Genomic DNA, 57671 nt, shown 5'->3' with positions numbered 1-57671 from the left:
TTTATTTCTATCCCAAGGCCGATACGCCTGGCTGCACAACGCAGGCTTGCGACCTGCGCGACCAGAAGCAGACACTGGGCACGCTTGGTCTCAGGGTCATCGGGGTAAGCCCGGACCCTGTCGACAAACTTGACCGGTTCGCGAAAAAATACGGGCTCGACTTCACCCTTGTCAGCGACGCCGAGCATGAACTCGCCGACCTTTATGGCACCTGGGTCGAGAAGAGCATGTACGGCAAGACCTATTTCGGCATGGAGCGTAGTTCGTTCCTTGTCGACGCTGAGGGCGTGATCCGGGCGATCTGGCGCAAGGTTAAGCCTGCGGACCATGTGGCTCTCGTGACCGAAGCTGCATCCGAACTCTAGGCTCCAGCTGCAAGAGTGCCGCGTGATTTCCCTCATCATGCGCTCTGGCGGGCGGTCCGTCTCGGAGCGCTTGTCGTTTTTCTTCCGGTCGCTGTCTTTTCGGCAGCGGCCGTTTCGCTGTTGTGGCGGCTGTCTTCAGGGCCGCTCGATATCACGCCGCTCGCCGCGCGCTTCATGCCGTTGGCCGTCCAGGCGAGTGGCCAACCCGGGCGCCCCGCGGGTCGGCTGACGGCGCGCAGGATATCGCTGAGCTGGCATCCCGGCCTGCGTCACCTTCATCCCGAGCTTGGGATCATGGCTCAGGACCTGCGTGTGCTGCGTCAGGACGGAACAGCGACACTGGCTATCGCCCATGCGAGCATCGATCTGCGTATGGGGCCGTTATCGCATGGCAGGATCGTTCCTACCCGTATCAGCGCCGACACTGGTTCGGTTATCCTCGACCGCCATCCGGATGGTTCGATCGATCTCGACTGGCCGAATGCCCGGCATGGTCGATCGCGCCCCGACCAGTTTTCTCCGATTCATCTGGTCAGTGTCGATCTCAGAGCGATCAGAGTCGTGCTGCGTCACGCTATCGGAACCGGACAGGACCAGCATGTGGTACGCGGGAGCGATCTGACCGCCCAGCTTGAGACGGCATCGTTCCGGCGCGCTCCCGTGCATGCGCTATTCGGCTGGAACGGCACGCTCGCCGGATGGGTTGGGCCCGATCCAGACCATTCCATCAGGCTTAGATCGACCGCTTCCACGGGGCTCGATGCGGTGGACTGCCGTCTCGATATCGCTCCATTCGAGCCACAATTGTTTGGCGGGCTGCTCCCTCTGGCCTCCAACTGGCACGTGCCAGTGAGCGCGAGCTTCTCTTTTCACTTTCCTCTGAATTCCGACGCAACCGGGAACAATCGATCGGTCCTGCCAACTCCGGGTAAAGCGCATCTGGCGCTTACTCTCGGCAAGGGATCGATCGACCAGCGCGACAACCCGCCTCTTTCGATCGAAAGCGGAGAAATCCGTGGTGAGGTCCATCTTGCCGGGGGGAGGCTGTCCGTTCCTGAGTTCCACGCCGGTATCGGGCTGGTGGATGATCTGGGCCATGTCACCCGGTTCGGCGCGCAAGGAGCGGTCGAGGCGGATTCCCTGCTTTCGCCGCAAAAGATTACGGCCCGGCTCTCAGCGTCTTCCACGGCGCTGGATGTTCCGCATCTGAGCGCCATCTGGCCGCGCATCCTGATGAAAGGCGCGCGCAAATGGGTCACCCGCAACCTCACTGCCGGGGCAGGAAGCGGAGTAGCAATCGAGTCGACGCTCGGAAGCGCAACGGGCTGGGGTGGTCTGCGTCCTGTCCGTACCGCCGCATCCCTCTCTGTCGATCACGCCACGGTCCACTGGCTCCGCCCGGTACCCCCTGCGCAGGACGTGGCTGCACGCTTCAGCTTCGAGACACCTGATACGCTCAGGATCGATTTTCTCGGTGGTGTGCAGCCCAGTTCTGAACGGCAAGGCGCGCCCGTGATCCATATGGATGGCGGTTCGATGTTGATCAGCGATCTGTTCGCTCGCGATCAGTTGGGGAAAGTCGCTCTCGATCTCTCCTGCAATCTTTCCGCCTGTCTTGGGTTGCTCGCCCATCCACGGTTGCACCTTCTTTCACGACACCCGCTTCCCTTTACTCACCCTGACGGCGCGGTGACGGTCAGGGAGGTCATCACCCTGCCTCTCTCATCCCACATTGAAAACGATCAGATCCATCTCACGGCAACAGCGCGTTTTTCGCATGTCAGCCTCGGCAATGTGGTTCTCGGGCGCGATCTGGCCGAGGCCAGCGGTGTTCTCGACGCCACGGAGAAGAGGCTCACCCTGAAGGGGTATGGCCTGCTGGACGGTGTCCCGACCGAGGCGAGCATGGAGGAGAATTTCCTGAGTCGCGAAGGAGGATTACGCGAGTCCGTTCACGCAGTCTCCGAGCTCGACGAGGCCGCGCTCCGACGGGCCTCCATCACGAATAATGGTTTGTTCCATGGGAGGGCAGAGCTTGTCTCGGATTATCATGCCCGTTTCGATGGCCGGGCCGATGTCGATCTTGCTCTCGATCTGCAGGACGCCGACCTGTCCATTCCCGTCTGGCGCAAGAGCGCAGGGACCGAGGCGAGCGCCTCAGCCCATATCGGACTGAAAGACGGGCACATTGTCGCGCTCGACCGGGTGCTGGCAGAAGGCCCGGACCTGCATGTGGCTGGCAGTGGGCGCGTGAGTGAAGGACGTGTGAGCGCCATCGTTCTCGACGGTTTCACGGTTGGGCGCTCGAACGGCGACGCCGTCATCGAACTCCCGGGTGAGGAAGGGGCCGCGGTCAATGTGCATGTTCATGCGCAGGACCTCGATATGTCCAGCCTTCTGCATGCAGGAAAACCTGCGGGCGATGGAAACGTCCTCGGAAAGGGGAAGAAGGCCACACTGCCCTCGGCTCCGGAAGCCGATGCCTCAACCGGGAAGAAGACGGGCGGGTTGAACTGGACTGTCGATCTGGCGACCGAACGGCTTTTCTACGGACCTCACAAATTCTTCGGGCAGGTCACGGCGCATCTCGAACATCGCAACGATCGGCTCGAGCGGGCGCGGTTCACAGCGAAAAGGCCCGTGGGTCTTCTCGTCGATCTGTTTCCCAGGCAAGACGGGCGCCATTTCGATCTGCGGGTCGATAATCTCGGCCTCCTCCTGACCGAGACCGGCATGACCGAACGTCTCGATGGGGGGACGGCCCGGGTAACAGGCCATGTGGGAGACAGTGCCACCGGTACGCTGCCGCCGTTCCAGGGTGTGATATCGGTTTCGCCTTTCACGTTCAGGCAGCCCCCTGCGGCGCTCACGGCAGCCACGCATCTTTCGGTCTTCAACTGGTCCCAGGCGAGCCATGACCGGTTCGAGGTGCAGCATCTGCACCTGCCGGTCAGGCTCCATGATGATGTGATGACCATTCATGAGGGGCATCTGGGCAACCCGGCACTCGGTGCCACGCTTGAGGGCAATATCGGTCTCGATAGCGGTGTCCTGGATCTCAGAGGCACAGTTGTTCCGGTTTTCGGCATCAATGCGGCACCGGGGCGTTTGCCCAATGTCGGCAAGCTCTTCTCACCCGAGAAGGGCGGCGGTGTGCTTGCCGCGACGTTCACCGTCAAAGGTACGGCAAATAATCCCGATCTCTCGGTCAATCCTTTCGCCATGCTGTTACCCGGCGTGATGCGCGAACTGGCGAAATAAGGTCGGCAGGCGCATAAGTCAGGTTTACTACCCCGCCAGGGGTCTTATGTCTGGATATGCGGTCTGGCTCCTGACGGGCATTCGTTACTCTCCTGAACCGCCCAATCTGGTCGCGGCGCAGAAGCAGCGAACGCCGCAAGGGATGCCCCGGGTTCGGACGCGGGATCTGAAGTGGCGACAGTGCAGGAGAGCGGTCATGCGCGACGACGGGAATGCGGATCTGTTTGGAGGCCCTTCGGGATCATCTGGCGGACCGGGGTCTTCGCGACGCGCCTCGCATCATGAGGCGTCCCGGACCGGGGGCGATAGCACCATGCGCGACCCGGCTGTTTCCGGCCCGGATGCGCGCGGACCCGCATCTGCGTCCATGACCACGCAAGCCCGTCAGACCCAGCCTCTCGCTGACAGGCTTCGGCCGAGAGTGCTCGCGGACGTTGTTGGGCAGGATCATCTGCTTGGCGCCGATGGGCTGCTGAGCCAGATGTTGCGCCGCAACACGCTGCCAAGCCTTATCCTCTGGGGTGGTCCGGGCTGCGGCAAGACCACGATCGCGCGTCTGCTGGCGCGTGAGGCGAAGCTGCGTTTCGAGCAGATTTCAGCGGTATTTTCCGGCGTGGCGGATCTGAAAAAGGCTTTTGAGACGGCATCGCGTTTCCAGCAGGAAACCGGGCGCGGCACCCTGCTCTTCGTCGATGAGATCCATCGCTTCAATCGGGCCCAGCAGGATGGGTTCCTGCCTTATGTCGAGCGTGGCACGGTCATTCTCATCGGGGCAACGACGGAAAATCCCTCCTTCGCGCTGAATGGAGCCCTGCTGTCGCGCTGTCAGGTTCTGGTGCTCAACCGTCTGGACGATGACGGTCTCGACAGGCTCCTGCAGCGCGCCGAGGCAGAGTCCGGCCAGTCCTTGCCTCTCACAATCGAGGCGCGGGCCGCGCTCAGGGCCATGGCCGATGGAGACGGGCGCTACCTGCTCAATCTGGTCGAGCAGGTGCAGGCCCTGCCTGAGGGAACACATCTCGATACGGCCGGTCTGGCTACAGTCGTTGCCCGGCGTGCCGCGCTTTATGACAAGGACCGCGAAGAGCATTACAATCTGATTTCCGCGCTGCATAAATCCCTGCGTGGTTCCGACCCCGATGCCGGGCTTTACTGGTTTGCCCGCATGCTCGAAGGAGGCGAGGACCCGCGTTACATCGCGCGTCGTCTGACCCGTTTTGCGGCTGAGGATGTCGGCATGGCCGATCCTTCTGCCCTGCCACTCGCGATTGCTGCCTGGGAGACCTATGAGCGACTTGGCAGCCCCGAGGGCGAGCTGGCTCTAGCGCAGCTTGTCGTGCATCTGGCGACGGCGCCGAAATCGAACGCTGTTTATCGGGCCTATAACCAGGCACGCAAACTTGCCCGGGAAACAGGCAGCCTCGGACCGCCTCATCACATACGCAATGCGCCTACCCGCCTGATGAAGGATATCGGCTACGGGAAGGGCTACGAATACGATCACGACACGGCAGACGGGTTCTCGGGTCAGAATTACTTCCCGGATGAAATGGACCGTGTCGCGCTCTACCAGCCCACAGACCGGGGCAGGGAAAGTGAGATCAGAAAAAATCTGGACAGGCAGGCCGCAATACGGGCAAGCCGTCGCCCATGAGTGTTACGACCCGTATTGTCAGTGAAGATGAGGCCGATATGCGCCTCGACCGCTGGTTTCGCCGCCATTATCCCGACCTCACCCAGGGGGCGCTCCAAAAGCTGTGCCGCACGGGGCAGGTGCGCCTCGATGGCAAGCGCGTGACCGGGGCAAGCCGTCTGGCTCCCGGGCAGAGCCTGCGTATTCCGCCTCTGCCCGCGCCCATGGCCGCCCAACCCGATCGCCCTGCGCCGCTGGACCCGCAGCTGGCCCGCGAGATCGAGCGCATGGTGGTCTATCGCGACGATCATGTGATCGTGCTCGACAAGCCCTCGGGTCTGCCCACGCAGGGTGGCCCGGGCATTACCAAGCATATCGACATGATGCTGGACGGTTTGCGTGGCGATTTATCCGACCGACCGCGCCTCGTGCACCGTATCGACCGCGATACGTCCGGGCTTCTGCTTCTGGCGCGTACTCCTGGTGTCGCGGCCAAGCTGGCGGCCGCGTTCCGCGGGCGCGATGTCGAAAAGACCTATTGGGCCATTGTCGTCGGGCGTCCCATGCCAGGAACCGGCGTCATCGATCAGCCTCTGGCCAAACTCGGTGCCGGTAATGGCGCGCTTATGATCGCCGCCACACGTGACGATGAAGATGCCGTGGTGGCCAAGACCGATTATGAGGTGGTGGACGCCGCAGGCAAGCGCCTGTCCTGGCTGGCGCTGAAGCCGCTGACCGGGCGCACTCATCAGTTGCGCGTTCATTGCGAGACACTCGGTACGCCAATTCTGGGCGACCCTAAATATGGCGGCAAGGCCGCGCATATGGAGGGGTTTATCGACCGCCTGCATCTTCATGCGCGCGCGCTCGATTTCCCTCATCCGGCGGGTGGCAGGCTGCGTGTGGCGGCCCCTCTGCCGTCCCATATGCGCGATACGTTCAAGGATCTCGGCTTTACTGCGGGTGACACACCCAGACCGGAACGGATCGGCGCCAGGGGAGGCAAGAAATGAAACGCCTGATTGCAGCATTGATCGTCGTTCTGGTGCTCGCAACCGGTCTGGCCGTCACGGCGCAGGTCCTGATCGACCGGTCGAATCTCAGACAGGACGTGATTGCCGCAGTCAAGCGACAGACGGGACGCGATCTCACAATGGCGCGTTTCTCCGTCGGGGTTCTTCCCTGGCCGGGCTTCAGCGCCCGTGACGTCGTTCTCAACGGGCGTAACGGCGCAACGGACGAGCCTACCCTTCGTGCACGGGACATACGCGCATCGATTGCCCTCATCCCGCTCATGTGGCGAGAGATACGGCTGGAAACCCTGACCCTGAACCAGGGAAGCGTTTTCTTTGTGCGTGATCCTGAGGGGAGGGCAAGCTGGGAGTTCGAGCGGCCTTCCGGAACATCGGACAGGGAACCGGGAGCGGCAGCTCAGGGCGCGCCGCATCCGGAGGCGAACTGGAAGCTCAGGATCGGGTCAGCCAAGCTCAACAGGATGACGCTTGCGCTCAATGATACGAGGGCACATCGCAGCGGCGAGGTCATGATCGACCATGCGGAGTTCGACGGACTCGCTTCGACGGCCCCCTATCTCGATATTCACGGCCTGAAGGGCACAACGCCGTTCCGCCTCAACGGTCATGTCGGACCGTTATCCGTATTCCAGGGCGACAACCCGCCTTGGGCGGTGAGTCTGGGTGCCACGCTGGGGCAGGACGGCAAGCAGCAGGACTGGCTCAATCTTGATGGCCAGATCACGAATACGCGCCAGTTGCGCGGTTTCTCGGGTGTTGCACGGGGTGAGATCGCATCGCTCAGGGACCTTGAGGCGCTGTTTCCGAATGCAGGACTGCCAGATTATCGGGGTATTGGCGGTGAGATCGGCTTTTTCGATGCTGATCCGCAGAATGGGTCTGCCGGGTTCGATATTGCACGGCTCGGCATCAACCATCTGCATTTCCATCTTAATGCTTCGCCGAGTTGGCATGGCGTTTCGATATCCACCGTCCATGCCGATGCCGATACTCTTTCTTCCGCGCTGACGATCAGTGGCGTGGTCCAGGGCGTGAAGCCCGAAATCGCGCTGCAGGGGCGGTTTGGCACGCTGGCCCAGGCCGGAACGGCATGGCAGTCAGGGCTGGCCACCCCATTACCCGTTTCACTCGATATGCGTGATGCCTCACGACTGGGATCGGCCTCGGGCCTGACGGCCCATGTGAACGGTCAGGTAGGGGTCAATGACACTGCCCTTGCGCTTGATGGGCAGGCGCAGAGCCTTGACGTCATGCAGACTGCACTTCACGACGTTGCCCTCAAGGGGAATATTCTGCGCGATGCGTCGGGTGTGGTTCAGATCAGGCAGCTTTCCCTGACAAGCCACGAGGCAGAGGGCACGCTCGAAGCGACAGCTAGAATGCCTCTTCTATCGTCATTGGAGGGCAAGCTGCATTTCACGCATCTCGATCTCGATGCGCTCAGCGGCCTCTGGTTGGGGCGCAAGGATGCTGCAAACGGCAGCAAGCCGGGCAGCGTGCAAACTCCTTCTGCTGTATCATCGCCGATCACCGCCCTCACTCGATCAGCCAGCACGCAGGACAGTAGCGCAACCGGCGCAGGTGCGGCTCCTCTGCGACCTCTTCCCGGGGGAGCGACCATCGAAGAGACCGTTCCGGATGCTGCGTCTGTCCTGAGGCAGGGGCAGGCTTCCGTCGATATCTCCGCCGATACGATTCGCTTCAACAAGGCTGAATATTCGGGGGTCACGACCCATCTCGGTCTTGATCGCGGAAAGCTGACGCTCGACAGGATCAAGGGAGAGGGTAACGGGATGACCCTGTCGGGTCAGGCCGTCTATGACATGGCGACGCACCCTGCACATGTCAGTGTCACGTTCTCGCCGCTGCTTTTTCCTGCGACGCTGGGCCAGAACCTGCTGGGCCTTCCGGACCTGTTTCGAGGCCCACTGATGCTCGTGGGGCAGATCGACGCGCAGGGTGACAGCAAGACTGCACTGATCGACAGCATGAACGGTCATCTTGGGCTGTCCATGGTCGGTGGGACCATCGATGCGTCACAACTCGGGCCTTATCTTGGAGATGCTGCCCGGTCTCTCCTGTCTCATCGTGATCTCGATGTCCGCTGTCTCGGGCTGCACGCCCGTTTCGAGAATGGCAACGCCCAGCTCGACACGATCGGGATGGAGGCCGGCGCCCTCAGCCTTTCCGGTCATGGAGTCTATGGTCTGGGAGCAGGGACGCTCGACCTGCATCTTCTGCCTCGGATCGGTTTTGGTGGAACGGGCGCGTCTACACCGGTGCTGGTCACGGGAACGCTGGCCTCACCGCAGGCGCGTCAGGAAGCAGGGGCAGGAGGACGGTTTCAGCTTACGATCGGAGGTGCTGTTCCAGACAACTGCCCGGACATCCTGAGTGCGTCCCGGGAATCCTTTGTCGGTGAAGCCGCTCCAGCGCCGAAGAAGCACTCCCAGGCATCCGAACTGCTTCACGGGTTGGGGATATTGCATTGAGCCAGTCCCTCAAACGTTTCTGGAATGACGTCGCGGTCGCGCAGGAGGCGGAACAGCTTGCCTTTACCGTGCGTCTCGACGGACGTGCTTTTCGTCTTCCTGGCGGCACCACGCTCACCGTCTCATCCCGGGCGTTGGCGGAGGCTATTGCGGAAGAGTGGCGTGCTATCCCTGCGGGTGCCACGTTCCGGACGAGCGATCTGCCTATGACCCAGATGGCGGGCACGCAGATCGAGCGGATTGCGCCGGACCGCACGCAGATCATCGGCGGCCTTGCGGCCTATGGCGATAATGACCTGCTATGTTATCGCGCCAGTGGTTCGTTGGGACGGGAGCAGGACGCGCTCTTCGATCCGGTTCTGGACGAGTTCAGCCGTCGCCATGGTGTCAGGCCGCCGGTCACGCGCAGCCTCATGCCAGTGACGATAGAACCTGCTCTACAGCAAGCCTATGGTTGCGCTCTAAAGGCGATGGACGATCCCGGACTTGCCTGTGCGGCGGTCTGTGCTCCTGCGACCGGAAGTCTCATCATCGCTATTGGACTCGTGCAAGGCTGGCTCCTTGCCGAGCAAGCCTTGGCGATGGCCAGTGTGGAAGAGCGTCATCAGATGGCGCAATGGGGCGAGGACGATGCGTTGATCGGTGAGATCGAGCGTAACGGTATGGATCTGGCGGCGGCTCTGCGTTTTCATGCGCTTTCGCACCAATCCGAGACGAAACAGGCATGATTTCGCCATGTTTGCTGCCTAATTCACTCGCCTAAGAGGTCATCACATTCGGTGATCATTGGTTACTCGACTGCTGGGACAGGGGATCCTAAGCAGTATCGGGTTATCCATATGAACTCAGGCAAGGATCAGATATGTCTTCTCGTATTCAGGCCTTTCTGGATGAGAAAGTCGTCGCTGAAAATCTCATTCGCCGTATTCCATTCAAAGTCAGATCAGCTCATTTCGTTGCGCGCTGTGTGCAGAATGTCTGGCTCCTTCTTGCGGCGACGCCCGTTATTGTCGTGATCTGTGCGATCAAGGGCTGATTATTTTTCCGAACGGATCGCGGCCTACGCCCTTCGGAAGGCAGCGGAGTGCCGTCATCGTCCAGCGCGTACTGCCGTGGGCGGACAACATGCTCTGATGCGATCCACTTTCCGGTATTCCGGAAGCTGACCACAAAAAAGCCCGGCGTTTCAGCCGGGCTTTTTTCATTCCGGAAAGCCGTTGCTCACGGGACCAGAACCGTGGCGACAGCCGTTGCGGCAATGCCTTCCTCACGTCCGGTGAACCCGAGACGCTCCGATGTGGTCGCCTTGACCGAGATACGATCGACATCGACCTGAAGCAGGGAGGCAAGACGTTCACGCATGGCCTGCGCGTGCGGACCGATCTTGGGGCGTTCGCAGATCAGGGTCACATCGGCATTGATGAGCATGCCGCCGCGCTGACGGATACGCTCACCCGCATGGATCAGGAAGCGCGCCGAGTCCATGTCTTTCCACTCATTGTCAGTTGGCGGGAAATGGCGTCCGATATCCCCTTCCGCCAAAGCGCCATAGATGGCGTCGCACAGAGTGTGAATGCCGACATCGGCATCTGAATGGCCGGCGAGGCCTCGATCATGGGGAATCGTGATGCCACAGAGAATAAGTGGACGCCCTGCCTCGAAGGCATGGACATCGTAACCAAGCCCGGTGCGCGGGAGAGGGGTAGAGCCGAGCAGTCTTTCCAGGCGCACGAGGTCCTCCGGGAGTGTCAGTTTGATGTTGTCTTCTGCACCCTGAACAAGAGCCACCGGATGTCCGGAGGCCTCGAGCAGTGAGGCGTCATCGGTCACGGGACCCTGGTGGCGGCGATGCAGGTCGAGAAGCAATGGGAAATGGAAGCCCTGCGGTGTCTGGGCGCGCCAGAGGGACTCGCGGCAAATTGTCGTATCGACCAGGCCATCCTTGCCACGTTTGAGGGTGTCGGCCACTGCCACCGCAGGAATAGCCCCCGGATGCTGCGCCAGCGCATCAATCACGCTGGTCACGACCTCGGCCGGAACATAGGGGCGCGCACCGTCATGGACCAACACCAGATCGGGAGGCTCGGGCAACAGGGCCAGGGCTTCCAGTCCTGCGCGCACGCTATCCTGACGCTCACGACCGCCCGGTACAGGTGAAAGGGTTTCTATCCCCTCCAGCGCCTGTGCGAGCAGCGGGTCGTCTCCTACAGGCTGGATGAGCGTCACATGATCACGAAGCGCCTCGGCAGCATGACGAATGACGGTTTTGCCACCGAGCAGCATGTACTGCTTCGGCATGGCGGCGAGGCCAGTCGCGGGGGCAACGCTGGCATCAGCGAAGCGACGACCGGAACCGGCGGCGAGGAGGATGGCAGCAATACGCATGATGTTCAGGGAATGCTGCTTTGTTTTAACGTCGTCAAGCCAAGAAAAAGGGCCTTGCAGCACGCCGCAAGGCCCTCTCCCTCATTCAGATCCTGCCCGGCATTGCTGCAGGCAATACCGGAGCCGGGCGATCAGCGACCGATATCGCGCAGACGGACACCCTGGTTCAGTTTGCGCTCGAGAGATTCGAGCGAAACGCCGCGCGTTTCAGGCACGAAGGCAAGCGTCACGAGGATGAACACAGCATTGAGTGCTGCATACAGCCAGAAGGTGTGCGAGGCGCCAAGCGTGCCCAGCAGCGTCAGGAAGGTCGCGCCAACGATCATGTTGGCGATCCAGTTGGTGAAGGTTGAGCAAGCGATGCCGAAATCACGACCCTGAAGAGGCTGAACCTCCGCGCAGAGCACCCAGATGAGCGGACCGGCCGAGAAGGCGAAACCTGTGATGAACAGGAGGAGCACACCGACCGAGAGGTAGTGCATCATGGTGCCCGAATCCTGGCCGAGCGAAAGCAGGATCGCCAGAGCGCCCATGCCGACAGCCATGATGATGAAGCCCGCGATAAGCATCGGACGACGGCCCCAACGATCGACGAAGCCGATGGCGATAAAGGTAGCCAGCATGTTTACCAGGCCCACGATGGCCGTGCCCCACATCTGACCGTCCTGACCGAAACCAGCGACTTCGAAGATGCGCGGTGCATAATACATCACGATGTTGATGCCCGTGAGCTGCTGCACGATCTGTAGGCCGATACCCAGCATGACCGAGCGACGGAAATTCGGGTTCTCAAGGAAGAGCGAGAAGCCACGCTGCTTCTGCTGCAATCCTGCAGCGATGTCACGAATCTCGCTTTCGGCCTCTTCACGGGTGGTGCGGAGCGAAGCAAGTGTTTCCAGCGCCTCGTCATGACGACCACGCAGCATGAGCCAGCGCGGGCTGTCGGGAAGGAACAGGGACCCTACGAGAAAAACAGCACCCGGCACGGCCACGATGCCGAGCATCCAGCGCCATGCACCGGAATAGGCGAAAAGCGCATCGGAGATGAATGCGAGCAGAATGCCAATGGTGATCATCAGCTGATAGACCGAGATCAGGCTGCCGCGACGCTGCTCGTCAGCAACTTCGGAAATGTAGAGAGGCGCTACAAAGCTGGCGATGCCGATAGCAAGGCCAAGGATCGCGCGCGCGACGATCAGCAGCGTGATCGAGTGAGCAATGACGCAGCAGATCGCGCCCAGAACAAACAGGGCAGCACTGAACACCAGAGCCTTCTTGCGGCCCAGGCCATAGGAAAGACGACCGGCGGCCAGCGCGCCGACAGCCGCACCGAACATCATGGACGACACAATCCATTCCTGGGCGGTGTCGCTCGCCTGAAATTCCTTGGCAATGAAGCCGAGCGCGCCGGAAATCACACCGATGTCGAGACCGAACATCAGCCCGGCGACTGCTGCCAGAATGGCAGCGAGCATCATTTTCCCTACCAGTGGAAGCTTGGTTTCTATTGGAGAAGAGGCTGTAACGTTACTCATATGGGAAGACCTTAGTCGTAGCAGTCTATGGCAGGGCCAGCCGTGGGATCGCCGTTATCACACGAGAAATCCCAAAGTCAGTGTGATCTTTAAGCTTTTGTCACGTTAATTCAAACCAAATTCGTTGTGATCCACATGTTGGGTTCAGAGTGTGATCTGAACGCCGCTTGAGTGTCTGTTGGCCTGCCTCCAGCTCTCCCAGTCGCGAGACTAATATTCGGTTAATTTATCATCAAAAAAGAGAGTAACGGGTATTGATGGGAATATAACCGGAAACAGAGGATTGGAGCCCAGATTGTGGGGCAAGAAAAACGTAAATAAGGCAGGAAACATCATCAACAAAAAACAAGAACCAATACAGATTATTCTGTTCTTTTATAACTCTGCCGTTGGGGCATTCCATATCGACGCGAGACTTGCTGGGTATATCGATCCATTAATTGGGCAAGCAATAACGCTCGCGTTTGAAAATGGATCTGCCCCATGTCTATTCGCTCTCTTGTTTCGAAGTCACTCTCCGTACTTATCGTAACCGGAACGATTACCTCGCTTGGCTCATTGGCTGCTGCATCCACCGGCAGCGTCGGGCATGGGGCTTCCTCATCAGAGGCGCATATTGCCCTTGCCGGTCCGCGTCCCCCGGCTGGTGGGCATGCCGATCCCTGCGCGCTGTATGGCAATTGCGTGGTCGGCACGTCTGAGAGCATCGCCCTTGCCGGTCCGCGTCCGCCTGCTGGTGGGCATGCCGATCCCTGCGCGCTGTATGGCAATTGCGTGGTCGGCACGTTTGAGAGCATCGCCCTTGCCGGACCGCGTCCGCCTGCCGGTGGGCATGCCGATCCCTGCGCGCTTTACGGCAATTGCGTGGTCGGTACGTCTGAGAGCATCGCTCTTGCCGGACCGCGTCCGCCTGCCGGTGGGCATGCCGATCCCTGCGCGCTGTACGGTAACTGCGTGGTCGGTACGTCTGAGAGCATCGCTCTTGCGGCCTATCGCTCGGTCGCAGTTGGGGTGTACAGGCTCGTTTGAGCTCCAGATGACGACAGGGTTGGGCTGAGCTGATATTGCGGCTTTTTAACGACTAGCCCTTCCGCATGACCTAGACTTCGTAGACGATAAAATAGGCGGGGATTTCAGGAGTCGAGTGATAGCTTCAAGTGCATCTTTCCAACCTGAAACGGCTGCTGTGCCCTGCGGGGAAACAGCAGCCGCCGTGCGCCGCCCGCATTTGAAATCGTGGCTTTTGGCCACGCTGATGTTCACCCTGTTGATGCAGGGCCAGGCTCGTTCGGCCCCGGATGCTGATCTGCCAATGAGATTGTTTTCCCAGCGCGATGGGATCGACAGCTCGTATATTTTCGGAATGGCGCAGGATCGGCAAGGGTACCTGTATGCTCTCACGCTACGCGCCCTTTATTTTTTCTCAGGTCAGCGATTTTACGAGGTTCCGCTGATTGGAGGAGGCGGGGCGGTTTCCCATGCTGACACGCTGAGTTTTCTGCCTGATGGCCGCTTGCTGGCCGTACGTGATGGGTCTCTCTACCTTTCTGATCAGCCAACCAGTGCACGTACGTCCCCGGCGGCTTTCAAATTCCGTACGGTCAGGACCGCTAATGTACGACGGATCCAGAACCTTTACGTCGAAGGGAGCGTCATTTTCGCCCTTGATTCGAGGGGAGTGCATTCTTGCAGTCTTGCCTCAGGTCCCGTGCTCGCTTGCGAAGCGTCACTGCCGATGGGCGGGAAGCAAGCCCAGCAACTCGACGGCCATCTTGTTCTGCGGGATGTTGCGACAAATCAGTTCAGCGACGTCACGGGTATTCACCGGTTCGTATTGCCGCAGGATGCTGCGGTACCCAAGCAGATGTACGAACGCGGAAACCGATCTCTTTTCGCCTACCGTCGCGGAGAACTCCTGATCCCGGAGCTCGGCGGTCGTGTCACGATTTTGCCGTTGGGCTGGGATTTCGACAGGGGAACGATCATTGATCGTCCGCTCTTCACAGCCCGATCGTCTGACGCAACGGTGTTCTTTGATGGAAGTCACCTCCTGTCCTATGACGGTGATTACTGGAGTTCGCTCAACCACGAATTATCTCGTGAACAAGATATCTATTTCGGCTTTGTCGACAAGGATAGACAGCTCTGGACCGTTCAGGATGCTGTCGAACTGACCAAACTTATTGGCTGGGGCGTCTGGGAAAATCTGGAGCCTCAGAGCATACGATCGGTCTGGTCAGTGCTGCCCGATAACGGACGGCAATTGCTGTTCACCGACCACGGGGTCTATCCGCTGCATCATAACGAGGTCGGCGAGCGTCTGCGCGAAGGGAATTTCTTCTTCGGATTGAAGGACGGAAGTTCGGGTTACTGGGCCCCCGTAGACGATCAGTTCCTGCTCCATTGTCAGGATCGCCCGCAGGGATTTGTGTGCGATCGCAAACTGCCCATGAGCCGCGTCATGGGGCTAGGGCAATCGGCTGACGGCTCGAGGCTGTGGATCGTCTCCGATGACGGTCTCTTCGAGCTTATGGAGAGTGATGGTTCCTCGCCGGTGCTTGCGACGGATGATAAAGGCAAAGCTCTGGACAAACCTTCGGGCGCCCTTGCCATGCGTGACGACGGTACGCCATGGGCGGCCATTGGCGGGGCTCTCTACAGACGGGGGAGCGACGGGCACTGGGTGAAAGCCGTCACGCACTGGCCGAACTCACGCGATTTTTCGCCGATGACCATGGCATTTTCCTCTCACGATGATCTGTGGGTCGGAGGTCTGCGCGCGCGCGCAGGATTGCTCCATCTCACCCTTGAAGGGGCACGCGTCGCACATATCGAGCAGATCGATCCGGGGCGCACGGGATCCCCTATCGTCTTCAGCCTGCTCGCAGACTCCCACAGGCGTCTGTGGGTTGGGACCGAGAACGGGCTTGCGGCTTATGACGGCCAACAATGGGTCCGCCTGACGAAGGATGACGGGCTGATTTCAGCCAACATCAATCAGCAGGGACTGACTGAGGACCATGACGGCACGATCTGGGTGACCACCACTCGAGGTGTCTCACACCTGATGCATCCGGAGCATTTTTTCGAAAAAACCGCATTAAATCCCGTTTTCGTGCAGGTCCGGCTCGGCGATCATCTGCTGCCAGAAAAGGCCGTCCCTTTTTCGCGCGATCCGCTGATGGTGACGCTAGGGTCGCTCAATACAGCTCTGGCACCGACAACCTATTTTCGTTACCGGCTGGAGGGTGTCGATCAGAGCTGGATCAAGACGACAACCGGTGAGATACGCTACAATTTCGTCCCGCCCGGTCATTCACGGCTTGTGGTGCAGGCCATCAACGATAATCGCAATCTGATATCCAGGCCGATCATCCTTGAAATCAGGATGCAGCGCCCCTGGTGGGCCACATGGCCACTTATCGCCGTTTACGTCATTTCCGTCGTGGCGGTTCCTTACGCTCTCACGCGGTTCAGGTTCCGCTATCTGGTCAAGCGCCAGAGACGGCTCGAAGCTCTCGTTGATGAGCGCACCAGGGAGATGCGCGCCGCGCAGGATGCTCTCGAGCAACAGGCCCGTCAGGATGGTCTGACCCGCCTGATGAATCGTAGGACGGCAGAGGCAAGTGCGAAGCGTCTGCTGGAAAAGCTCGCCCGTCCTGATTACGACGGTGAATATCGCTCGGCGACACTGGCGCTTTTCGACGTCGACTACTTCAAGGCGATCAATGACACGTTCGGGCACATGATTGGCGACGAGATTCTCGCCGGTATCGGGTCACGCCTGCTCAGAGACAAGAAGCCCGATGAAATCATCGGTCGCTACGGCGGCGAGGAATTCCTGATTGTCATCCACGGTGATGCCCACGCCTCGCATGCACGCGTTGCCCTTCTACTGGCCGCGTTGAGTGAGACTCCCTTCGAGACGAAGGTGGGCGCGCTGACAATCGGATGCAGTGCGGGCATAGCGCGTACCTCTCCCGAGGAAAGCTGGGCAGATACGCTGGAGAGGGCCGATCAGGCTCTTTATCAGGCCAAGCTTGAGGGACGTGGCCGCATGATTGTCAGTGAACGAGACCGAGACGATGGGGACTATCCAGGCTGAAAGCCGGGATGACGACGTCGAAACGTTCGGCAGTGGCGGGGATGATCATCGAATAGACCCCGCGCATGAAGCCGCAGGGCGTGGGGAGTGCAACGCCCGATGTGTATTCGAAAATTTCCTGCGCAATCAGGATCGGCTGTTCGCCAACGACGCCCTCACCATGGACGTGATCTGTCTTGCCCCGTCCATCGGTGATCTCCCAGAAGCGTCCCAGGAGCTGGATCGTCTCATCACCGCCATTCTCGATACGGATATGATAGGCCCAGGCGTAATGGTGGTCTTCAGGTTGTGACTGGTCCTCCAGCCAGAAGCTGCGCACTGACACGGTCACATCGCCGGTCGTCGCTTCATAGCGCGGTGCAGCTTCAATGGCTTCGATGATGCTCGTTTCCGGATCGGCTGCGAGGCGGGAGGGGGCGGGCTTGTGCGACGACATGCCCGCCTTGTAGGCTCAGGGTTGCGTCAAAGGCAATCAGCCATTCAGCGCAGCAAGGCTTCGTTTAAGATCGGCAATCAGATCGACACTATCCTCCAGCCCGACCGAGAGACGAATTGCCCCGTCTGTAATTCCAAGACGGGCTCGTTCCTCTGCGGCGACCTTGGAATGGGTGGTCGTGGCAGGATGGGTGGCGAGTGACCGCGCATCACCGAGATTGTTCGAGATCGCGATCAGCCTGAACGCGTTCATGAAGCGGAATGCCGCATCCTTCCCGCCTTCGACCTCGAAAGCAACGAGAGAGCCCCCATTGCTCATCTGCTTCTCCACCAGCGCGCGCTGCGGGTGAGAGGCAAGACCGGGATAGGATACACGCTTGATTCCCGGTTGATTCTCCAGGAAATGCGCGACGGCGCTCGCATTGGACGCCATGGCGTTGACACGTAGCGGCAGGGTCTCGAGCCCCTTGAGGAGTACCCAGGCATTGAACGGAGAAAGCGCGTTCCCCGTATTACGTGTGAACGGCTGAAGAACTTCCTCGATCCACTGCTTGCGCCCGAGAACAGCTCCACCGAGCACACGGCCCTGGCCGTCAATATGCTTGGTACAGGAATACAGCACCACGTCCGCGCCAAGTTCGAGGGGCTTCTGTCCCACGGGGGAGGCAAAGACATTATCGACCATCAGAAGAGCGCCGGCCTGGTGCGCCAGTGTGGCGATGCGCTCGATGTCGAGCACGTCCAGCATAGGGTTAGAGGGACTCTCGATGAGAACGGCGCCCGCCGGGGTAGAAAGCGCCGCCTCCCAGCCCGCCCAGTCATCTCCATCGACCAGTACCGTCTCTATGCCATAACGCGGCAGAAGCGTCGTCACGATCCAGTAGCAGGAGCCGAACAGCGCACGTGAGGCGACAACGCGATCACCCTGCTTCAGATGCGACAATAAGGCGGAGGAAACAGCTCCCATGCCGCTCGAGGTGACGATGCAGGCTTCGGCCCCTTCCAGCAGGGCCAGACGCGCCTGAAGTGCATCGGTGGTCGGGTTGCCAAAGCGCGAATACTGATAATGGGTCACCTCACCGGTGAAGGTGGCAGCGGCCTGTTCGGCACTGTCATAGACAAAGCCCGAGGTCAGAAAGATGGATTCACTGGTTTCGCCATGTTCCGTGCGGCTGACATCCTGGTGAAGCAGGCGCGTGGACGGGCCATATGTTTGATCTGTCATGGAAAAGACACTCCAAAATGCACCGAGGGATAGGGTGCGATTCTGGCCGTGGAAAACCTGGGACGCGGACGATCCCGGGCCTCTTTAGCGCTGTTGTTTAACCTCGCCGCAATCCGGCCTTTCAAATCGCGAGGGTCGTCTGCTCGTCCGAGCGGGCAACGGGCCTGACTATGCGCAAAGCTGTCTGGCTTCGTCAACGGGGGCAGGGGCGATTGCATCGGCAGTCGGGCTGCGCTAAGAGACGCATCACGCGGGTGTAGTTCAATGGTAGAACGGCAGCTTCCCAAGCTGCATACGAGGGTTCGATTCCCTTCACCCGCTCCAGCCTCCGAAATCCGACTGATTGTTTCAGCCGCGCAGAAGCTTCTTTTTTGGAGCGTCCTCCGTCTTTTTCGGCGCAGCTTTTTGCGGTGCAGCGGCGGGAGCTCCATCCTGATAAATCGTGCCGTTCCAGGTCCAACGATCGTTCTTGTCGATCAGCAGGTCATTCATGCCATTATGGCGACTCGACAGCACTGAGATGGCACCGCTGACTGAGTCCAGCACGAGTTTCCATCCTCCCTTGTGGCGCAGGTAGACCGAGGTCGAGCAGCCTGCCGAGCCGCAAAGTCGCGCTGACTGCAACTGCACAAACAGGGCCATATCCGTCTTGTCAGACGAAAGAGGCGCCGAAGCCACAAGAACGACCGGCTGGTCGTCGTGCTTGGCGGCATCTGCCAGATCGGCCGCGTTCAGTTGGCGGGCCTCATGGTCGAGATTGGTCCCTGGCAGGGAGGAAAGGATGACCGGGTGCGGGTCGGGATTATTCGACGAAGCGGCGTGGCGTGTCTTGGCCGAGGTAAGTGGGGCACCAAGACACCACAAGGCCGTGCTCAGCACAGCAATCCGCGCCAGAGCCGTGGAATAACGCATCGACTTGTCTTTCATGTTCATCTCGCGCCGACTCGCAAAGATCGATTTGTGACCGAAGCTCTTACGCGTGACGCAGGGTCACGACCAGTACGTCGCGATAAGCCGGCCGGGCCGGGTCGATGGGCTCCACCGGGGTAACCCCATGATAAACGCGGTGGTCGTCCACCAGAGCGGTATCGAGAGGCGAGGCAAGCGTGAACGAGCCTATTTCCTGCCTGTGGTCATCATGGATTGTCGTCACCCCCGATGCGACATTCTCGCGGCTGACCATCAGGACGAACACCCAGTCCACCCCGTCGCGATGCATGCCCTCTGGGGTAGGGCGGCCCAGATTGCCCGACTGGGCCTCGATCCGGAACTGATGCACCTCAGCGTGCCAGCTATCTGGCTGGGTCGAGGCCGGGGTCATACGTAGGGCCAAAAGATGGGCAGCATTGAGAATGGACAGCATGACCGGATGGGATGCAATGGCATCCTCGATCGGCCCGAACCAGCGCTCTATCCCACCATTCAGCAGATTATAGTCGCGGCTCTGATAGTGCGGCTGGTGACGCTTGCGGTCGATACGCCCTCCGGCCAGGGCATAGGTGGCGTAGCGCCGCTTACGGTAGCGACCGCCATCGGCCATGTAGCGATCAAGCCCAAGCCTGTTCCAGCTCTCTGCGAAACGTTCCCAGTCCTCGAAGCCGAATGTCTGGAGGAAGGAGCGCATCTCCGGGCCCCGTTCGAAGGCATAACCTTGCGCCTGAAGCGCCTGCACCAGAGCATCGAGACGTTCGGCCTCGGCCGGGGGGAGGGATTGTGAACGCTGAAGAGGCATGGATCGAGACTACCGTTGATCGGATGTTATTTGTCCAGACGAGGCCGGGTCGGGTTCAGATGGGCTTTCAGGAAAGCTGCCGTCCCGCGCGCAAGGCCCATAACGCCGATCTGATGCTGACGGAAAATCAGATCGTGCAGCCATCTTGGTGCCAGTCCGCGTAGGAGACCGCCTCCGAAGCTTGTCGAGGAGCCGACCATACCCCACCCATTATAGTCACCCAGCGATACAACGGCACCACGGTCGCGGTAAACAAAAGTGGAGGGCTCGCGACCCTGCGCGATGATCGGGATCGCGCGACCGAGATAGATTCCCTGCTGGCGCGCTACCTGGGCTGTTGCCGGGAGGGGCGAGTCATTGATTCGTGCGCAATCGCCGAGGGCGAAAATCGAAGTGTCGCGAGTCGACTGCATATGGTGGTTCACCACAATCTGTCCGCCGCGCGCGATGTCCAGGCCCTCGAAAAGCTCGGTCGCGGCACTGGCGCGGACGCCGGCCGCCCATACACGCAGCGAGGCCGGTACGACGCGGCCATCCTTGAGGTGGAAGCCTGCCTCGTCCACCGAGGTGACCATCGCCTCGGTCAGAACGCTGACCCCGAGGGCTTCAAGCTGCTTGCGCGCATCATTCGACACACGCTCGGGAAAGGCCGGGAGAATGCGCTTGCCTGTCTCGATCAGGGAGAGGCGCAGGAGGGTACGACGTGCTTCCTTGCCATATCCGGGCGCCAGATCGATGGCGCTGCAGAGCTCGGCCGCAAGCTGCGTGCCCGTTGCACCACCCCCGACGATACCCACCTCGAGCGTCGTGTTACGCGCGGCAGCGTCGCGGAAGGCCGCCCGGAATTTTTCGTGAAAGCTGCTGGCATCCGGCAGGGAGTCGATGAAGGTGCAATTGGCCATCACCCCTTCGATCCCGAAATCATTCGAACGTGAGCCGAGCGAGACGATCAGCATGTCGTAAGGGATGATCTCGTCATTCGCGAGACGGATCTCATGCTTCTCGCGGTCCACACTACTCAATGAACTCTGGATGAAGCGAAAGCCGAAGCGACGGCTTGCCTCGATGAAGGTCGTGCAATCGCGCGACTCTTCGCCCGTGCCAGCTGCAAATTCATGCAGCATCGGCTTCCAGTAATGCACGGCGCCCTTGTCGATCAGCGTGGTTTCGATGTCGCGGTGACGACCGCGACCCAGCGTCATCGCTGTTTCCATCCCGGCAACACCGCCGCCGATGATGACCACGCGAAATCCATTTGCCATGCCTGTTCCTCCTCGGCGTCGCCCGGGCATGGAGTACGACGCTGATATGATTGCGTTTACCGTGAGCTGTGCTGGCTCATGACCCATAATGTGGGTGCAATCAACGCGTCCGTCCAGACACGGGATGCCCTCTCCTGAACAAAAAGGGACAGCGGAAGTACTAAATCAAATGAAAATGCGGTGCAATCGCAACTTCCGATGAGGTCTGTCCGAAAAATTGTCGGATGGGAAGGGAGGAAAAGGGGGGGACGACCGGCCCATGAGGGCCGGTCGAGGGAAACGAAATTCAGCTTCTGTAGGAGCCGTTGATGTCGATGTATCCATGGGTCAGATCGCAACTCCAGATCTGGGCATGGCCGTTGGCGAGCCCGAGATCGATCTGGATGTCGATATCCTGTCCCTTCATGTGATCCACCACCGGGGTCTCGTCATAACCTTCGACAACCGTCCCCTGGCGTGCAATCCAGGTGCCTCCGATAGCGACCGAGAGTGTATCGCGATTGGCGGGCTCCCCGCTCTTGCCCACGGCCATCACGATTCGTCCCCAATTGGCGTCTTCGCCCGCGATGGCGGTCTTGACGAGAGGCGAGTTGCCAATGGCAAGGGCAATCTTCTTGGCTGAGTCATCGGAGACGGCGCCGCTGACCCGAACAGTGAAGAGTTTCGTGGCGCCCTCGCCGTCGCGTACGACCATCAGGGCAAGCTCGAGCAGCAGAGAGTTCAGCGCCTCGCGGAACGCGACCAGAGTTGGATCGGCGAGGGAGGTTACGATCTCGTTTCCGGCTTCACCCGTTGCAAAAACCAGCACCATGTCCGAGGTCGAGGTATCGGAGTCGACCGTGATCGCATTGAAGCTGCGTTCGGTGCCTTCTACCAGCAGGGCCTGCAGAATGTCGTGTGATATGGCTGCATCCGTCACAACGAAGCCCAGCATCGTGGCCATGTCGGGGGCAATCATGCCGCTGCCCTTGGCGATACCCTGGATAGTCACCGTGCTCCCCCCGATTTCGACCTTGCGTATGGCCGCCTTGGGGAAGGTATCGGTTGTCATGATGGCGCGCGCCGCATCCTCCCATCCCTCGGGAGAGAGGCCCTCATAAAGACCCGGCATGGCGTCGCTGATACGCTCTGCGTCGAGCGGCTCACCGATCACGCCTGTCGAGGCAAGAAAGACTTCCGTCGCCGGGCAGTGAACGACGCGTGCCGCAGCCGCCGCCGAAATCTGCGTGGCGATGATGCCTGCGCGGCCTGTGAAAACATTGGCGTTGCCGGAATTCACGACGAGCGCGCGCGCCTTGCCCTGAGCCAGGGCGGCGCGGCTCCAGTCGATGGGCGCACCGGGGCATTTACTGCGCGTGAACACACCAGCCGCCGTCGTGCCGGGCACGAATTCCATCATCATGAGATCGGGGCGATCCTTGTAGCGGATCTGCGCAGCGACAGCGCCAAGGCGTACACCGGCCACCGGTTCAAGACGCGGCAGAGCCTGGGCGAGGGGGGAGAGGGGGAGGGCTTTGGCCATGATCTGTCTCCGAACGGTAAACGTCGGAAGGAGGATGCACGGCTCGCGCCTCAGGTCCAGCCCTTCACCCTGAATTCAGGTGAAAAGACTGGAACAATGAGTGAAAAGTGAGGGGGAATACCTCACCTTCCAACAGGCATTACTTCTTCGCAGGTGCAGCGGCAGGGGCATCGCTGATGGGCTTGCCCTGAGCGTCATAGCGCACGATCTTGACCTTGGACTGGGCCTCCTCAACGATCTTGCGCACGTTGTCGCGGATCAGCTGCTGGCGAATTTCGTCATGCACCTGGTCGAGCGGCGGAACGGGCGCTTCACGCGTGGCGAGAACCTGAATCACGTGCCAGCCATACTGGGTCTTGACCGGGGTCTGGCTGATGGTGCCGGGCTTCATGGCGAAAGCGGCCTTCGAGAATTCCGGCAGCATGTCGTCCTTCTTGAACCAGCCCAGATCGCCGCCGCTCGCGCCCGAACCCTTGTCGGTCGAGAGCTTCTTGGCGAGGTCCTCGAACTTCGCCCCCTTGTCGAGCTGCTTGATCACGTCCTTCGCGGTCGCTTCATCGGCAACCAGAATGTGACGGGCATGGATTTCCTGCTCGCCCTTCTTGGAAGCATAATTTGCCTGATAGGCCTGCTTGATGGCGTCTTCCGTCACCATCGGAGCGACCTTTTCCTGCAGATAGGCATTCTGCAGCGCATTATCGGCGGCATCCTGCATCTGGGCCTTCACGTCGGGCTTCTTTTCGAGGCCTTCCTTCAGCGCATCGATCTGGATGGCCTTCTGGCTGACGATCTGGTTCAGCAGAATATTGACCAGCGTGTTGGGCGGAAGCTGGCGCGCCTGCGGCGGCAGGCCGGCAGCAGCCTTCTTGACGTCATCCAGATAGATCTTCTGGCCGTTGACCGAGGCGATCAGCGGGTTGGCGTCGGCAGGGGCAGCGGCAGCGGCCGGGGCCGCATTTGCCGGGGCGGCAGGGGCAGGCGCGGCGAAGGCCGGAGCCACCAGAGTCGTGCCGGAAATGAGGGCGGCGCAGAAAAGAGCCGGGCGGGTAAGCCGCATGGAGAAACAACCTCGAAAAACTCGTGGAACTTCGGTCAGCATGGCGCAGGCTTGACGGCACGGCAAGGCCGCCGGGTACGCTAATCCCGGTTTTGATGGCACTCTTCATGAAGAAATCGTGCACGGGGCCGGGTCTACCGCCCGGGATCGTTGCGCTGCTCGGTTGACCAAGGCAAGGGCGCGCCTTATCTCCTTTCCCGCGTGGACGATCCCGAACCTGCCCCGGCGGGCGCGCTGCGCCCCCGCCCAGTCTGACGGTCAGTGCCCTGTGCACCGGCCTCTTCCGGTCCCGGCGGGAAGGGATCATCCGCCTCTCAAGTTCGCGGTCCGTCCAAGACGGGCCAGTTCGCCAGAAGGACAGTCATGTTCGCTCGTATCGCCCGCGCCGTATTCGGCACCGCCAATGATCGCTCGCTGAAGGGCTATCAGAAGCGCCTGCCGGAAATCAACGCGCTCGAGCCTGCCGTGAAGGCGCTCGACGACGAGGCGCTGCGTGCCAAGACCGCAGAATTCCAGGGCCGTATCGCTGCGGGGGAAAGTCTCGACAAGATCATGCCCGAGGCCTTTGCCGTGTGTCGCGAAGCCTCGCGTCGCGTTCTGGGCATGCGCCACTTCGATGTTCAGCTCGTGGGCGGCATGGTGCTCCATTCCGGTCGCATCGCTGAAATGCGAACGGGTGAGGGCAAGACCCTCGTCGCCACACTCGCCGTTTATCTTAGCGCGCTGGCCGGCAAGGGCGTGCATGTGGTGACGGTCAATGACTACCTCGCCCGGCGCGATGCCGAGGAGATGAGCAAGCTCTACAGCTTTCTCGGCCTGACCACCGGCGTGATCGTGCCCAACCTGTCCGATGACGAGCGGCGTGCTGCCTATGGCTCCGACATTACCTACGGCACTAATAACGAATTCGGCTTCGATTATCTGCGCGACAACATGAAGTACACGCTGGAGGAAATGGTCCAGCGTCCATTCTATCATGCCATCGTGGACGAGGTGGATTCGATCCTGATCGACGAGGCACGCACGCCTCTGATCATCTCCGGTCCCGCAGATGACAGCTCGGAACTCTATCGCGGCGTCGATGATGTCGTGGTCCAACTCGTCAAGCACCCCGAGGCTTTCGAAAAGGACGAGAAGCTGCGTTCGGTCATCCTGACCGAGCAGGGTTCAGATCTGGTGGAGGAGATGCTGCGTGAGGCAGGTGTCCTTCATGAAGGCGGACTCTATGACGTGCACAACATCGCCGTCATGCATCATGTGCAGCAATCCTTGCGCGCCCACACGCTTTTCGCTCGCGATGTCGAATATATCGTGCGCGGCGGCAAGGTGATCATCATCGACGAGTTCACCGGGCGCATGATGGATGGGCGTCGCTACTCCGACGGCCTGCATCAGGCCCTCGAAGCGAAAGAACGCGTCGAGATCCAGCCGGAAAACCAGACTCTTGCCTCGATCACCTTCCAGAACTATTTCCGTCTCTATCCCAAGCTCTCGGGCATGACCGGTACCGCCATGACCGAGGCGGACGAGTTTGCCGAGATCTACAAGCTCGAAGTCGTCGAGATTCCCACGAATCTCCCTGTCGCGCGCAAGGATACGGATGACGAGGTGTACATCACGGCACGCGAAAAATTCGAAGCCGTCGCCAATCTGATTCAGGAAGTCTCCAAGTCGGGCCAGCCGGTTCTGGTCGGGACGACCTCAATCGAGAAGAGTGAGCATCTGTCCAACCTGCTCAGCTCGAAGAGCATTCCGCATTCCGTGCTGAATGCGCGTTTTCATGAAATGGAATCCCAGATCGTGGCGCAGGCCGGTGCCCCGGGGGCGATCACCATTGCCACCAACATGGCGGGCCGTGGAACGGACATCAAGCTGGGCGGCAATCTGGACATGCTGATCCGCCAGAGCCTGGAGAAGATCGAGGACGAGGCCGCGCATGAGGCCGAGATCCTGCGCCTGCGCGAGGAGATTGCGGTCAATCATGGCACGGTCAAGGAGCTCGGTGGCCTGTATGTGATCGGTACGGAGCGCCATGAGAGCCGCCGCATCGATAATCAGCTGCGTGGCCGTTCGGGCCGACAGGGCGACCCGGGTGCCTCGCGCTTCTTCCTGTCGCTTGAAGACGATCTGATGCGCATCTATGGCGGCGAGCGTATGGGCGCGTTCTGGACCAAGCTCGGAATGAAGGAAGGCGAGGCCATCGTTCATCCCTGGCTGAACAAGGCGCTCGAGCGTGCGCAGAAGAAGGTCGAGGCGCGCAATTTCGACATGCGCAAGAATGTCCTCAAATATGACGACGTCATGAATGACCAGCGCAAGGAGGTTTACGCCCAGCGCCGGGAATACATGGCGATGGAAGATGTGTCGGGTATTATCCAGGAGCTGCGCGAGCAGGGCATCGAGGAAGCCGTTCATGCGCGTATCCCCGAGAAGGCCTTTGCCGAGCAGTGGGAGAGCGAGGCGCTCCAGGCCGATCTGCTCTCTCTCCTGAATCTCGACCTGCCGATCAGCGACTGGGCGAAGGAAGACGGCATGGACGCCGCCCTCGTGATCCAGCGTGTGGAGGAGGCTGCGGCTCAGGCGCAGGCTGCGCGTTCCGCCAATATCGGTCCGACCATCATGCGCCATATCGAGAAGCAGGTTCTTCTCACCTCGTTCGACGCCGTCTGGAAGGAGCACCTTCATGCGCTCGACCAGCTCCGTCAGGGAATCGGTCTGCGCGCCTATGGCCAGCGCGATCCGCTGAACGAATACAAGCATGAGGCTTTCCAGCTTTTCACTGCGATGCTTGACGACATGCGACTGCGCGTGACGACCACCATGTCCCGTATCGAGGTGGTGCAGCAGGCCGATCCTTTCCCGGGGACCGAGGGGCAGCAGGTTTTTGCGCCGAATGACGCGGGTTCCGCGGCAGGACTCGAGCCCCGTCAGGTGGGCATGCAGCCTTCGGCACTCTTCCAGTCACCGGGCGCTGGCATGAATGCGCCGGAAATCGAGGGCGGTTACGCGCAGGAGACACCGCGCAACGCCCCGTGCCCCTGTGGATCGGGCAAGAAATTCAAACATTGTCACGGCCGTCTGGCCTGAGACACCCAAGGTTGAGGAGGCTCTGATGGCCGGTCATTCGCAATTCAAGAATATCATGCACCGCAAAGGTGCGCAGGACGCCAAGCGTGCCAAGCAGTTTGCGAAGATCCTGCGTGAAATCACGGTCGCGGCGCGTTCCGGCCTGCCTGACCCATCCTCCAATCCTCGCCTGCGTGCCGCCATGATCGCAGCGCGTGAGGCGAACATGCCCAAGGACAATGTCGAGCGCGCCATCAAGAAGGCCAGCGGCGCTGGTGGTGGCGAGGATTACGTCGAGGTCCGCTACGAGGGCTACGGTCCGGCTGGCGTCGCCGTCATCGTCGAGGGGTTGACCGATAACCGCAATCGTACGGCCAGCGAAGTCCGCGCGGCTTTCTCGAAGCATGGCGGCTCGATGGGTGAGAGCAACTCGGTCTCGTTCATGTTCCAGCGTCTGGGCGTGGTCACTTATCCGGTGGCTGCAGCATCGGAAGACGATATGCTCGATGCGGCGATCGAGGCCGGCGCCGACAATGCCGAGCTCACCCAGGACGCGCATGAGATCACCTGCGCGATGGAGAACCTCTTCGCGGTGCGTGACGCCCTTGAGGCGCGTTTCGGTGAGCCGAGCTCGGCCAAGCTGGACTGGCGCCCCGAGAACACGGTGACGCTGGATGAGGAAAAAGCGCGCTCGGTGCTCAAGCTGATCGACGTTCTGGAAGACAATGACGACATTCAGGCCGTCTATGCCAATTTCGATATCCCCGACGATGTTGCCCAGGCACTGGCTGCTTGATCCGACTTCTCGGGATTGACCCCGGTCTGCGCTTCATGGGCTGGGGTCTGATCGATGTGGAGGGCAACAGGCTCCAGCATGTTGCCTCCGGCGTGATCGCGACCGATGGGGCGGAATCCGTCCCCCTGCGTCTGTGCGAGCTGCACGGGGCGCTGCAAAAGCTGATACGCGATTACCAGCCCGCCGAAGCCGCCGTGGAAGAGACCTATGTCAACCGCAACGGCGCCTCGACGCTGAAGCTGGGCTATGCGCGCGGCGTGGCCCTGCTGACGCCCGCCTATGAAGGCCTGCCCGTGGCTGAGTACGGGGCCATGATGGTCAAGAAATCGGTGGTCGGTACTGGATCCGCTACGAAGGAGCAGGTCACCATGATGGTCAAGCGCCTTCTACCCGGAGCGATCATTCACAAGGCCGATGCGTCAGATGCTCTGGCGGTAGCGATCTGTCATGCCCATCATCGTGAAACGGCACGGCAGGTCTCTTCCGGCAGGCGTATGGCCTGACAGGGACGCCGGCGTCATCCCCCTGAGTGACGGGAGGCCGTATGTCTGGCAGAGTGATTTCAGGGGCCCGTGAAACGGGTGAGGGGAACAAATCATGATCGGATTGCTGACGGGCATTGTGGTGAGCACGGAAACGGATCGCTGCATTCTGGACGTGAATGGTGTCGGTTATCTCGTTTCCGCCTCGACACGCACTCTCGCCAATCTTCCGGCCGCTCCCGAGAAGACCCGGCTGCTGATCGAGACCGTGGTGCGCGAGGACGCAATACAGCTTTTCGGTTTTCTGACCGCAGACGAGCAGGAGTGGTTTCGCCTCCTGACCACCGTGCAGGGTGTCGGCGCAAAAGTGGCGCTCGCCATACTCTCCGTGGCAACACCGGGCGATCTCGTGCTCTCGATCAGCGCGGGAGACAAGGCGGCCTTGACGCGTGCGGCGGGTGTCGGCGCACGTCTGGCCGAGCGCATCGTGACCGAGCTCAAGAGCAAAGTGGGCAAGATGCCGACCAGCGGTGCCACGCCGATCGGGCGCAGTGCCAGCGCCGCTATAGGCTCTGTCGAGGCGGATGCCCTGCAGGCGCTGGCCGGGCTCGGCTTTCGTCGTGTCGAGGCATTTCCCGTGCTCAGTCGTATACTGGCCGAGCATGAAGGCGCGACGCTCGACAAGATCATCCGCCTTGCCCTGCGGGATCTGGCGCGATGATCCCGTCGGAACATGGGTGTCACGTCCGGCGGCAGGCCAGAGAGCGAGGCAGAGGTCAGGATAGAGAGCTGGATAGCAGCGAAGGTGGAATGCGATCATGAGCGAGACTGACAGAGGCCCGCTGACGCCCGAGCGTCGCATGGAGGATAACGACCACGGGTTGCGTCCCCAGACACTGGATGATTTCACGGGGCAGCGTGCGAGTTGCGAGAACCTCTCCGTGTTCATCCAGGCGGCGCGCAGCCGCGGCGAGGCGCTGGATCATGTCCTGCTCCATGGGCCGCCGGGTCTGGGCAAGACGACCCTCGCCCAGATCGTGGCGCGTGAGCTCGGTGTCGGGTTTCGCGCGACATCGGGGCCTGTCATCCAGCGTGCGGGTGACCTCGCAGCCATCCTCACCAATCTGCAGCCCAACGATGTCCTGTTCATCGACGAGATTCATCGCCTGCAGCCTGCCATCGAGGAGGTGCTCTATCCCGCGATGGAGGATTTCCAGCTCGACCTGATCATCGGTGAGGGGCCAGCAGCGCGCTCGGTGCGTATCGACCTCGCCCCGTTCACCCTGGTCGCCGCCACGACGCGCGCCGGGTTGCTCGCTACACCCCTTCGGGATCGCTTCGGCATACCGTTACGCCTTGTTTTCTATACCGCCGAGGAATTGCGGTTGATCGTCTCGCGCGGCGCGGCCAAGCTCGGCATGAACCTGACCGAAGATGGGGCTGAAGAAATTGCGCGTCGGTCGCGCGGCACGCCGCGTATCGCCGGTCGTCTCCTGCGTCGTGTGCGTGATTTTGCTGCCGTTGGCGCGCCGCGTGACCGTGCCATCACCCGGGTGATGGCCGATGCGGCCTTAAACCGACTGGAGGTCGACTCGGTTGGGTTGGATGCGATGGACAGGCGTTACCTCAAGCGTATTGCCGAGCATCATCATGGTGGCCCCGTGGGCGTCGAGACGCTTGCCGCAGCGCTGGCCGAAGCGCGGGATACGCTCGAAGATGTGATCGAGCCCTATCTGATCCAAGAAGGTCTGGTGCTTCGCACGTCGCGCGGGCGGATGCTGGGAGAGCGCGGCTGGACGCATCTGGGGCTGAGCGCTCCTGACTCGGCCCGTTCCAACCAGTTCGACCTGTTGAGAGAGAACGATGAAAGCCCATAAGATCGGCTACCGTATCTATTACGAAGATACGGATGCAGGCGGTATTGTCTATCATGCCCGCTATCTGGCGCTTGCCGAGCGCGCGCGTACCGAGGCCCTGCGCATGGCAGGAACCCCCGTTTCGGTGCTGCAGGAAGAAACCGGGCTGGTCTTCGTCGTAACGAAACTTGCCATTGAGTATCATCGTCCCCTGCGTCTGGATGACTGGGCCGAGATCACGACCACGATCGATTCGATGGGTTCCGCACGTTGCCAGTTGCGCCAGATCGTGACGTGTGGCGACATGCATGCCGCCACGCTGACAGTCGAGCTGGCATGCATCATGCAGAATTCCGGGCGACCTGCCCGAATTCCGCCGCGATGGCGTGCATCCTTGGAGGCATTGTCGAGCCCGACCTGAGGACAGGCGGCATGTGATGATGCGTGACGATTCGGGATAGGCGCGTATGACGCATGCACTGTATAGGCGTGTCGCAGAACGAAGCCTCAGGAGGTTTTTTTGGATCGAGCGGTAAATGCGGCTGACCTAGGGGCCGCCGCTTCAGGGTTGTCACCGTTGGACTTGTTCCTGCATGCATCCATCGTGGTGCAGCTGGTCATGGTGGGGCTGATCTTGTGCAGCGCCTTCGTCTGGGCCGTGATCATCGAGAAGATCATCCTGATCCGTCGCGTCAATCGCGAGGCGACAGAATTCGAGGATCGTTTCTGGTCCGGTGGGAGCCTTGAGGATCTGTACGATTCCGATGGTGCCAAACCCCTCCACCCGATGGCGGCCGTTTTCGGCGCAGCCATGGGCGAATGGCGCCGCTCGGCGCGCATCACCGGCATCGATCTTGCGCGCGGTGGTGTGCGCGACCGTGTGGATCGTGCCATCAACATCACCGTTGCGCGTGAAATGGATCGCCTGAGCCGCCGCGTCGTGGCCCTTGCGACCATTGGTCCCGTTGCACCCTTTGTTGGGTTGTTCGGGACGGTCTGGGGTATCATGCACGCCTTCGGGTCGATCGCGGCCATGCACAACACCAATCTCGCTGTCGTGGCGCCGGGTATTTCCGAGGCCCTTTTTGCGACGGCCATTGGTCTTGTTACCGCGATTCCGGCCTATGTGGCCTATAACGTGACCAGCTCTGCGCTCGATCATTTCGCCGAGCGGATGGATGCTTTCGGCACTGAATTTGCCGCGATTCTGTCGCGCCAGTCGGAAGAACGGAGCTAAGCGCCATGGGCATGTCTGCAGGGGGCGGCCCCGCACGCGGCCGCAGGCGACGCCCGGCGTCGGAGATCAACGTGACGCCGCTGGTGGACGTCATGCTCGTGCTGCTGATCATCTTCATGGTGACGGCACCCATGATGACGAGCGGCGTCAATGTCGATCTTCCCAAAACCGATGCCAGCCCGCTCAATGCCGATACGAAGCCGATCACGGTGTCGATCAAGGCCGATGGCGGTATCTATCTGGGTGAGGACCCGGTCTCGGCCGATCAGCTTGTCGCCCAGTTGCAGCAGGCCGCCCAGAACGACAAGGAGCATCGCATTTTCGTCCGCGCTGATGCTCATATCAATTACGGACAGGTGATGGACATCATGGGGAAGATTACCTCGGGTGGCTTCACGCACGTGGCGCTGCTGGCCCAGCAGCCCGCCGCGGGCCAGTAACCAGAGGAGAAGCAGCCTTGCTGCGTCCCCGTCGGTCCGATGTCCGGCGCTTCCGCTATGCGTTGGGAGCGTCGGTTGCAGCGCATGCGCTGTTTATCGGCTTCCTGCTTGTGCGCCTGCCCATGAGCAAGCCGCCCGAGCCCCCCGAACCCCCGCCCGTCGAAATGGCGTTCGAGGATTCCGGTCCGCCGGCAACCCCGCACAAGGCGGATACGCCTGCGCCAAAGCCCGCGCCTGCGCCCGCCCCGACCCCTACCGATGCGCCGCCCGCCCCGACGCCGCCCACGCCTCAACCCGTGGAAGAACCGCCGCCGCCTGCGCCGCCGCCGCCGCCTATTCCGCCGCCAGCGGAGAGCAAGACGCCGCCTCTGCCTGACGTGAAGACGCCGGAGAAAATGGTCGACGACTCGGCAGAGCCCATCAAGGCCTCGCCGCCCAAGCCGTCACCGCCGTCCGCGTCCAAGCAGGTAGCGCCGCCGTCGCCGCAGACGCAGCCTGTCGACAAGCTGCCGGAGACTCCGACCTTCTCGCATATCACGCAACCCAATGCGGCGAAGAAGACACAGGCCGACTCGCATTCGCTGCTGGCGACGCTCGACGCTATGCGCGCCGACCAGAAGCAGACCCATCCGCCGAAAGCCCGCGCGAACCCGCAGCAGGGTGGCGCGCCAAATGGGGGAGGGGCGCCCAATGGCGATATCACCAACGCGCTCAGCTCGGCCGAGCAGAAGGCGATCGGGGGTTCCGTGCGGCGTTGCTACTCGGAGGATACCGAAGCGCGTAATTATGCCTCATTTAGCGCGCATCTGATTGTCACGATCGATGCGACCGGAGAGGCAAGGATGGCCCGTTTTGCACCCGATACCCAGGCGAAGGCAGCAGCCGACCCGTCTTATCGGGCGTTGGCGGAGCGCGCGCGCGATGCCGTGTTGAGCCCGACCTGCTCGAAACTCCCTATACCGTCGAACCTTTTGGGCAAGACACACGAACTGAAATTCGTGTTCCGACCCTGAGGTTTTTCCGATCATGTTCCTTCCAGAGCGCAAGAGACTCGAATTCATGTCACGCGATACGTCCCGTACCGATATGCCCCTGCTGACCGATGAGCAGGCCCAGAGCCTCTCCACCCTGTTCTCGCGTCGCACTGTGCTGGGAGCATCGATTGCCGCAGGCGGTTTGCTGGCAACCCCGATCGGCGCTTTCGCTCAGGCGGCAAGCGCGCCGGGTGAAGCGGAGATCACGGTCGACCAGGCCCGGACCGCGCCGATCCCCATTTCGATCCCATCTTTCGGTCCCGGGCTCGGTGAGCAGATCACGGGTGTGATCTCTTCCGATCTGGACAGCACGGGTCTTTTCACCGTGCTGCCGGGTTCGGGCGGAACACCGGACTTCGCCGCGCTCAAGGCGCAAGGCGCCCGTGCGGCCGTGACTGGCAGCGCTGCCGGGTCGAGCAGCACGCGCGTTGAAATGCGCCTGTGGAACGTGCTGACAGGTGAGCAGATCCAGGGCACGGCCTACACGGCCTCTGCGGGGAACTGGCGCCGCATCGCCCACACGATCGCTGACGTAATCTATGAGCGCATGCTGGGCGAGAAGGGCTATTTCGATACCCGTATCGCCTATATCGCCCGTACCGGCCCGCGCCATCACCAGATCACCCGTCTGGCCGTGATGGATCAGGACGGCGCCAATGGCCATATGCTGACGTCGGGCCAGTGGCTGACTCTGACGCCGCGCTTCAACCCGGTGCGCGACCAGATTGCGTTCATGTCCTATGCCAATAACCGGCCGCGCGTTTACACGTTCGATCTCGGTTCGGGCAGCCAGCGCATGCTCGGCGAATTCGAGGGTATCTCCTTCGCACCGCGTTTCGCGCCCAATGGCAGTCAGGTGGTGCTCTCCGCCACGCGCGGTGGTGGGTCCGACATCTATGTTGTCGATCTCGGCTCCGGCTCGAAGCGCCAGATCACCAACTCGGGTGCGATCGATACCAGCCCGTGCTTCAGCCCTGACGGCAGCCAGATCGTGTTCAACTCCGATCGTGGCGGTTCGCCGCAGCTTTACATCATGAGCGCCTCGGGCGGCGGTGCCCGTCGTATTTCCTATGGCCACGGGACGTATGGCTCGCCAGTCTGGTCGCCGCGCGGCGACCTGATTGCCTTCACGCGGATCGCCAATGGACGTTTCTCCCTGGGCGTAATGGGCCCCGATGGAACGGGTGAACGTATCCTCACCGAAGGCTTCACCGTCGAAAGCCCCACCTTCTGCCCCAATGGCCGCGTCATTGCCTTCTGCCGCCAGTCGGCAGCCGGGGCGGGCGGTGCCGGATTCTCGAGCGGAATCGGGACGATCGATATCACCGGATTCCATGAGCGTCCCATCCGCACCGATACGGGCGCCTCTGATCCGGCCTGGTCGCCGCTTCAGGGCTGAACACCGTGTCTCTGGCGCCGCGTTTTGTGGCGTTGGAGACACTAATTCTGAATTTCTAATGAAATCCACGCGACTTGGCGCGCGATGGTAGTCATGCCGCTTGACCGCGCTTCGCGGGAATGAGTATGGCCGATCTTGGTCGTCGGGATCGGTAAGGCCCAATGGTTCTGGTAACCAGCAAGCAAAACGGGAACTCCGACCTTCGTCTTTAGTTGTCGTCACGCTTCCTGGTCCCGGATGGGGACTATATTCAGGGTTGGCAAAAATGAATTTCAAGCTTCTCGGTGCGCTTGGCCTCGCAGTCGTTCTGGCTGCATGCTCGGATGAATCTAACAAGGGTGCATCGACCGGTGCAGGCGCAACGGCTCAGGAAACCGGCGCTGCGCCCGGCAGCGAAGCCGATCTGGTCGCCAATGTCGGCGACCGCGTCTTCTTCGACCTGAACCGCAACACGCTTTCCAGCGATGCGCAGGCAACCCTCGACAAGCAGGCAGCATGGCTCGCCCGCTACCCGCAGGTCAGCGTTGAAATCGCCGGTAACTGCGATGACCGCGGCACGGAAGAATACAACATTGCTCTTGGCCAGCGTCGTGCAAACGCCGCTCGCGACTATCTGGTCGCCAAGGGCGTTGCTCCTTCGCGCATCACGACGATCTCCTATGGTAAGGATCGTCCGACGGCCGATGGTGATGACGAGCAGGCATGGGCCCAGAACCGTAACGCGATCACCTCGGTCAAGTAATCGGTTCTTGACGCTGCGGCAGGCGTGACACGGCTTCGGTCGCGTGCACGCTTTCCTTAGGTCATTGTAGTCTTGCAGTGATCAGGCAGCGATACAGGCTTTTGGAACCGGCTGGCGCTTATGCGTCAGCCGGTTTTGCTTTATGGTAGCAATCAAACTGCGTGGCATGGTGCCCGCACCCATGATCTGACTGAAGGATGCGCCATGCGCGGTGCCCGAGTTTCCCGCTTCTTCATTCTCTCCTCCGCAGCCCTCGTCACCGGATTTGGCCCAAGCGTAGCCCAGGCCCAGGTGACAAGCCGTGAGGGGATTGCCCTTCAGAACCAGATCCAGCAACTCAGCCAGCAACTACAGCAGGTTCAGGCCAATGCAGGGGCGGCGGCCCCGTCCGGGAGTGCCCCGGCTCCTGCGGTAAGCGCCGGAAACGGTGATCTGGTGTCGCAGCTCCTGCAGCGTGTCTCGACCCTCGAAAACGAGAATCGGGAGATGCGTGGTGAGCTCGATCAGCTGAGCAATCAGGTTCAGACCCAGAATGCCACATTGTCCAAGCAGATCGGCGACATGCAGTTTGCCGCCCAGAATGGCGGTGGCGGTGGCGGTGGCAACCCAGCTGCAGCGGCGCCTAGTGCCGTCGATGCGGGCTCCCAGATGCCTGCTTCCCCTGCCGCACCGGCGGACAAGCCCGCGACGGCGCTGGAACTGCTCAAGACCGGTCAGGCCGCACTCAAAAGCCGTGACTATGCGACCGCTCAGAGTGATGCAACCCAAGCGCTCAAGCTGGCCAAGACAGCCAATGGCAAGCTGGAATCGCAGTTCCTGCTGGCACAGTCGCTCGCCGGACAAAAGCAGTATCGCGATTCTGCAGTCGCCTATTATGACGCCTATAATCGCTCACCCAAATCGCCCCGTGCCCAGGAGGCTCTCTTGGGAGTTTCGGCATCGATGCTCGCAATGGGGGACAAGAATTCAGCCTGTCAGGCACTGCAAAAGCTTGAAGCCGAATTTCCCAGCCCCGCGCCGCGCGTGAAGACAGCCCTCACGAGCTTCAAGGGGCGAGCGAGCTGCCACTGACAGGCGTTCCGGGGATCGGCGCACAGGAATTCGCCGATCTCATGGCGGTTTTCGGTCCTTTCCCGATTGACCGACCTGAGTTTCCGATCGGCATCGCTGTGTCTGGCGGGGCCGATAGTCTTTGTCTGGCATGGCTCATGCGGCGTTGGCGCCGCGCCGTCTTCGCCTTCGTGGTCGATCATGGTTTGCGTTCCGATTCCGCCATCGAGGCGAGGGACACCGCACGGCGCCTGACTGAGATGGACATTCCTGTCGAGGTGTTACGTCTCGATGATCTCGATGGAACCCGGCGCGTGCAGGCGAATGCGCGTGATGCACGATATCGAAGTCTCGCCAAAGCCTGCGCCGCGCATGGCATCCTCGATCTTGCGTTGGGTCATCACCAGCGCGACCAGATCGAAACGTTTCTGATACGACAGAATCATGGCAGCACGTCCCACGGTCTCGCGGGAATGGCGCTCTCCCGGGAAACTCCCGCTCTGCGTTATCTTCGTCCTCTGCTTCGGATCCCCCCCGATCGCCTTCGTGCCACCCTCAGGGCAGCTTCGCTTGGATGGGTGGAAGATCCCAGCAACCGCAATCCTGCTTTCGAACGGGTGCGTATCAGGCAGTCTCTCTCCACAGTGCGCAGTGCGACCTCGCTGCAGGAGATCGGGGTGCACGCCGGGCGGCGCAACCAAGCTCAATTCAGAACTGCCGCATTGACGGTCGGGATCAGGATGGATCGGCTGGGCTTTGCGGTGATGGAAACGCTTCCGCGAGATGTCGCTCTTCTGGGCAGGCTCTGGCAGATCGTGTCGGGCGCAGCCTATCCACCCGCGCCGCATATCCTTGCCGCGCTGATTGCCAGACCCGAGCCGATGACATTGGGGGGCGCCATGCTCTGCCGCGCCGGGAAGCTGGGTCCGGGATGGCTCCTCCTTCGGGAACCTGCGGCGGCACGGTCACGCATTCCTGTGGCCGAGGGTACACTCTGGGATAACCGGTTCCGCGCGTCCGGTCCGCCACCCGGTCCCGGGCTTACCATCGCGGCTCTGGGAACTGCTTCCCGCGATTTTCGCTCGAGCGGCCTTCCATCGCGCGTGCTGGCGTCCCTTCCTGCCTTATGGCGGGGGGAACATCTTGCCGACGTGCCGTCGCTGGAAGCAGCAGCCTGCCCGGGCGAAGTTGGCTTTCGCGTGACGTTTTCACCGTCGCTCAGCCTGACAGAGGCCTCATTCTGGCCGGAATACGCGCAATAAGTGAAAACTTGATCGCAAGGGGCTGGGAACGTCCTGCCGAATGCTTATGTTAGACCTCAACTATGATCGATGTCTGCCCCGGCAGGCGGGGGGACCAGCCACTTTACAACTGGCCGATTCCTGACCTGGTATTTGGAAACAATAGAGACCGTGATGAACAATTTTGGCCGCAACCTGGCACTCTGGGTGATCATCATCGTTTTGGCGCTGTTGCTCTTCCTGGCGTTCCAGCCGACGGGAAGCCAACACGCGGCGCAGCAACTCGCCTATTCGGATTTCGTCACCGATATCGATGAAGGCAAAGTGCGGTCTGTCGTGGTGCAGAACCAGAACATCACAGGCACCCTCAAGGATGGCACGTCGTTCGAGACCTACGCACCCGTCGATCCCGGCCTCGTACCGCGTATGACCAGCAAGGGTGTCGAGGTTGTGGCCAAGCCGCTTGAGGCGGATGGAAGTCCCATCCTCCGTGCTGTCACGAGCTGGCTGCCGATGATCTTTCTGCTTGGGATTGGTATACTCTTCTTCCGTCAGATGCAGTCCGGCAGCGGTCGTGCCATGGGGTTCGGCAAATCACGCGCGCGGCTTCTGACCGAAAAGCAGGGACGCGTCACATTTGACGACGTCGCTGGTATCGATGAGGCCAAATGCGAACTCGAGGAAATCGTTGAGTTCCTGAAGGACCCACAGAAATTCACGCGTCTTGGCGGTAAGATCCCGAAGGGTGCGCTGCTTGTCGGGCCTCCGGGTACAGGCAAGACGCTGCTCGCCAGAGCAATTGCAGGCGAGGCCAATGTCCCGTTCTTCACGATCTCCGGTTCGGATTTCGTGGAGATGTTCGTCGGTGTCGGTGCGTCCCGTGTGCGCGACATGTTCGAGCAGGGCAAGAAGTCCGCTCCCTGTATCATCTTCATCGATGAAATCGATGCGGTGGGACGTCACCGCGGTGCCGGGCTCGGTGGCGGCAATGACGAGCGTGAGCAGACACTCAACCAGATGCTGGTCGAGATGGACGGGTTTGAAAGCAACGAGGGTGTCATCCTGATTGCGGCGACCAACCGTCCTGACGTCCTCGATCCGGCCCTTCTTCGCCCCGGTCGCTTTGACCGCCAGGTTGTTGTTCCCAATCCGGATGTTGCCGGACGTGAAAAAATCCTGCGCGTCCATATGCGCAAGGTGCCTCTGGCTTCCGACGTTGATCCGCGTGTCATTGCTCGCGGGACGCCCGGCTTCTCCGGTGCGGATCTGGCCAATCTCGTGAACGAAGCCGCATTGCTCGCCGCCCGTCTGGGCAAGCGTACCGTAGCGATGCTCGAGTTCGACAATGCCAAGGACAAGGTTCTCATGGGGGCCGAGCGTCGTTCTTTGGCAATGACCGAAGACGAGAAGCGCAAGACCGCTTATCACGAATCCGGCCATGCTATCTGCGCTTTGCTGACCGCGGGTTCCGACCCGATCCACAAGGCAACAATTATCCCCCGTGGGCGAGCTCTGGGTATGGTCCAGATCCTGCCTGAGGGTGATCGCCTCAACATGAGCCGTACGCAGCTCAAGGCGCAGCTTGTTCTGGCGATGGGCGGTCGCGCGGCGGAAGAAATCATTTTCGGCGCGGAAAACGTCGAGACGGGCGCTTCTGGCGACATCAAGATGGCCACCAATTACGCGCGCCGCATGGTGACGGAATGGGGCATGAGCGACAAGCTTGGGATGGTGGCCTATGGCGATAATGGGCAGGAGGTGTTCCTCGGCCACTCGGTCACGCAGAACAAGAACGTCTCCGAGCAGACCGCCATGGAGATTGACCGAGAAATCCGGGCTTTGATCGATACAGCGTATGCGCAGGCTCATGCGTTGCTGCTCGAGAACATCGATGCCCTTCATCGTATCGCGAAGTCGCTGCTCGAATATGAAACCCTCACGGGCGACGAGGTACGCAAGGTCCTGCGGGGCGAGACATTCGAGCGTATCGAACGCGACGACGCGGCTCCCGAAAACCGGCGCTCGTCGGTGCCGACCGTGAAGCCTGAACCTTCCTCCGGTACAGAGGGGCTGAACCCGTCGCCCCAAGCCGGCTGATCTGTCAGAATATGTGAAATAAAGGGGGCGCAAGCCCCCTTTTTTCATGGGGGTTAGTGTGCTTGAACTCCTGGATATCTCGCGCAGCGAGACGCGTCAGGAAGGGCCAGTATGAGCAAAGAACTGAAGTCAGGCCGCAAGCTGTTCGGCACCGATGGGATACGCGGCAAGGCGAACAGCTTTCCCATGACGGTCGATGTTGCGCTGAGCCTTGGTCAGGCTGCCGGGCTGTATTTTCGCCGCGGCGCCCACCGACACAGTGTTGTGCTTGGCAAGGACACCAGACTCTCAGGCTACATGATCGAGAGCGCCCTCGTCTCCGGTTTTCTCTCGGCCGGCATGGACGTCATTCTGGTTGGTCCTCTGCCCACCCCGGCCATTGCCATGCTCACGCGTTCTCTGCGTGCAGATCTGGGTGTCATGATCTCCGCATCGCACAACCCGTTCTACGATAACGGCATCAAGCTCTTCGGTCCGGATGGGTACAAGCTCTCTGACGAGGTCGAGGCAGAAATCGAGTCGCTCATCGATCAGGATCTGACAGCGCAGATGGCCCCGCCGGAAGAAGTCGGCCGCGCCTCCCGGCTCAATGATGCAGCGGGTCGCTACATCGAGGCAGCAAAGGCTTCCTTCCCCAAGGGCTCGCGGCTGGATGGCCTGCGTATCGTGCTGGATTGTGCAAACGGCGCGGCGTATCGGGTCGCCCCCACGGCCTTGTGGGAATTAGGGGCAGATGTGATCAAGATCGGGTGCGAGCCGAATGGCGTGAACATCAACGCGTCTTGCGGCTCTACCCATCCCGAGGCCCTTCAGGAGGCGGTTCTGGCGCATAAGGCGCATCTGGGTATCGCGCTGGATGGAGATGCGGATCGTGTTATCATCGTGGATGAGAAGGGCGTCATCGTCGACGGAGATCAGATACTCGGTCTGATCACGCTGTTCCTGCAACGCAATGAGCGGCTCGGTAGCAATGATGCTGTTGCAACGATCATGTCTAATCTGGGGCTCGAAAAGACTCTGGCTGAAAACGGCATTACCCTTCATCGCACAGCGGTCGGTGATCGTTATGTCGTGGAGAAAATGCGCGAGCACGGCCTGCGGCTGGGTGGCGAGCAGTCAGGGCATATGATCCTCTCCGACTTCGCGACTACCGGAGATGGGCTTATTGCTGCTCTCCAGGTCCTCGCGGTGCTCGTCGAGGAAGGGCGTCCCGCCAGTGAGGTGCTGCGCGTCTTCCAGCCTTTTCCACAAATGCTGCGCAATGTGCGCTATCAGGGTGGTGATCCGCTGGGAAGCGACACGTTGGCCCGCTCTCGTGCGGCAGCGGAAGCTAAACTGGCCGGTAAAGGACGGCTCGTACTGCGCAAGAGCGGCACCGAGCCGCTGATCCGCGTCATGGTCGAAGCGGAAGACCCAGCCCTCGTCGAGGAAATCGTCACCTCGATCTGTACGGCCGTACAGGAAGCGGTCGCCGCCTGATGAAGGGGCGCGTGCTCGTCATCGCGGGGAGTGATTCGGGGGGCGGTGCGGGCATACAGGCCGACATCAAGACGATCAGCGCATTCGGCGGTTTCGCGATGACTGCCATCACGGCGGTTACAGCGCAGAACACGCAGGGCGTCATCGGCATAGAGTATCTCTCACCGGGCCTGGTTGCGGACCAGATACGTGTCGTGTTGGACGATCTGGGAGCGAACATCATCAAGCTGGGCATGCTTGGTAACGCAGCGATCATGGAGGCCGTGGGCGATACGCTTGCGCGCTATCCTGGCATCCGTTGCGTCATCGATCCGGTCATGGTCGCTACGAGCGGTGCGCGTCTGATGACCGATGACGGCGAGGCTGCATTCGCGCGACTCTATCGTCATGCTTTCATGCTGACACCGAACCTGCCCGAACTCACGGCCCTGAGCGGCCAGGGTGTAGAAACCGAGGGCGAGATGGAACATGCAGCGACCTTCCTTCGAGCAGAACATCAGATAGAATGGGTGCTCGCTAAAGGGGGCCATCTCCCCGGGGATCTAGTCGTGGATATTCTCACGGGTCTCGAAGGAAGCCTGCGGTACCAGGACCCCAGGATCGAAACCCTTCATACTCATGGCACCGGGTGTACCCTCGCGAGCGCCATAGCCGTCGGTCTGGCCCAGGGAGCGAGCGTCAGGAAAGCCGTCGCACAGGCGCGTCTCTTCGTGCGTCAGGCAATCCTTCAGGCGCCCCCCTGGGGAAAAGGCTCTGCTCGCCCCATGAATCATGCCCCGAACATGAAATCGCCCTCTTAGAGCGAAGGTTGCAGAGCTTTCGTTTCGACTTGTGTACCATCCGGGGCCGGCACCGGGCCGACCGGTTTGGCCTCCTCGCGCAGCACATAGCCGCGGCCCCATACTGTACCGATAAGATGTCCTGCGCCGAATTGCTGTAATTTACGACGTAGCTTGCAGATGAAGACGTCGATGATTTTCATCTCCGGCTCGTCGATCCCACCATAAAGGTGATTCAGAAAGGCGTCCTTCGTCAGCACATTTCCACGCCTCAGGACGAGAAGCTCGAGAATGGCGTATTCCTTGCCAGTCAGCTGCACGTGGTTACCGTTGACGGAAGCACTTTTCGCATTCAGATCGAGCGAGAGGGGACCGACGGTCATGACTGTGGTGCTGAATCCGCGGGAACGGCGCAAGACGGCCTGAAGTCTCGCCAGGAGCTCGTCAGTATCGAAAGGCTTCGTGATGTAGTCATCCGCCCCTGCGTGGAAAGCCTTTATTTTTGCCTGGGGGCGGTTCATGCCGCTCAGCACAATAATGGGCGTGTGTATTTGCGTTTTCCGCACGCGACGGATGACCTCAAAGCCCTCGAGATCTTCCAGAGTCAGTTCAGTCAGTGCGAGATCATAGTCGTAATGGCGCAGCATATCGATTGCTTCATGCCCGGTCTGCGCATGGTCAACAGTAATGCCGCCCTGTTTGAGTGTCTTGATCAGCGCTTGGGCTGTAGCTTGATCGCTTTCCACGAGGAGGAGGCGCATCTCATCAATCTCCGGGGTTGATGATCGCTTGTTACTACCTGAGGTTGCTGCCCGCAAGAAAAATACTTGCTTGGAGCAAAAACATTTCTTCCGATAAGTAACGAGTCTTTAACGTATAAACCTTACGATTTCTTCGTAATGAGCGACTGATACCTTCGTTGAAAAAGAGCGAAAAACGTAGATTTGTCCGCTGGCCGAGAGTTTTGTATAGCACTAACATCATTGTGTTTAACGGCTTTTGACGTGGCCCAGCTACGGGTGGGAAAGCGAAGACTTCGCGGCATCAATTGATGCGCGCTCAGGTTGTATCACGAAGACCTGGGTGAGGGCGTGATCTGAGAGAGTGGTACGGTGCTCGCATCGTTGAGCCTGTGTCACTCCGTTTAGATGCCGTCCCAGGGGGCGGTGCTCTTTCCCTACCGTGTGCCTGATGAGTTGAAGTGAGAAGTAGGTGCCGTGCGAATCAGGAAAAGCAGCAGGCTGCAGCGTTGGCATGAGATGATGGACAGGGCGCAGGCTCTTACAGCCATACTCCGCCGGGAGACGGGGGTACGCCGGGCGAGGCGTAACGCGGAGGCAGATATCGTTACTGCGGAGCGCTCCGTCCTGGCGTCGGATGATGAGGATTGTGCTGTGGAGGGCTTCGTCAATTGGCTGCCCGAAGCCCGAGCCGCCATAGAGCGCGCCCGCGTTGCGGAGCGCGAGGTCGCGATTGATGTCGCGGTTGCCTATCAGGCCTTCATCCAGGCGCGTGCTGCAGCGCGCCGTAAAGGCAACAGTGATCCCAGTCCGGTCAGCTCAGAGAATGGTCCCAGGCCTTCTGTAGTACCCTGAGCCATCTCCTTTTTCTGCGTCGCTAGACTTGGTCAGGTAGGGCTACCGATGCCCAGGGACGCGGCCCGATGACCAGACAGGCCACTTCATAGGTCTGGTCCCGCAGGAAGGAGAGAAAGGTTTCTGCATTCTCCGCGAACAGGTCTGTCCGCAGGCTCAATGTCGATCCGATTTCGCCCGGAGCACTATTTGCCAGGGCCTCCGCAGCATGCCCCATCAGACGTCTCGTCGCGTTCTCGACAGCAGACAGCAAGCCGCTTCCCGTCTTGGCATGCTCCGCGTTATTTGATGCAAAACGGTGTTCGAGTGTCTTCCAATCCTCAGAAAGCATAAAGGCAGGAACACCGTTCTCGGGTGTTTCCCTTTCTGCTCTCACGAGGAACCCCGATTGTGCCAGTTCCAGCATGGGGGCGGCAGGGAGCGTGGTCGGGTCCAGCCTGAACTCTTTCGTCACGGAATTTTCCTCAGGGGTGTCAGTCAGATCGATGTCTCATGCCTGCGCGCTCAACTGCGTTGCTGTCGGGCGCAGGGTCTGCGCGTAATCAGTTCTGACCTGGAGGTGCGCCCATGGCCTGCATGAGTGTTGTCACCTGATCCGGATGAGCGTGAAAAAGTGTCACATTCGCGGGGTTCGGTGCTGGGAGCCCTGCTGGCAAAGCCTGACCGTTTGTTGCGGCCAGCGTCATACCGAAAGCCGTCATACCCATTAGAAAAGTCTCAGGCGTGAATCCATGGGCATTCAGGATCTCGGGGACGCCAGGAATCGAGGCAATCTGCGCTATGGTGGCCCGGAGAGAAAGTTGGGTTGAATTCGGCGGGCGGATATTGGCCGCCTGCAGCGCCTGAAGTGTCTGGGCTGCGCGGGACATGAAATCTGCGGGGAGGGGATAGCGCAATCCGGTTTCGATATCCTGGCGCATTTCAGGAGAAATGCTGCCCGATTGTGCCGGGGCTGATTGTCCCGGCATGGCCTGGGGCGGCATTCCTTGCGTTTGCATTGTTTGGGCTTCCGCGGTCGTGAGGGACGGCGTCGTCAGGCCTAGCGCCGGAAGGAGGGCTGCGCACCGTGAGGCTGTTTTAAGACGTAAGATCATACCCATTCTCCTTTGCGCATCAGCGGCGTGGCCGTGCCGTCCTCGTAGAGGCCATCGAGATCGATCTTGTCCGAGCCGATCATCCAGTCGATATGGATCATGCTCATATTAGCCCCGCGTGATGCCAGTTCGTCCGGGCTCGCGCCCTCGGTATCGAACAGGCATTTCGTGTAGGCCTGCCCGAGTGCGATATGGCTGGATGCGTTCTCATCGAACAGCGTATTGCGAAAGAGGATGCCCGTATCGGAAATCGGCGATGCGTGCGGCACGAGAGCGACCTCGCCCAGACGAGCGGCGCCATCATCGGTCTCCAGAATACGGCGCAGCGCGTCTTCGCCCTTGCCTGCATGGGACTCGATGATCCGACCGTCCTCGAATGTCACGCGGATATCGTCAATAAGCGTACCCTGATGAAAGAGCGGCTTCGTGCTCGAAACATGACCGCTGACGCGATGACTGTGAGGGGTGGTGAATACCTCCTCGGTGGGGATATTCGGGTTGCAGTCGATACCGTTTGTCGTGCGCTCGGAGCCGCCTGCCCAGGCATGGCCATCCGCCAACCCGACGCGCAGATCTGTGCCGGGGCCGGTGAAATGCAAGGTGTGGAAGCGACGGTCGTTCAGCATCGCCGCCTTGGCATGCAGGGCTGCGTTATGCTGCTGCCACGCGATCACCGGGTCGGGGGCGTCGAGTCGTGAGGAGGCAAAGATTGCGTCCCACAGCCGTGCCTGGGCCTCTTCAGCCGGCAGTCCGGGGAATACCTGCTGTGACCAGGCAGAGGTGGCAAAAGCGACAATGGTCCAGTTCGTATCGAAGCGGGTGATAATTTCCATGGCTTCGCGACTGGCGCGCGATGCAGCACGGCTCGCCCGGGAGACGCGCGCGGGATCCTGGCCGTTGAGCAGGGTCGGGTTGCTGCCCGTAATCGCCAGTCGCGCCGCCCCCTCGCGATACGCGCGGGCAATACCATCGGCCATCCACTGGGCGGAGTGGTCGAGCGCATCATCAGAGGCAAAGCGATAACGGGCCAGTGTGGCTTCGTCATCGCTGTACTGCGTCGTGACGAGGCTGGCGCCCGCCCGGTAGGCATGTTCGGTGATGCGCCTGACGAGTGCAACGGCCTCCAGCGGCGCCGAGACGACCAGTTCCTGACCGGGCTGGAGATTGAGCCCGATCCTGACGGCAACTTCGCCAAGCCTGTCCAGACGATCTGCGAAGGGGAGGGTGGCTTCAGACATCACGATATCTCCTCAAGAACTGAGCGCGTTCCGGCCCGGTAGCTGCCCTCAGGGGACGGCCCTGATCCCGGTCTGGAACCGACGCAATTTACTCGCCGAATGTTTCGGCGTGGTGAGCGCGGCGCGGCGCACGACGCGGGCGTTCCTGCCGCTGGGGCCTTTCCGATGTTGCGGGCTTGTCCTCGCGGGAAGCTGCGCGGATCTCGACTTCGAGTTCGCGGATACGACGCTGCACGCTCTCCCTGAGGGAAGGGGAGGTATGCGGCTTCATTGTGGCCAAGGTTTCCTTCAGGTCGCGCAACTGCTTCTGTTTCTCCGCCAGGTTGCGACGGATCGGCTGGTTGTCGGAAAGCTGTCCCGTATAGGTGCGCATGGTCGACTCTTTCTTTTCCTGTCCGGCTGTAGCCGGGATTCTTCATTGCATGGACTCTGCCGGACGCGCGCAAGCATCCGGACAGGCCCTCATCCGGTTTTTGTCGGAGGGGCGGGCGGGCGCCGTATATCAGCGCGTCGTCAGACCCATGGAGGCAAGGGCCCCGATCAGACGGCTCATCTCCGCATCCGTGCCGATCGTGATGCGCAGCCAGTCGCGTATGCGGGGCGCACTGAGTTGTCGCACGATGATATGACGTTCACGCAAGCCTGCCAGCAGATCGCCAGCCTGATGTGCGGGGTGATGCACGAGAACAAAATTGGCACAGGATGGAAGAATGTCAAAGCCCAACCCTGCAAGGTTCTGCACAAATCGCTCTCTGGTCGCCATGACCTGCCGGGTCGTCTGAGTCAGCCATTTATCATCCGCAATGGCGGCGGCGGCTCCGGTCTGGGCCAGTCGGCTGAGCGGATAGGAGTTGAAGCTGTCCTTGACGCGCACCAGCCCCTCAATAAGGTCGGGATGGCCGATGGCGTAACCGACACGCAGCCCCGCGAGGGCGCGCGATTTGGAGAGGGTCTGTACGACCAGAAGGTTGTCGTGTTCCTCCGTCAGCCGAATGGCGGATTGCGCGCCAAAATCGACATAGGCCTCATCGATGATGATGGTTCTGTCTGGCTGCATCGAGGCGAGACGCGAGATGGCCTCGAGGGGAATCGCATGACCTGTATTGGCATTGGGGTTCGCTATCGCAATCCCTCCGCACGGTATTGCATAATCCTCGACATCGATCTCGAACCGGGCATTGAGCGGGATCTCCTGATAGGGCTGATCGAACAGGCCGCAATAGACCGGATAAAATCCGTAGCTCACATCCGCGAAGAGCATAGGGCTCTCAGGCGAGATCAGCGCTCTGAAAGCATGGCCCAGAACCTCGTCTGAACCGTTTCCAACGAAAACACGATCAATGCTCGTATCATAGGTCTGCGCAATGACCTCGCGCAGTGTCTTCGCGGTCGGGTCCGGATACAGGCGGAGCGAGTCCTCGCAGCCTTCGCGCATGGCGGTCAGGGCGGCGGGGCTGGGACCGTAAGGCAGCTCATTGGTATTGAGCTTGAGGATATCCAAAAATTGCGGCTGCTCGCCAGGGATATAGGGGTGGAGACTGGCGACGAGTGGGTTCCAGAAGCGGCTCATGACAGGGTCGTTCCATCCTGGGTGAAAAGATGGCTCTGCCCGTGGGTCTCGGCGATATCGCGCACCGACAGGCCCTCGGCATCGCGGTGGCCAGGATCGGCCCCCTTCGCCAGCAAGAACCGTACCATGTCCTGACGGCCGAACATGACGGCGAACATCAGGGGGGTACGACCCAGATGGCTTGGGATATCGAGAGAGGCGCCAGAACTAACAAGAAGTTCCGCCACTGCGAGATGTCCCTTGAAGGCCACACCGGACAGGGCCGTCGCGCCCTTCGCATCCTGCATATTCGGATCCGCACCTCGCTCTAGCAGCAGGGCCGTGGCGGGAAGGACGCCATTATAGGCGGCAACGATCAGCGCTGTGTAGCCGCGGCTATCCTGCGCATCGACCGCCATGCCGGCGTCGAGGAAGCGGGTGAGAAGCTCCGTATCGTCTAGCCGAGCGGCATCAATGAACAGAGCGGTGATCTGTTCCGGCGAAAAGCTGCCCGCGGGCATCATCTCTGTCATGGGGTGGCCTGTCTTGTCATAGCCTCTCCCTGATAGCCGAGCACCGGACGATCAGGAAGCAGCGCGCGGGAAAATGTCGCCTGCGCAAATTGTCATCAGTTGGGCAAAACGGTCCCGAAAGTCTCCCGGTCAAAAGACCGGCATTGGGCCGCGTCGGGTGGTGCCCCTGAGCGTGGGGAAGGGGTCAAGGCATCCCTCAGGGCGGGTAAACGCGGGCGATAGCGATCATGACAGGCTCTCAGGCGGGGCTTTGCCGATGCGAGCAACGCGATGACATGGCGTAGCAGCAAAAAATCATGCAAATTTTCGTGTAGTCGAGCAGTCGTGAAGGGTTTGACTCTAGCACAATGTGGGCAATGGGCGTCTTATGCGCAACGCAATGTATTGCCGGGCCGGTAGGTTTCAGTTTGGTGTCAATGCTGTCGGGATTTTGAGGCAATATGTGCGGTGCAGCGGAACATCGTCCGGTGAAGGGCGTATGGTTATCGTGTTTCGGTGAGGGTCTTCCCCATGGCGTGCCATGCGAGGTGAGGACGGTCACGAACTCTGCATGGCGATCTGTGCGAAAAGGTTCCCCGACGGGGTTGTCTCAGGCAAGAAACCGGTCTTGAACATTGGCGTCTGTCCGGCTGATGGTTTTCCATCGCAGAGAGTTAATTCGGAGGTCCATTTTTGATGCGTTCTTTAAGCAACCCGTCCGCGTTCGACGCGGAAACCGGTGGAGCGGCCGGCGCCAGTGTCTCTGACATCGCGCAGCTGAGCATCAACACCATCCGCACCCTGTCGATGGATGGTGTGGAAAAGGCCGATTCAGGCCATCCGGGAACGGCCATGGCGCTGGCTCCTGTCATGTACACCCTCTGGCAGAACGATCTGAAATACGATCCGGCCAATCCGCTCTGGCCTGGCCGTGACCGTTTCGTCCTGTCCGTCGGCCATGCGTCGATGCTGCTGTATTCGACAATCTACCTGACCGGCATTCGCGATGTCGTGAAGGACAAGGTTCTCGACAGCCCGTCCCTGACGCTCGAGGACCTGAAGCAGTTCCGTCAGCTGAATTCCAAGACGCCCGGTCACCCGGAATTCCGTCACACCTCCGGCGTTGAGACCACCACCGGTCCGCTGGGTCAGGGCTGTGGCAACTCCGTCGGTATGGCGATGGCCGAGAAGTATCTCGCCGCCCATTACAACCGTCCCGGCTTCGACCTGTTCGACTACCACACCTATGTGTTCTGTGGTGACGGCGACATGATGGAAGGCGTTTCGTCCGAAGCGGCTTCGATGGCGGGTCACCTGGGTCTGGGCAACCTGATCTGGCTGTATGACTCGAACCAGATCTCGATCGAGGGCTCGACCGACCTCGCTTTCACGGAAAACGTGGCGGAGCGCTTCCGCGCCTATAAGTGGCATGTCGTGACCGTCAATGACGTCAATGACACGGCCGCTGTCAGCAAGGCGCTTGAGGAAGCCCGTTCCGTCAAGGATCGTCCGAGCCTGATCGTCATGCACACGGTCATCGGCTTCGGTGCGCCCAAGAAGGCTGGCACGGCCTCGGCCCATGGCGAGCCGCTGGGTGAGGAAGAGATTGCCGGTGCCAAGAAGGCCTATCACTGGCCCTGGACCGACGCATTCCACGTGCCCGAGGGCGTTCTGGAGCATTTCCAGGAAGGTCTGGGCAAGCGCGGTGCCAAGGCCAGCGCAGACTGGTATGCCCTGTTCGATCGTTACACCAACGAATATCCGAAGGAAGCCGCTGAGCTGCGCGCCATCTTCGAGCGTCGCCTGCCGGAAGGCTGGGACAAGGATATTCCGGTCTGGGAAGCCGACGCGAAGGGTGTTGCCTCACGCGCCAGCTCGGGCAAGCTGATCAACGCCGTTGCCAAGAACATTCCCTGGATGATCGGTGGTTCGGCTGACCTTTCGCCCTCGACCAAGACGAACCTGACATTCGAAGGCGCTGGTTCGTTCCAGCCGCCGCAGTGGGGTGGTACTTATGGCGGCCGCAATGTCCATTTCGGCATTCGCGAGCACGTCATGGGCTCCATCTGCAACGGTATGGCGCTTGCCGGTCTGCGGGCCTATGGCTCGGGCTTCCTGATCTTCTCGGATTACATGAAGGCCCCGATCCGTCTGTCGGCTCTCATGGAGCTGCCGGTCATCTACATCTTCACCCATGACTCCATTGGTGTTGGTGAAGACGGTCCGACACATCAGCCGATCGAGCAGCTGGCCCAGCTGCGCGCCACACCCGGTATCATGACCATTCGTCCCGGCGACGCCAACGAAGTGTCTGAAGCCTGGCGCACCCTGATCCCGCAGACGCATAAGCCTGCCGTGCTCGTTCTGAGCCGTCAGAACCTGCCGACGCTTGATCGCAGCAAGTATGCTTCCGCCGCTGGCGTGGCGAAGGGCGCCTATGTCCTGGCGAGCTGTGAAGGCAAGCCGGATGTGATCCTGATGGCTTCGGGCTCGGAAGTCTCGTTGGTGGTCGACGCTTACGAGAAGCTGACCGCCGAGGGGATCAAGGCCCGTGTGGTTTCCTTCCCGTCCTTCGACCTCTTCGAAGAGCAGGACCAGGCCTATAAGGACAGCGTGCTGCCGCCGGACGTCAAGGGACGTGTGGCTGTTGAACAGGCTGCTGCTTTCGGCTGGGATCGTTACACCGGCATCGGCGGTTCGATCATCGCGATGAACAGCTTCGGCGCTTCCGCACCGCTTAAGAGCCTTCTCACTAAGTTCGGCTTCACGCCGGAGAAGGTTTACGATGCGGCCCGCGAGCAGGCTGCCCGCAAGTAAGACGACTACCGGGGCCTGACCGCTTCCTCGGCGGTCGGGCCTTTCGGGGCCCTAGCGTGCTTTGGCCCCCTCAATACGAGGTCAGGGTCGGAAGGCCGACCTGAGCTGAGGCGAGCGTCCCAATGGAGCTCGTCAGGTGGACAGACAGGAGTACGTCATGGACGTCGAACAGAAGCAGGGTGCCGCCACGAGCGGGAACCCGCTGCGTGACCTTTCCAAATTTGGCCAGTCACCCTGGCTGGACTTCATCCAGAGATCCTATACTGCCGATGGCAGCCTGAAGAAGCTTGTGGACGAGGACGGCCTGCGTGGCGTGACTTCCAACCCGGCCATCTTCGAAAAGGCGATGGGCTACGGTACGGATTACGACGCCCAGATCAAGGATCTGCTGGCGAAGGAAATCCTCTCCCCCGGTGAGCTCTACGAGAAACTGGCCATCACCGACATCAAGGCGACCGCCAAGGTCATGCACCCGGTATTCGTGCAGACCAAGGGCCTCGATGGTTATGTCAGCCTCGAAGTGTCGCCTTATCTCGCTTTCGACACCAAGGCCACGGCTGACGAAGCCCGCCGCCTGTGGGCTGCCGTGAGCGAAGAAAACCTGATGATCAAGATCCCGGGCACGCCTGAAGGTGTTCCGGCATTCCAGGAAGTCACCTCGGAAGGCATCAGCGTCAACGTCACGCTTCTCTTCTCGCTCGAAGCCTACAAGAATGTTCTCGAAGCCTACATCAAGGGCCTTGAGATCCGTCATGCAGCGGGCAAGGATATCAGCAAGATCGCCAGCGTGGCGTCGTTCTTCGTGTCGCGCATCGACGGCAAGATCGATGGGGCCATCGACCGTCGCGTGAAGGAAGGCGACAAGGATGCCGAGGCGCTGAAGGCTCTGCGTGGCAAGGTTGCCATCGCGAACGCCAAGGTTGCCTATCAGCATTATCTCGAAGTGACCGCTTCCGAGCGCTGGAAGAAGCTGGCTGCTGCTGGCGCCCAGCCGCAGCGTCTGCTCTGGGCCTCGACGGGCACCAAGGACAAGACCTTCTCTGACGTTCTTTATGTTGAAGAGTTGATCGGTGAGGACACGGTCAACACCATCCCGCCCGCAACCTTCGATGCCTTCCGTGATCATGGCAAGCTGCGCGCCAGCCTGACTGAAAACGTGGAAGATGCTTTCAAGGTGCTCGAGCAGCAGGCCAAGTTCGGCCTCGACCTCGACGGCGTCACCAAGACCCTTGTAACAGAAGGCTGCGCTTCGTTCTGCGATGCTTTCGACCAGCTGCTTGGGGCGGTAGCAAACAAGCAGGCCACGTTTCTCGGGTCCAAACTGATCGAGCAGAAGGCCGAACTTCCGGCCGATCTGAAAGCCGCCTCTGATGCGGTTCTCGAAGACTGGCGCAAGACCGGCAAGGGCCGCAAGCTCTGGGCCAAGGACGCCTCTGTCTGGACTGGCGGTGACGAAGCCAGCTGGCTGAAATGGCTCGATATCGTCGATGAGCGTCTGGCTCATGTCGCCGAGCTCGAAGCCTTCGCCAGCGAAGTCAAGGCTAAGGGCTTCAGCGATGTGCTGCTGCTCGGCATGGGCGGTTCAAGCCTCGGTCCGGAAGTGATTTCGGAAACCTTCGGCCAGATCGCAGGCTTCCCCAAGCTGCACGTGCTCGACAGCACGGACCCGCAGCAGGTGAAGACATATGAGAACGCCGTCGACTTGAAGAACACGCTCTTCATTGTCTCGTCCAAATCGGGCGGCACGCTGGAGCCGAACATCCTGAAGGCCTACTTCTTCGCGGCTGCCGAAAAGGCGCTCGGCTCGGCCCCCGGCAAGCACTTCGTTGCCGTGACCGATCCTGGCTCGCATATGGAGCAGGTGGCCAAGGGCGATGGCTTCTGGAAGATCTTTTACGGTGAGAAGCAGATTGGTGGCCGGTTCTCCGTGCTCTCCAATTTCGGTCTCGTCCCCGCAGCCGCCGCCGGTCTGAACGTTCGTGCGTTCCTCGAATCGGCTCTGCGTTCCGTAAAGGGCGCCTCGGCCAGCACCCCGCCGGCGCAGAATACGGCGCTTCAGCTCGGTGCCATCCTCGGTGCGGCCGCAACAAAGTTTGGTCGTGACAAGGTGACGATTATCGCTTCACCCGCGATCTATGACCTTGGCGCGTGGCTCGAGCAGCTTCTGGCAGAGTCGACCGGCAAGAAGGGCACCGGCCTGATCCCGATCGATGACGAGACCCTCGGTGCACCGGGCGTCTACGGCAAGGATCGCGTCTTCGCCTATCTGCGCCTTACCGATGCGCCGTGCCCGAATCAGGAAAAGGCCATTGCCGCTCTCGTCGCCGCCGGTGAACCGGTCGTGACGATCGACCTGGCTGACAAGCTCGATATCGCCCAGGCATTCTTCCACTGGGAATATGCCACGGCTGTTGCAGGCTCGGTGCTGGCAATCGATCCGTTCGATCAGCCGGATGTCGAGTTCAGCAAGATCGAGACCAAGAAGCTCACGACCGCCTTCAACGAGACGGGCAAGCTTCCGGCCGAGACGCCGTTTGCAACCTCGGGTGTGTTCGAGTTCTTCGCTGACGACACCAATGCAAAGGCGTTGGGTGGTGGCGATGCGCTGGCAATCCTGAAGGCGCATTTTGGTCGCGTGAAGGCTGGCGACTATGTGGGTGTCCTCGCCTATGTAGAGCGTGATCTGAAGACGCGCGAGTGGATCCAGAACGTTCGCCTCAACCTGCGCGACCAGCTCAAGGTCGCAACGGCAGCCGAATTCGGCCCGCGCTTCCTGCATTCGACTGGCCAGGCCTATAAGGGCGGCCCTGATAGCGGTGTGTTCTTGCAGATCACAGCCGGTGATCATGCTGATCTCGCTGTGCCGGGTGAACGCTTCACGTTCAGCGTGGTGAAGGCGGCTCAGGCGCGCGGCGATTTCGACGTGCTGTCCGAGCGTGGCCGTCGTGCCCTGCGTGTGCATATCAAGGGACCGCTTGAAGCTGGCCTCACCGAACTGGCGACGGTCATCAAGAACGCCGTCTGAGACTGACGCAATCCGCCCCGCTCCAACGGGGCGGATTGTTTTTTGACGTGGTAGTTAGAGGGCACAGGAAAACTGTGCAGGAGTTTTAGAGATGCAAATCGGTATTGTTGGCCTTGGCCGTATGGGCGGCAACATTGCAGTGCGCCTGACCCGTCATGGTCATGACGTCGTGCTGTTCGACCGCACGCCTGAAGTTGTGACCAAGACGTTCGACCGTGCCGAAAAGGGCCGTGCGATCGCCGCGAACTCCGTTTCCGATCTGGTCAGCAAGCTTTCGGCAGAGCGAAAGATCGTCTGGGTCATGCTGCCGGCCGGTGAGATCACCGAAGCCTGCGTGCAGGAACTGCGCGGCCTGCTCGGCAAGGACGACATCGTGATCGATGGTGGCAACAGCTACTACAAGGACGATGTTCGTCGTGCTCACGAGCTGATGGAAAAGGGCATTCACTACATCGACGTCGGCACGTCCGGCGGCGTCTGGGGCCTCGATCGCGGCTATTGCATGATGTACGGCGGCACCAAGGATTCGGCCGATCATATCGACCCGATCCTGAAGGCGCTGGCACCGGGCAAGGGCGACGTTGTGCGCACCATCGGTCGCGACCGTGAAGGCCTCGATCCCCGCGCCGAGGAAGGCTATCTGCATTGCGGTCCGGCCGGTTCGGGTCACTTCGTCAAGATGGTCCATAACGGCATCGAATACGGCATGATGCAGGCCTTCGCCGAAGGCTTCGACGTCATGAAGTCGAAGAACTCGCCGGTCCTGCAGGAAGACCAGCGCTTCGACCTGAACATGGCCGATATCGCCGAAGTGTGGCGTCGCGGCAGCGTGGTCTCGTCCTGGCTGCTCGACCTGACGGCCGATGCGCTCGCCAAGAACGAATCCCTCTCCGAGTTCTCGGGTGAGGTGGCTGACTCGGGTGAGGGTCGCTGGACGATCGAAGCCGCCATCGAGGAATCGGTGCCGGTACCGGTCATGACAGCCTCGCTCTTCACGCGCTTCCGCTCGCGTTCGGGCAATAACTACGCGGAGAAGATTCTCTCCGCGATGCGCTTCGGCTTCGGCGGTCACGTCGAGAAGAAGTGAGAATTCGGGCCGGGACCGCACTGGTCCCGGCCCTTTTTTTTTCTCTACACTGTCTGCCTGAATGCCAGCGGGAGCTTGTTCGCTCCCGCTCGCACTCCGGCTCTCCGATTATCGACTCAAAAGGTTTGTCATATGGTCGACGTTTCCGCTCCTGCACATGCGGCTTTGTCCAGTAACGAGACATCGCGCGGGGTTCGCCAGGCGCCCCCAGGCTCCATGGTCATTTTTGGCGGTGGCGGTGATCTGACGAAACGACTTCTGGTCCCTGCTATCTATAATCTGGACTCTGCCGGTCTGCTCAGCGAAGATTTCTCGATCATCGTGGTCGATTGGGCTGAGATGACGACCGAGGGGCTCCTTGAACAGCTCAAGGGCGCCCTGGACGACTTCGTGAGCAAGCGTGGTACCAATGCCACCAAGCTGCGTCAGGATGTATGGGATCGCCTCTCGCAGAGTATCACCTATCTGCGCGGCTCCTTCGAGGAGCTCTCGACCTTCGAGGCGCTCAAGGAGCGTCTGGGCGATCGTTCTGCCGTGTTCTACCTTGCCGTAGCGGCGCGCTTCTTCGGGCCCATCGTCGATCTCCTCGGAGAGTCAGGTCTGGCCGACCAGACCGATACGGTTTCGCGTCGTGTCATCATCGAGAAGCCCTTCGGTGCGGATCTGGAGTCGGCAAAGGCGTTGAACGCTCGCCTGCTGCGCTCACTCGATGAAAACCAGATCTATCGTATCGATCATTATCTCGGGAAAGAGACCGTCCAGAACATTCTGGCCCTGCGTTTCTCGAATGGCTTTTTCGAGCCGTTGTGGAACCGCCAGAATATCGATCACGTGCAGATTACAGCAGCCGAAACCGTGGGCGTGGAGCGCCGTGGCCGCTTCTACGAAAGCACCGGTGCCATACGCGACATGGTGCCGAACCATCTCATGCAGCTTCTCTCCATGGTCGCGATGGAGGCCCCGACCTCCTTCGATGCCGAGGCCGTGCGTGACGAGAAGGCCAAGGTGCTGAGTGCCATCCAGCCTATCGACCTCTCCCAGGTGGTCCGGGGGCAATATGTCAGCGGGTCTTTCGGGGTGGGGGACGAAGCTGAGGCGCTTCGCGGCTATCGCGAGGAGCCTGATGTCGCCATGGGCAGCCAGACTGAAACCTATGTCGCCATGAAGCTGCGGATCGATAACTGGCGCTGGGCCGGCGTGCCGTTCTACCTGCGGACCGGCAAGCGTCTGCGTCGTCGCAAGACCGAGATTGCCATCCATTTCAAACAGGCACCGTTCGCCCTCTTCCGTGACACGCCTGTCGACAAGCTCACGCCCAATATCATGGTGCTGCATATCCAGCCGACTGAGGGCGTGACAATGCAGTTTTCCGCAAAGGTACCGGGGCCGTCCGTGCGTCTGGGCGGCGTGCGCATGAAGTTCGATTATTCCGACTGGTTCAGCGAAGGCCCGAGCACCGGCTACGAGACGCTGATCTATGACTGCATGATTGGCGACCAGACACTCTATCAGCGCGCGGATACCATCGAGGAAGGCTGGCGCATCGTGGAGCCCGCCTTCACCCAGAACATCGCCGATAAATCGCCGCTCTGCTTCTATCCGGGTGGTCTTGACGGTCCGCGTGAAGCTGATGAACTGCTCGCCCGCAGCGGTCGTCGCTGGCTGGACCTGAACAACTAGACCAATCTCACACCCAAGAAGGAGATGTCATGACTGTCGATCTGGATGCCATTCACGCAGCGTTGCCGCCTATGGCGTCCACGATACGCCTTGTCGTTTCCGATATCGACGGCACGCTTATCGGTCCCGATAAGAAGCTTGCCGCCTCGACCCATCAGGCCGCGAGGCAGCTGGCTAAGGCGGGGATCGCGCTCTGTCTCGTCAGCTCGCGTTCCGCCGAAGGCATCCTGCGCTACCATCACGAGCTCGATCTCAAGACGCCTTTTGGCGCTCTGAATGGTGGGCTCATTGTCAGCCCGGATGACGAGATCCTGTCTCACCTGGTTCTTTCCGAATCGGCTGTGCAATCGGCATGCGACACGCTCTCGGTGCACAAGATCGACACATGGCTGTTTCGTGACCATGACTGGCTGATTCGTGATCCCGGGGCCTATTACGTCGAGCATGAGCGCAAATCCGTCGGCATCGAGCCGGTCGTCGTGCCGGATTTCGGGCCGTATCTGAGCGGTGTCGGCAAGATCATGGCAGCAAGCAGCAATCCGGCGCTGCTTCAGCGGATGGAAGTGGAAGTGGGTGCCATGCTGACCGGTCAGGCCAGTGTGCACCGTTCTTCGGATTACTATCTCGATATCACCCACAAGGACGCCAACAAGGGCTTTGCGGCCAAGGCTCTGGCCAAGCGTCTGGGCATTCCCATGGGGGAGGTTGCCTGCATTGGTGACATGTCCAATGATGTGCCGATGCTCGGCATTGCAGGGCTTGGAATTGCCATGGGGAATGCCTCTGCCGAAGTCAGCGCGCATGCGCATGTCACGACGGGGCGAAACGACGCCGATGGCTGGGCCGAAGCAATGGAGCAATTCGTTCTCCCGCGCGCGCCCTGAGGCCCAACCCGTGGCCTCGGAGAGGCCAGACATTTATCGGCAGACAAGACAGGGCTCGGCCCGTTCAGGGAGACCCTGCCAGACAGGCCAGCGAAGCCGATGCTGGCCTGACAGGAAGGATTGAAGATTATGAGTGGACATGATGTGACCTCTGCCCGCGTGGTAATTCTGGAGGATGGCGAGGCTGTCGCCCGGAAAATGGCGCAGTGGCTGCTCGATCAGGCGCTGGCCAAGAAAGACGGTCCGTTTGTCATGGCGCTTTCGGGTGGGTCGACACCCAAACGCCTGTTTAAGATCATGGCTGAACCTGAATACGCGTCGCGTTTCCCGTGGCGTCATACCCATGTGTTTTTCGGGGATGACCGTCATGTGCCGTTCACGCATGAGGACAGTAATTTCCGCATGACCGACGAGCTCCTTCTGGAGCATGTCGATCTGCCGACAGAGAA

General features: G+C 60.6%; 48 protein-coding genes, 1 tRNA gene and 1 riboswitch (2 of these 50 cut by a window edge). Of the genes, 33 read left to right on the top strand and 16 right to left on the bottom strand.

Annotated elements, in window-relative coordinates:
* The 7 genes from bcp to AA0535_RS14145 form a co-directional block, all read left to right on the top strand.
* Positions 1-365, top strand: the 3' portion of a protein-coding gene (gene bcp, locus AA0535_RS14175; RefSeq protein ID WP_264817280.1) for a thioredoxin-dependent thiol peroxidase. The gene continues 97 nt to the left of window position 1, outside the view; only the last 365 of its 462 coding nucleotides appear in the window; the start codon falls outside the window, past its left edge; the stop codon is at positions 363-365.
* Between the two features lie 15 nt (positions 366-380).
* A complete protein-coding gene (locus AA0535_RS14170; RefSeq protein WP_264817279.1) occupies positions 381-3626 on the top strand; it encodes an AsmA-like C-terminal region-containing protein in 3246 nt (1081 codons plus the stop codon).
* A gap of 367 nt (positions 3627-3993) precedes the next feature.
* Positions 3994-5280 (top strand): replication-associated recombination protein A, encoded by a 1287-nt coding sequence (locus tag AA0535_RS14165; RefSeq protein WP_264817334.1) that lies wholly within the window; start codon positions 3994-3996, stop codon positions 5278-5280.
* Positions 5277-6272 carry an RluA family pseudouridine synthase gene (locus tag AA0535_RS14160; RefSeq protein WP_264817278.1) on the top strand — a complete coding sequence of 332 codons (996 nt, stop codon included), beginning with the start codon at positions 5277-5279 and terminating at the stop codon, positions 6270-6272. The genes AA0535_RS14165 and AA0535_RS14160 overlap by 4 nt, the downstream gene beginning before the upstream one ends.
* A complete protein-coding gene (locus AA0535_RS14155; protein WP_264817277.1) occupies positions 6269-8785 on the top strand; it encodes an AsmA family protein in 2517 nt (838 codons plus the stop codon). Before AA0535_RS14160 ends, AA0535_RS14155 begins: the two co-directional genes overlap by 4 nt.
* Positions 8782-9513 carry an ATP12 family protein gene (locus AA0535_RS14150; RefSeq protein ID WP_264817276.1) on the top strand — a complete coding sequence of 244 codons (732 nt, stop codon included), beginning with the start codon at positions 8782-8784 and terminating at the stop codon, positions 9511-9513. The genes AA0535_RS14155 and AA0535_RS14150 overlap by 4 nt, the downstream gene beginning before the upstream one ends.
* Positions 9514-9647: 134 nt before the next feature.
* Positions 9648-9821 carry a hypothetical protein gene (locus AA0535_RS14145; RefSeq protein WP_264817275.1) on the top strand — a complete coding sequence of 58 codons (174 nt, stop codon included), beginning with the start codon at positions 9648-9650 and terminating at the stop codon, positions 9819-9821.
* Between the two features lie 185 nt (positions 9822-10006).
* Here the strand turns inward: AA0535_RS14145 and AA0535_RS14140 are convergent, their stop codons facing one another.
* Positions 10007-11170: a bifunctional 2-C-methyl-D-erythritol 4-phosphate cytidylyltransferase/2-C-methyl-D-erythritol 2,4-cyclodiphosphate synthase gene (locus tag AA0535_RS14140; protein ID WP_264817274.1), complete on the bottom strand. Its 1164-nt coding sequence runs from the start codon at positions 11168-11170 to the stop codon at positions 10007-10009.
* A gap of 131 nt (positions 11171-11301) precedes the next feature.
* Complete coding sequence (locus AA0535_RS14135) at positions 11302-12705, bottom strand: sugar porter family MFS transporter (RefSeq protein ID WP_264817273.1); 1404 nt, start codon at positions 12703-12705, stop codon at positions 11302-11304.
* 483 nt (positions 12706-13188) lie between these two features.
* Here AA0535_RS14135 and AA0535_RS14130 point away from each other — a divergent pair, with 483 nt between their 5' ends.
* A complete protein-coding gene (locus tag AA0535_RS14130; protein WP_264817272.1) occupies positions 13189-13734 on the top strand; it encodes a hypothetical protein in 546 nt (181 codons plus the stop codon).
* A gap of 706 nt (positions 13735-14440) precedes the next feature.
* Complete coding sequence (locus tag AA0535_RS14125) at positions 14441-16810, top strand: ligand-binding sensor domain-containing diguanylate cyclase (RefSeq protein WP_264817271.1); 2370 nt, start codon at positions 14441-14443, stop codon at positions 16808-16810.
* Here AA0535_RS14125 and apaG read toward each other — a convergent pair.
* Positions 16770-17246 (bottom strand): Co2+/Mg2+ efflux protein ApaG, encoded by a 477-nt coding sequence (gene apaG, locus AA0535_RS14120; protein WP_264817270.1) that lies wholly within the window; start codon positions 17244-17246, stop codon positions 16770-16772. The two genes, AA0535_RS14125 and apaG, sit on opposite strands and share 41 nt — an antisense overlap.
* 36 nt (positions 17247-17282) lie before the next feature.
* A complete protein-coding gene (metZ, locus tag AA0535_RS14115; RefSeq protein ID WP_264817269.1) occupies positions 17283-18470 on the bottom strand; it encodes an O-succinylhomoserine sulfhydrylase in 1188 nt (395 codons plus the stop codon).
* A gap of 63 nt (positions 18471-18533) precedes the next feature.
* A riboswitch (SAM riboswitch) is annotated at positions 18534-18613 on the bottom strand.
* 107 nt (positions 18614-18720) lie between these two features.
* Here metZ and AA0535_RS14110 point away from each other — a divergent pair.
* Positions 18721-18794: transfer RNA gene (locus AA0535_RS14110), tRNA-Gly, on the top strand.
* 24 nt (positions 18795-18818) lie between these two features.
* On the opposite strand, the gene AA0535_RS14105 is transcribed toward AA0535_RS14110, so the two are convergent.
* The 5 genes from AA0535_RS14105 to AA0535_RS14085 form a co-directional block, all read right to left on the bottom strand.
* Positions 18819-19382 (bottom strand): hypothetical protein, encoded by a 564-nt coding sequence (locus AA0535_RS14105; protein WP_264817268.1) that lies wholly within the window; start codon positions 19380-19382, stop codon positions 18819-18821.
* 61 nt (positions 19383-19443) lie between these two features.
* Positions 19444-20202: a 2OG-Fe dioxygenase family protein gene (locus tag AA0535_RS14100; RefSeq protein ID WP_264817267.1), complete on the bottom strand. Its 759-nt coding sequence runs from the start codon at positions 20200-20202 to the stop codon at positions 19444-19446.
* Positions 20203-20228: 26 nt separating this feature from the next.
* Positions 20229-21464, bottom strand: a complete 1236-nt coding sequence (locus AA0535_RS14095; protein WP_264817265.1) for an NAD(P)/FAD-dependent oxidoreductase — start codon at positions 21462-21464, stop codon at positions 20229-20231.
* Between the two features lie 286 nt (positions 21465-21750).
* Positions 21751-22986 carry a bifunctional glutamate N-acetyltransferase/amino-acid acetyltransferase ArgJ gene (argJ, locus tag AA0535_RS14090; RefSeq protein ID WP_264817263.1) on the bottom strand — a complete coding sequence of 412 codons (1236 nt, stop codon included), beginning with the start codon at positions 22984-22986 and terminating at the stop codon, positions 21751-21753.
* A gap of 139 nt (positions 22987-23125) precedes the next feature.
* The gene (locus AA0535_RS14085) at positions 23126-24043 is read right to left on the bottom strand and encodes a peptidylprolyl isomerase (protein WP_264817262.1); all 918 of its coding nucleotides are present in this window, start codon (positions 24041-24043) and stop codon (positions 23126-23128) included.
* A gap of 363 nt (positions 24044-24406) precedes the next feature.
* Between AA0535_RS14085 and secA the strand changes: the two genes are divergently transcribed.
* From secA to thiD, 16 genes are all read left to right on the top strand, one after another.
* Positions 24407-27130 (top strand): preprotein translocase subunit SecA, encoded by a 2724-nt coding sequence (gene secA, locus AA0535_RS14080; protein WP_264817261.1) that lies wholly within the window; start codon positions 24407-24409, stop codon positions 27128-27130.
* A 25-nt stretch (positions 27131-27155) separates the two neighbouring features.
* Positions 27156-27905, top strand: coding sequence for a YebC/PmpR family DNA-binding transcriptional regulator (locus AA0535_RS14075; RefSeq protein WP_264817260.1), 750 nt, complete (start codon positions 27156-27158; stop codon positions 27903-27905).
* The gene (ruvC, locus tag AA0535_RS14070; RefSeq protein WP_127102882.1) at positions 27902-28408 is read left to right on the top strand and encodes a crossover junction endodeoxyribonuclease RuvC; all 507 of its coding nucleotides are present in this window, start codon (positions 27902-27904) and stop codon (positions 28406-28408) included. The genes AA0535_RS14075 and ruvC overlap by 4 nt, the downstream gene beginning before the upstream one ends.
* A 94-nt stretch (positions 28409-28502) precedes the next feature.
* Complete coding sequence (gene ruvA, locus AA0535_RS14065) at positions 28503-29108, top strand: Holliday junction branch migration protein RuvA (RefSeq protein ID WP_264817258.1); 606 nt, start codon at positions 28503-28505, stop codon at positions 29106-29108.
* Between the two features lie 97 nt (positions 29109-29205).
* Entirely contained in the window at positions 29206-30264 is a 1059-nt protein-coding gene (gene ruvB / locus AA0535_RS14060) for a Holliday junction branch migration DNA helicase RuvB (protein ID WP_373319352.1), read from the top strand.
* Positions 30251-30664 carry a YbgC/FadM family acyl-CoA thioesterase gene (locus AA0535_RS14055; RefSeq protein WP_304500920.1) on the top strand — a complete coding sequence of 138 codons (414 nt, stop codon included), beginning with the start codon at positions 30251-30253 and terminating at the stop codon, positions 30662-30664. Before ruvB ends, AA0535_RS14055 begins: the two co-directional genes overlap by 14 nt.
* Before the next feature lie 147 nt (positions 30665-30811).
* Positions 30812-31480: a protein TolQ gene (tolQ, locus tag AA0535_RS14050; RefSeq protein WP_369794225.1), complete on the top strand. Its 669-nt coding sequence runs from the start codon at positions 30812-30814 to the stop codon at positions 31478-31480.
* 5 nt (positions 31481-31485) lie between these two features.
* Positions 31486-31920 (top strand): protein TolR, encoded by a 435-nt coding sequence (gene tolR, locus AA0535_RS14045; RefSeq protein ID WP_025886303.1) that lies wholly within the window; start codon positions 31486-31488, stop codon positions 31918-31920.
* A 17-nt stretch (positions 31921-31937) separates the two neighbouring features.
* Entirely contained in the window at positions 31938-32933 is a 996-nt protein-coding gene (locus tag AA0535_RS14040) for an energy transducer TonB (RefSeq protein ID WP_127102885.1), read from the top strand.
* Between the two features lie 73 nt (positions 32934-33006).
* The gene (gene tolB, locus AA0535_RS14035; protein WP_264817330.1) at positions 33007-34353 is read left to right on the top strand and encodes a Tol-Pal system beta propeller repeat protein TolB; all 1347 of its coding nucleotides are present in this window, start codon (positions 33007-33009) and stop codon (positions 34351-34353) included.
* A 265-nt stretch (positions 34354-34618) separates the two neighbouring features.
* The gene (gene pal / locus AA0535_RS14030) at positions 34619-35095 is read left to right on the top strand and encodes a peptidoglycan-associated lipoprotein Pal (protein WP_023978578.1); all 477 of its coding nucleotides are present in this window, start codon (positions 34619-34621) and stop codon (positions 35093-35095) included.
* A 204-nt stretch (positions 35096-35299) separates the two neighbouring features.
* Positions 35300-36166, top strand: a complete 867-nt coding sequence (locus tag AA0535_RS14025) for a tetratricopeptide repeat protein (protein ID WP_264817256.1) — start codon at positions 35300-35302, stop codon at positions 36164-36166.
* Positions 36167-36207: 41 nt separating this feature from the next.
* Complete coding sequence (gene tilS / locus AA0535_RS14020) at positions 36208-37407, top strand: tRNA lysidine(34) synthetase TilS (protein ID WP_264817255.1); 1200 nt, start codon at positions 36208-36210, stop codon at positions 37405-37407.
* Positions 37408-37560: 153 nt separating this feature from the next.
* Complete coding sequence (gene ftsH, locus AA0535_RS14015; protein ID WP_264817253.1) at positions 37561-39483, top strand: ATP-dependent zinc metalloprotease FtsH; 1923 nt, start codon at positions 37561-37563, stop codon at positions 39481-39483.
* Between the two features lie 111 nt (positions 39484-39594).
* Positions 39595-40962 carry a phosphoglucosamine mutase gene (glmM, locus tag AA0535_RS14010; RefSeq protein WP_373319351.1) on the top strand — a complete coding sequence of 456 codons (1368 nt, stop codon included), beginning with the start codon at positions 39595-39597 and terminating at the stop codon, positions 40960-40962.
* A complete protein-coding gene (gene thiD / locus AA0535_RS14005) occupies positions 40962-41762 on the top strand; it encodes a bifunctional hydroxymethylpyrimidine kinase/phosphomethylpyrimidine kinase (RefSeq protein ID WP_264817252.1) in 801 nt (266 codons plus the stop codon). The genes glmM and thiD overlap by 1 nt, the downstream gene beginning before the upstream one ends.
* On the opposite strand, the gene AA0535_RS14000 is transcribed toward thiD, so the two are convergent.
* On the bottom strand, positions 41759-42502 hold the full coding sequence (locus AA0535_RS14000) for a response regulator transcription factor (RefSeq protein ID WP_264817327.1): 744 nt from the start codon (positions 42500-42502) through the stop codon (positions 41759-41761). The two genes, thiD and AA0535_RS14000, sit on opposite strands and share 4 nt — an antisense overlap.
* A gap of 456 nt (positions 42503-42958) precedes the next feature.
* On the opposite strand from AA0535_RS14000, the gene AA0535_RS13995 reads away from it, so the two are divergent.
* On the top strand, positions 42959-43336 hold the full coding sequence (locus AA0535_RS13995; protein WP_264817251.1) for a hypothetical protein: 378 nt from the start codon (positions 42959-42961) through the stop codon (positions 43334-43336).
* Positions 43337-43358: 22 nt separating this feature from the next.
* On the opposite strand, the gene AA0535_RS13990 is transcribed toward AA0535_RS13995, so the two are convergent.
* From AA0535_RS13990 to AA0535_RS13965, 6 genes are all read right to left on the bottom strand, one after another.
* Complete coding sequence (locus AA0535_RS13990) at positions 43359-43790, bottom strand: hypothetical protein (protein WP_264817250.1); 432 nt, start codon at positions 43788-43790, stop codon at positions 43359-43361.
* A gap of 88 nt (positions 43791-43878) precedes the next feature.
* Positions 43879-44334: a hypothetical protein gene (locus tag AA0535_RS13985; protein WP_264817249.1), complete on the bottom strand. Its 456-nt coding sequence runs from the start codon at positions 44332-44334 to the stop codon at positions 43879-43881.
* Between the two features lie 92 nt (positions 44335-44426).
* Positions 44427-45668: an aminopeptidase gene (locus AA0535_RS13980; RefSeq protein ID WP_264817248.1), complete on the bottom strand. Its 1242-nt coding sequence runs from the start codon at positions 45666-45668 to the stop codon at positions 44427-44429.
* 88 nt (positions 45669-45756) lie between these two features.
* On the bottom strand, positions 45757-46041 hold the full coding sequence (locus AA0535_RS13975; protein WP_264817247.1) for a hypothetical protein: 285 nt from the start codon (positions 46039-46041) through the stop codon (positions 45757-45759).
* 129 nt (positions 46042-46170) lie between these two features.
* Positions 46171-47238, bottom strand: a complete 1068-nt coding sequence (locus AA0535_RS13970) for a pyridoxal phosphate-dependent aminotransferase (protein WP_264817246.1) — start codon at positions 47236-47238, stop codon at positions 46171-46173.
* Positions 47235-47750 (bottom strand): ankyrin repeat domain-containing protein, encoded by a 516-nt coding sequence (locus AA0535_RS13965; protein WP_264817245.1) that lies wholly within the window; start codon positions 47748-47750, stop codon positions 47235-47237. Before AA0535_RS13965 ends, AA0535_RS13970 begins: the two co-directional genes overlap by 4 nt.
* A gap of 675 nt (positions 47751-48425) precedes the next feature.
* Here AA0535_RS13965 and tkt point away from each other — a divergent pair.
* From tkt to pgl, 6 genes are all read left to right on the top strand, one after another.
* Complete coding sequence (gene tkt / locus AA0535_RS13960) at positions 48426-50546, top strand: transketolase (RefSeq protein ID WP_264817326.1); 2121 nt, start codon at positions 48426-48428, stop codon at positions 50544-50546.
* Between the two features lie 157 nt (positions 50547-50703).
* Positions 50704-53571: a bifunctional transaldolase/phosoglucose isomerase gene (locus AA0535_RS13955; protein ID WP_264817244.1), complete on the top strand. Its 2868-nt coding sequence runs from the start codon at positions 50704-50706 to the stop codon at positions 53569-53571.
* Between the two features lie 91 nt (positions 53572-53662).
* Positions 53663-54658, top strand: coding sequence for a phosphogluconate dehydrogenase (NAD(+)-dependent, decarboxylating) (gene gnd / locus AA0535_RS13950; RefSeq protein ID WP_264817243.1), 996 nt, complete (start codon positions 53663-53665; stop codon positions 54656-54658).
* A gap of 132 nt (positions 54659-54790) precedes the next feature.
* Entirely contained in the window at positions 54791-56338 is a 1548-nt protein-coding gene (gene zwf, locus AA0535_RS13945; RefSeq protein ID WP_127101470.1) for a glucose-6-phosphate dehydrogenase, read from the top strand.
* 29 nt (positions 56339-56367) lie between these two features.
* Positions 56368-57222, top strand: coding sequence for an HAD family hydrolase (locus AA0535_RS13940; RefSeq protein WP_264817242.1), 855 nt, complete (start codon positions 56368-56370; stop codon positions 57220-57222).
* A 129-nt stretch (positions 57223-57351) separates the two neighbouring features.
* On the top strand, positions 57352-57671 hold the 5' portion of the coding sequence (gene pgl, locus AA0535_RS13935) for a 6-phosphogluconolactonase (RefSeq protein ID WP_264817241.1). Its footprint extends 430 nt past the window's final position; 320 of the gene's 750 nt are visible here — the first part of the coding sequence; it begins with the start codon at positions 57352-57354; the stop codon falls past the right edge of the window.

It is taken from the genome of Asaia krungthepensis NRIC 0535 (genome assembly GCF_025995175.1).
Taxonomy (GTDB): domain Bacteria; phylum Pseudomonadota; class Alphaproteobacteria; order Acetobacterales; family Acetobacteraceae; genus Asaia; species Asaia krungthepensis.
This window is presented reverse-complemented; position numbering and strand designations above follow the sequence as displayed.

Excerpts from the sequence above, each read along its gene's own strand:
- AA0535_RS14165 (WP_264817334.1), top strand. The coding sequence starts at position 3,994 with ATGACCACGCAAGCCCGTCAGACCCAGCCTCTCGCTGACAGGCTTCGG.
- AA0535_RS14160 (WP_264817278.1), top strand. The coding sequence starts at position 5,277 with ATGAGTGTTACGACCCGTATTGTCAGTGAAGATGAGGCCGATATGCGC.
- AA0535_RS14155 (WP_264817277.1), top strand. The coding sequence starts at position 6,269 with ATGAAACGCCTGATTGCAGCATTGATCGTCGTTCTGGTGCTCGCAACC.
- AA0535_RS14145 (WP_264817275.1), top strand. The coding sequence starts at position 9,648 with ATGTCTTCTCGTATTCAGGCCTTTCTGGATGAGAAAGTCGTCGCTGAA.
- AA0535_RS14140 (WP_264817274.1), bottom strand. The coding sequence starts at position 11,170 with ATGCGTATTGCTGCCATCCTCCTCGCCGCCGGTTCCGGTCGTCGCTTC.
- AA0535_RS14135 (WP_264817273.1), bottom strand. The coding sequence starts at position 12,705 with ATGAGTAACGTTACAGCCTCTTCTCCAATAGAAACCAAGCTTCCACTG.
- AA0535_RS14130 (WP_264817272.1), top strand. The coding sequence starts at position 13,189 with ATGTCTATTCGCTCTCTTGTTTCGAAGTCACTCTCCGTACTTATCGTA.
- AA0535_RS14125 (WP_264817271.1), top strand. The coding sequence starts at position 14,441 with ATGGGCGGGAAGCAAGCCCAGCAACTCGACGGCCATCTTGTTCTGCGG.
- apaG (WP_264817270.1), bottom strand. The coding sequence starts at position 17,246 with ATGTCGTCGCACAAGCCCGCCCCCTCCCGCCTCGCAGCCGATCCGGAA.
- metZ (WP_264817269.1), bottom strand. The coding sequence starts at position 18,470 with ATGACAGATCAAACATATGGCCCGTCCACGCGCCTGCTTCACCAGGAT.
- AA0535_RS14105 (WP_264817268.1), bottom strand. The coding sequence starts at position 19,382 with ATGCGTTATTCCACGGCTCTGGCGCGGATTGCTGTGCTGAGCACGGCC.
- AA0535_RS14100 (WP_264817267.1), bottom strand. The coding sequence starts at position 20,202 with ATGCCTCTTCAGCGTTCACAATCCCTCCCCCCGGCCGAGGCCGAACGT.
- AA0535_RS14095 (WP_264817265.1), bottom strand. The coding sequence starts at position 21,464 with ATGGCAAATGGATTTCGCGTGGTCATCATCGGCGGCGGTGTTGCCGGG.
- argJ (WP_264817263.1), bottom strand. The coding sequence starts at position 22,986 with ATGGCCAAAGCCCTCCCCCTCTCCCCCCTCGCCCAGGCTCTGCCGCGT.
- AA0535_RS14085 (WP_264817262.1), bottom strand. The coding sequence starts at position 24,043 with ATGCGGCTTACCCGCCCGGCTCTTTTCTGCGCCGCCCTCATTTCCGGC.
- secA (WP_264817261.1), top strand. The coding sequence starts at position 24,407 with ATGTTCGCTCGTATCGCCCGCGCCGTATTCGGCACCGCCAATGATCGC.
- AA0535_RS14075 (WP_264817260.1), top strand. The coding sequence starts at position 27,156 with ATGGCCGGTCATTCGCAATTCAAGAATATCATGCACCGCAAAGGTGCG.
- ruvA (WP_264817258.1), top strand. The coding sequence starts at position 28,503 with ATGATCGGATTGCTGACGGGCATTGTGGTGAGCACGGAAACGGATCGC.
- ruvB (WP_373319352.1), top strand. The coding sequence starts at position 29,206 with ATGAGCGAGACTGACAGAGGCCCGCTGACGCCCGAGCGTCGCATGGAG.
- AA0535_RS14055 (WP_304500920.1), top strand. The coding sequence starts at position 30,251 with ATGAAAGCCCATAAGATCGGCTACCGTATCTATTACGAAGATACGGAT.
- tolR (WP_025886303.1), top strand. The coding sequence starts at position 31,486 with ATGGGCATGTCTGCAGGGGGCGGCCCCGCACGCGGCCGCAGGCGACGC.
- tolB (WP_264817330.1), top strand. The coding sequence starts at position 33,007 with ATGCCCCTGCTGACCGATGAGCAGGCCCAGAGCCTCTCCACCCTGTTC.
- pal (WP_023978578.1), top strand. The coding sequence starts at position 34,619 with ATGAATTTCAAGCTTCTCGGTGCGCTTGGCCTCGCAGTCGTTCTGGCT.
- AA0535_RS14025 (WP_264817256.1), top strand. The coding sequence starts at position 35,300 with ATGCGCGGTGCCCGAGTTTCCCGCTTCTTCATTCTCTCCTCCGCAGCC.
- tilS (WP_264817255.1), top strand. The coding sequence starts at position 36,208 with ATGGCGGTTTTCGGTCCTTTCCCGATTGACCGACCTGAGTTTCCGATC.
- ftsH (WP_264817253.1), top strand. The coding sequence starts at position 37,561 with ATGAACAATTTTGGCCGCAACCTGGCACTCTGGGTGATCATCATCGTT.
- glmM (WP_373319351.1), top strand. The coding sequence starts at position 39,595 with ATGAGCAAAGAACTGAAGTCAGGCCGCAAGCTGTTCGGCACCGATGGG.
- thiD (WP_264817252.1), top strand. The coding sequence starts at position 40,962 with ATGAAGGGGCGCGTGCTCGTCATCGCGGGGAGTGATTCGGGGGGCGGT.
- AA0535_RS14000 (WP_264817327.1), bottom strand. The coding sequence starts at position 42,502 with ATGCGCCTCCTCCTCGTGGAAAGCGATCAAGCTACAGCCCAAGCGCTG.
- AA0535_RS13985 (WP_264817249.1), bottom strand. The coding sequence starts at position 44,334 with ATGCAAACGCAAGGAATGCCGCCCCAGGCCATGCCGGGACAATCAGCC.
- AA0535_RS13980 (WP_264817248.1), bottom strand. The coding sequence starts at position 45,668 with ATGTCTGAAGCCACCCTCCCCTTCGCAGATCGTCTGGACAGGCTTGGC.
- AA0535_RS13975 (WP_264817247.1), bottom strand. The coding sequence starts at position 46,041 with ATGCGCACCTATACGGGACAGCTTTCCGACAACCAGCCGATCCGTCGC.
- AA0535_RS13970 (WP_264817246.1), bottom strand. The coding sequence starts at position 47,238 with ATGAGCCGCTTCTGGAACCCACTCGTCGCCAGTCTCCACCCCTATATC.
- AA0535_RS13965 (WP_264817245.1), bottom strand. The coding sequence starts at position 47,750 with ATGACAGAGATGATGCCCGCGGGCAGCTTTTCGCCGGAACAGATCACC.
- tkt (WP_264817326.1), top strand. The coding sequence starts at position 48,426 with ATGCGTTCTTTAAGCAACCCGTCCGCGTTCGACGCGGAAACCGGTGGA.
- AA0535_RS13955 (WP_264817244.1), top strand. The coding sequence starts at position 50,704 with ATGGACGTCGAACAGAAGCAGGGTGCCGCCACGAGCGGGAACCCGCTG.
- gnd (WP_264817243.1), top strand. The coding sequence starts at position 53,663 with ATGCAAATCGGTATTGTTGGCCTTGGCCGTATGGGCGGCAACATTGCA.
- zwf (WP_127101470.1), top strand. The coding sequence starts at position 54,791 with ATGGTCGACGTTTCCGCTCCTGCACATGCGGCTTTGTCCAGTAACGAG.
- AA0535_RS13940 (WP_264817242.1), top strand. The coding sequence starts at position 56,368 with ATGACTGTCGATCTGGATGCCATTCACGCAGCGTTGCCGCCTATGGCG.